Below are 57671 nucleotides of genomic sequence, written 5' to 3'. Positions count from 1 at the left end.
CTTTACAATGGATTCATAGGCTTTGGCCCGCCCGATGACATCATCCGACTTCACTGTCAGGATCTCCCGCAATACGTGTGACGCACCGAAAGCCTCCAAGGCCCATACTTCCATTTCTCCAAAACGCTGACCGCCAAATTGGGCCTTTCCGCCCAAGGGCTGTTGGGTAATCAACGAATACGGTCCAATGGAACGTGCATGCATCTTGTCGTCCACGAGGTGACCCAACTTCAACATGTAGGAAATTCCTACCGTCACCGGTTGGTCAAACTTCTTACCCGTCAATCCATCGTACAGGTACGTTCTCCCGAAAGAGGGAAGACCTGCCTTCTCAAGTTCCGCCGCAACTTCCTCCGTGGTCGCCCCATCAAAGATCGGCGTGGCGTAGGTCTTACCCAACGTCCTGCCAGCCCAAGCCAATACGGTTTCAAAAATCTGACCAATGTTCATTCGCGATGGTACGCCAAGCGGATTCAACACGATGTCCATGGGAGAGCCGTCTTCCAGGAAAGGCATGTCCTCATCCCGAACAATTCGGGCCACGATGCCTTTGTTACCATGCCGACCGGCCATTTTATCCCCCACTTTTAGCTTTCGCTTCTTGGCAACGTAAACCTTGGCCAGCTGAACGATACCTGCGGGCAACTCGTCCCCAACTTCCAGCGTGAATTTATCCCGTTTGAAAATTCCGGAAATCTCGTTACGCGTGTTCGTGTAGTTCTTCACCAGTTTCTGCACCAAAAGGTTTACGTGCTCGTCGTCAGTCCAATCATCCAAAATAATATCGGATATCAGGTTAACCTCCTCCGCTACATTGTAGTTGCTCTCGTCACGATACGGGTTTTTGGCTGGAAACAGGTTATTCTCGATGTTTTGGTAGTTAAACTTGACGCCTTTGCTGATGATCTCATCTCCAAATTTATGGCGCACGCCGTTCGAAACTTTCCCTTCCAGGATCTGAACGAGTTTCTCAATCATCTTGGCACGAACAGCCAACAAATCCTTGCTGTACTTTTGCTTCAAGCGCTCTACCTCAGCTTTGGCCTTGGCCCGGAGATCCTTGTCTTTTTTCGGTCTGGAAAACAATTTGGTCTCAATCACCACTCCGTTCAAGGAGGGAGAGGCTTTCAAGGAAGCATCTTTTACATCACCAGCCTTATCACCAAAGATCGCCCGTAGCAGCTTCTCTTCCGGAGTCGGATCCGTCTCACCCTTTGGAGTAATTTTACCGATGATGATGTCGCCTTCTTTGATCTCCGATCCAACGCGGATAATCCCGTTTTCGTCGAGGTTTTTGACCGCGTCTTCGGATACATTCGGAATTTCAGAGGTTAGTTCTTCCTCCCCTCGTTTGGTATCCCGAACCTCCAGCTGAAACTCTTCGATGTGAATGGAGGTAAATATATCCTCCCGTACCACCCGCTCGGAAATTACAATGGCATCCTCGAAGTTGTATCCCTGCCAAGGCATGTAGGCCACCAGCAGGTTTTTACCCAAGGCCAGTTCTCCTTTATTGGTAGAATACCCTTCGACCAGCACCTGACCTTTCACTACTTTCTGTCCCTTCAAAACGATGGGAGTCAGGTTGATGGTAGTGTCCTGGTTCGTCCTTCTGAACTTAATCAGATCGTATGTCTTGTATTCGTCACTAAAATTGACCAACAGTTCGTCGCTGGACAGTTCGTATTTTAATACGATTTTTTCGGCGTCCACATAGTCGACTACGCCATCCGCTTCTGCCAAAATAAGGGAACGTGAATCGATCGCGGCCTTGCCTTCGAGTCCCGTACCAACGATTGGCGCTTCCGCCTTCAAAAGAGGAACCGCCTGGCGCTGCATGTTCGAGCCCATGAGTGCCCGGTTGGCATCGTCATGCTCCAGAAACGGAATCAACGAAGCCGCCACAGAAACAATCTGGTTGGGCGCAACGTCCATGTAGGAAATCTCTTTGGGTTCCAATACAGGGAAATCACCCTCAAATCTGGCTTTTACCTTATCGTTAACAAAATTCCCTTTTTCATCCAAAGGTGCATTGGCCTGGGCAATGTTGTTATCATCTTCTTCTTCGGCCGTAAGGAATACAATGTCTTCCACATTCATACTCACTTTTCCCTCGCTTACTTTTCGGTAAGGTGTTTCGAGAAAGCCCATGCTGTTCACCTTTGCATGCACACAGAGAGAAGATATCAATCCAATATTTGGACCTTCAGGAGTCTCGATCGTACACAAACGCCCGTAATGGGTGTAGTGAACATCCCGAACCTCAAATCCGGCACGCTCCCTGGATAGTCCACCCGGACCCAAAGCCGACAACCTACGCTTGTGGGTAAGTTCGGCGAGGGGGTTGGTTTGGTCCATAAACTGGCTCAACTGGTTGGTGCCAAAAAAGGAATTAATTACCGAAGACAAGGTCCTGGCATTAATCAGATCAACCGGCTTGAAATCTTCGTTGTCCCGTACATTCATCCGCTCGCGTATGGTGCGGGCCATTCGGGCAAGTCCTACCCCGAATTGACTGTAGAGCTGCTCGCCCACCGTTCGTACCCGGCGGTTGCTCAGGTGATCAATATCGTCTACTACTGCTTTCGAATTGATCAAGCCGATCAGGTATTTTACAATCGAAATAATGTCCTCGGTAGTCAACACGATCTTATCGGCATCGATGTTGAGCCCTAACTTCTTGTTGATTCGGTACCGGCCTACTTCTCCCAGGTCGTACCGCTTGTCAGAGAAGAAAAGGCCGTGAATGACCTCTCTTGCGGTGGCTTCATCCGGTGCTTCGGTATTTCTCAGCTGCCGGTAAATCACCTCTACCGCCTCCTTTTCGGAGTTGGAATTATCTTTCTGAAGGGTATTGTAGATGATCGAATAGTCGGCAATGTTTACGTCTTCCCGGTGTAGGATTACGCTTTTCGTGCCGGATTCAAGGATCAGATCAATGTCTTCGTCTGTAAGAATACTGTCCCTTTCGAGCAACACTTCGTTTCGGTCGATGGACACCACTTCCCCGGTATCTTCGTCGACAAAATCCTCCACCCAGGTCCGCAATACGCGGGCTGCCAGTTTTCTGCCAATAATTTTCTTCAGCGTTGATTTGTTGGACTCCACTTCCTCCGAAAGTCCGAACAAATCCAAAATTTGCTTATCCGATCCATAGCCAATCGCCCGCAACAGGGTTGTTACCGGAAACTTCTTTTTCCGGTCAATATAGGCGTACATCACGTTATTGATATCGGTCGCAAATTCGATCCAGGATCCCTTGAAAGGAATGATCCGGGCAGAATACAGTTTGGTACCGTTGGTATGTTTACTTTGGGCAAAGAAGACACCAGGAGACCGGTGCAGTTGGGAGACAATGACCCTTTCGGCACCGTTGATGACGAAGGACCCCTTCTCGGTCATGTAGGGAAGATTACCTAGGAATACCTCCTGCTCGATGGTTTCAAAATCCTCGTTGTCTTCGTCGGAGCAAAGCAGCCGCAATTTCGCCTTCAGAGGTACGGAGTACGTAAGCCCTCGGTCGATGCTTTCGGAAACATTGTATTTTGGGGGATCTACGGTATAGTCGATGAATTCAAGGGTGAAGTTTTCCCGGGAGTCACTGATCGGGAAATTCTCAGAAAATACCTTGAACAGACCATCCTGCCTTCTTTTCTCTGCAGGGGTATCCAACTGGAAGAAATCCTTGAAGGATTGCAGTTGAATATCTAAGAAATCCGGATAGTCTTTGACTACCTTTATGGATGAGAAACTTTTCCTTTCGGTTTGATTCTGGATAGCCAAGGCAGTATATAATTTTAGTGAAAGTTTTTATAAACAAAGGACAATTTGCACTTAAAAAAGTACAATTATTTTATTGTCCATAAACAGGAAAAGACCTGACTGATAAGTCAGGTCTGTTACCGGTAAACCAAATCCAATCGGAGTTGGCTATTCAATGTTATTTAAGCTCGACTTCAGCTCCGGCTTCTTCAAGTTGCTTTTTAAGCGCTTCGGCTTCTTCTTTGCTTACTCCTTCTTTTACAGCTTTAGGAGCGCTGTCTACCACTTCTTTGGCTTCTTTTAGTCCCAAACCTGTCAATTCTTTTACAAGTTTCACGACTGCCAATTTTTGTCCACCTGCAGCTTTTAAGACAACATCAAAAGAAGTTTTTTCTTCTTCAGCAGCACCTTCGCCAGCGGCTCCACCTCCAGCTACTACAGTAGCGGCAGCAGCAGCGGGTTCGATACCATATTCATCTTTCAAAATTGCGGCCAACTCATTTACCTCTTTTACAGTCAAGTTAACTAACTGCTCAGCGAATGCTTTAAGATCTGCCATTGTATTAAATATTTAAATTGATTGTTTTTACTAATTTGAATGATTTGATTAAGCTTCTTTCTCGGCCAGGGTTTTTACCAGACCGGCAAGAATATTTTTACCGCTTTGAAGCGCAGATACCACATTGGTAGCCGGAGATTGCAGCAAGCTGATGACTTCTCCAACCAATTCCTCTTTGGATTTCAATTTGGACAGGACTTCCAGATTTGCTTCTCCAAGAAATTGATCCCCGTCTACAGAGGCTCCTTTGAACACCGGACGTTTCTCCTTAGGTCCCAGTTTTTTCCGGAAATCAAGGATGACTTTTGCCGGCAGGTTACCCACTTCCTGTGAAAACAAGATGCCGGAAAATCCTTTCAGTGTTTGTTCGGCAAATTCGGCATAGTCAGCTTCCAGGTTTTCAAGGGCTTTTTTGATCAGGGTATTCTTATACACCCGATATTCCAGTCCTTTTTCGAAACAAACCTTTCTGAAGCTATTAATTTGGGCCACGCTGAACCCCGACGCATCGGCAATGTAAAAATGCGGAGTAGTCTTCAGTTTGTCGGTAAGTTCTTCAATTATGGTCTTTTTATCTTCTCTAGTCATAATTATATACCTTGAATACTACTTTTATCGATGACGATACCCGGAGACATGGTGCTGGATAAATGAATACTCCTAAAATAAGTACCCTTTGCAGCAGATGGTTTCAATTTGGATATAGTCAGGATCAACTCCCGGGCGTTTTCCTGAATTTTTTCAGGAGTAAAGGAAACCTTTCCAACGCTTGCGTGAATGATACCAAATTTATCGACCTTGAAATCAATTTTACCAGCCTTCACTTCTTTAACCGCCTTCCCCACATCGAGGGTAACGGTACCGGACTTTGGATTTGGCATCAGTCCTCGCGGACCCAAAACCCTACCCAATCTACCTACTTTCGCCATTACATTTGGAGTGGTGATGATGACATCAATGTCGGTCCATCCCCCTTCAATCTTTGCAATGTACTCGTCTAAACCAACATAATCGGCTCCTGCCTCTTTGGCTTCTTCTTCTTTGTCAGGACTACAAAGCACCAATACCTTTAACTCCTTACCTGTTCCATGCGGCAGTGCTACCACGCCTCTAACCATTTGGTCAGCCTTTCGCGGGTCCACTCCCAACCGGATATCCAGATCTATGGAGGAATCAAACTTGGTGTTTGTAATTTCCTTAACTAACGACGAAGCCTCTGCCAGGGAATAGTGTTGGCTAGGGTCGTATTTAGAAAGAGCTTCTTTTTTCTTTTTTGTTAACTTAGCCATTTTTTACGTATTATTCCTCCCAAGGAGCTTTTCCTGAAACTGTGATTCCCATACTTCTAGCGGTACCGGCTACCATTCGCATGGCAGACTCTACCTGAAAAGCATTCAAATCGGGCATTTTCACTTCTGCAATTTCTTTCACCTGATCCCAGGACACTGCGCCTACCTTTTTCCTGTTGGGTTCAGCAGAACCACTCTTCAACTTTGCTGCCTCCAACAGCATGATTGCTGCGGGTGGCGTTTTTACCACAAAATCAAAGGACTTGTCCGAATAAATCGTCACAAGTACAGGAAGAACCTGGCCCATTTTATCCTGAGTTCTGGCGTTAAACTGCTTGCAGAACTCCATGATGTTCAACCCTTTTGAACCAAGGGCCGGACCAACTGGAGGAGATGGGTTTGCCTGGCCACCCTTCACTTGTAGTTTCAGATAACCAGAGATTTCTTTAGCCATTTCCTAATCTTGTTTTTCTACTTGTATAAAGTTTAACTCTACGGGAGTATTCCGACCGAATATCTTAACCATAACATTAAGCTTTTTCTTGTCTTCAAATACTTCCTCTATTACACCCGAGAATCCACTGAAAGGACCGTCCATTACCTTTACGGTCTCTCCAACTATAAATGGTGTATCCAGTTTTTCCGCAAACTCATCAATCTCCTCAACCCGACCTAAAATCCGGTTGATTTCTGACTGACGTAATGGCTCAGGGGTTTTGGAAGCCCCCCCTTGGTTTGACCCTAAAAAACCGATAACTCCCGGTATGCTCGTAATAACGTGATTGGCTTCTCCATGACTGAGGTCCGCATTGACCAAAACGTAGCCAGGAAAGAAATTTCGCTCCCGAACCCGCTTTTTGCCGTTACGCATCTCGTATACTTTCTCAGAAGGTATCAAAACTTCCGGAATGAATTCCTCGAGTTTCTGACGGGCAATTTCATTGTCAAGATAAGTCTTTGCCTTTTTTTCCTGACCCGCCACTACCCTGAGCACGTACCATTTGTGATCTGCCATCCCGTTTTTTAATTCTCTTTAGAATAAATCATAAAACCATGTCATGATGTTTTCGAAGGTCAGGTCAATTAGCCCAATGACCAAGGCGAAAATCAAGGAAGCCACCAACACCAATACGGCGCTGTTTTGAAGGGATGCGTACTTCGGCCAGGTGACCTTATTCTTCATCTCGTCAATTGACTCTACTACAAAATTTTTAACATTCATTCGTGTAAAATTGGTTAACAAAGAACCATTGTCGGCGCTCCATTTTTGGGAGCTGGTCCTTATTCAAAACATGTGTCCAAAAGCCCTGAAGTCAACCTCTGTCAACGATGGTTTTACTTACATTTTATTGCACGGGCGGAGAGATTCGAACTCCCATCAACGGTTTTGGAGACCGCTATTCTGCCATTGAACTACGCCCGTTTTTTTGCGAACTTCGAATAAGGAACGCAAAAGTAGTGATTAAAGGCCAAAGAAACAAATGCGATCCCGAGTAATTTCAGGATCGCATTCATACTATGATCAGCTAATCAAGCTTAGTCCAAAATTTCAGTTACCTGACCGGCACCTACCGTTCTACCACCTTCTCGGATGGCAAATCGAAGCCCCTTCTCAAGTGCTACCGGATTGATCAGTGTCACCTCGATGGTCACGTTGTCACCTGGCATTACCATCTCCACATTGTCGGGAAGCTTGATTTCACCTGTTACATCCGTGGTTCTCAAGTAGAACTGAGGCCGGTATTTGTTAAAGAAAGGTGTATGTCGTCCACCCTCTTCCTTCGAAAGAACGTAAACTTCTGCCTTGAAGTGAGCATGAGGCGTTACAGATCCAGGCTTACAAATAATCATACCTCGTTTGATCTGGCTCTTTTCGATACCTCTCAGCAACAAACCAACGTTGTCACCTGCTTCCCCACGGTCGAGGATCTTACGGAACATCTCCACACCAGTCACGGTAGACTTCAGTCCCTCGGCACCCATACCGATGATATCAACGCCTTCACCGGAATTGACAACACCACGCTCGATTCGACCCGTCGCTACAGTACCCCTACCGGTGATGGAGAACACATCTTCCACCGGCATTAGGAAATCCTTGTCAATCGCTCGTTCAGGAAGCGGAATGTGCTCGTCTACCGCGTTCATCAACTCCATTACGGTCTCTTCCCATTTGGCATCTCCATTCAGAGCACCCAGTGCAGACCCTGCAATTACCGGAATGTTATCTCCGTCAAATTCGTAGAAGGAAAGCAATTCCCGTACTTCCATCTCTACTAATTCAAGTAGTTCGGGATCATCCACCAAATCTACTTTGTTCATGAATACCACCAAAGCCGGCACCCCTACCTGACGTGCAAGCAGGATGTGTTCTCTGGTTTGAGGCATTGGACCATCAGTGGCGGCAACTACAAGAATTGCACCGTCCATCTGAGCAGCACCAGTAACCATGTTTTTAACGTAGTCAGCGTGACCGGGACAGTCAACGTGGGCGTAGTGCCTTAACTCCGTTTGATACTCTACGTGTGAGGTATTGATCGTAATACCCCTTTCCTTTTCTTCCGGCGCGTTGTCGATGGAAGCAAAGTCTCTTAATTCAGAAAGACCCTTTCTGGCCAATACAGTGGTAATGGCAGCAGTCAAAGTAGTCTTACCATGATCGACGTGACCAATCGTACCGATATTTACGTGTGGTTTGGAACGGTCAAAGGTTGCTTTTGCCATGCGTGAAAATCCTCTGTTTAGTTAAAGATTAAATTTTTTTAAATGATTGAAATGTTCAGAGCCAACGACGGGATTTGAACCCGTGACCTCTTCCTTACCAAGGAAGCACTCTACCCCTGAGCTACGTCGGCTTTTTACATCCAGTTTTATGCCCTATACTAAAGCATAGAGCGGGAGACGAGGCTCGAACCCGCGACCTGCAGCTTGGAAGGCTGCCGCTCTACCAACTGAGCTACTCCCGCTTATTTCGATAATTAAATAGTTCGCTGAACTACGTCCCCGCTTAGAGGCGTCCAAATTCCCTATTTTATTTTTAGAATCCAAAAATATCAAGCTATTATTAAGAAAACAATAACCCGAATCGCTCCCCTATTCCGAATTTACCCAATGAGCAAACGTGAACAAGCTTTCGTGGGGGAAACAGGATTCGAACCTGTGAAGACATAAGTCAACGGATTTACAGTCCGTCCCAGTTGGCCGCTTTGGTATTCCCCCAAAAAACAACAACTTTATTCGTTTCTATCCTCCACGGACCATCTTTGTTGTCGTAACGGATGGCAAAATTATACCCTTTTACTAAACATTCAAAATATTATAAAAAAAAATCTTCGGTTTTTTACGGGACCAAAAGTATCTTGTTCACCGTCAGTAATTTACTCCCCATTCAGATACGGTTCCAGGTAATATTCCTGGTAGCGGCGCACCATTTCATCCTCCTCTCCCGCAAACAAGGATTTGGCTTGTTTTAGCACGCCTTCTTCGTCGATAAATCCGAAGAGCGACTGGAATGCCGCCAATCTCACATAATTCTGCGGATGCTCCCGCCCCAAGGCTACCAGCCGGGCTATCGCTTCTGTTGCGTCCACATCCAACCGACTTGCAAAGTAATCCCCGTAATACCCTATAAAATAATAGAGTGACTCACCAGTAAGAAGCTGAAGCTTATCATGCATCCAGGCAGCCCCCTCCACCTCGGCACTCTCGGTAAGGTAATCCGCCAACGGGGCAATCATCCGTATGTTCTCCTCCTCCCGCAACCGCTCAAATAATTCTTTTTTGCTGGCTGCCTCGCCTTCCAGGTCCATAAATGCCCGTAGCGCTGCTCCGGCCACCTGATAGGATGAATCGTTGATTAGGCGATAAAACAGAGGCTGGAATTTTACGGGATCAATCCCTGCCAATACCTCCAGGGCTACGGACCTTACGGCATTGTTCGGATCGTTTTCTGCCAGATCCAAAATCGCATTTTCCAAGGAAAGCACTGATTCCCAACCGGACTCGCTGCGAAGCATTCGGTGAAGGGCAAGCTCACGTACCACCCAAAACGAATCCGAAAGGGCCGATTGAAGCAAGGACCGCGTATCCTCCCCATTGCGCGCGTCCGAGGTAAGGCTATCCAACGCTTCTACCCTGGACAGGCCGGACTGGGCGTAGACAAATTGCTTTTCCAAAAGTTTCCTACCTCTATATTGCTCTTTTTCTGCCAATAGTACCTGCCGCTCGTCAAAGAGAATCAGATCCGTACCCGGCCCGTTTTCCAGTGCAAATTGCTGGTAGGCCCGATCCAGCACAAATTCTCTTTCGATGCGTTCGCCCTCCTTGTATAAGGTAACGGTGAACGGCAGCTTGTAAAGGGGCGTTTTCTCTAAATCCTGATGCTGCTCAAGGGTTAGCAACACGTTGTCTTCCTCCGAATAATCCCAGTGTATCGCTAACTCGGGATGGCCGGGGGAAAGAAACCATTGATCAAAAAACCACTGCAAATCCATTCCGGATACCGCCTCAAAAGCCAACCGCAATTGGTGTACCTCCACACAACCCAGCGCATTCTCTATCAGGTAGCGGTGCAAGCCCTGAAAAAAAGCCTCGTCGCCCAGATACCTTCTCAGCATGTGTAATACCCGCCCGCCTTTCGCGTAGGTGTGGCTGTCAAACAGGTCCTCACTGTCTTCGTACTGGTAACGAATCAGCGGCTCCTGTTTCTCCTCGGCCTCATCCAGGTATTGCTCCACGGCATTAAAATGGTGCATGTCCGCAGGATCAGTTCCCTCTTTGTGCGCTATCCACAGGTATTCGGAGTAGTCGGCAAAGGCCTCGTTTAGGGTAAGGTTGGCCCAGGACTCCGTCGTCACGTAATTGCCAAACCACTGATGAAACAACTCGTGTGCGATGATGTAATCCCATTCGCTATCCAGGGCTTCCCGCTCGTTGAGTTGCAATGCTTCCATGAATACCGACAAGGTGGTGTTTTCCATGGCCCCGGAGACAAAATCCCGAACCACTACCTGATCGTATTTTTGCCAGGGAAAGGGTAGGTCCAGGAGATCCGAAAAAAATCGCATCATCTCTCCGGTATGGGCAAATACTTTTTTGGCCCCCGCCTGGAATTTCGGCTCTACAAAATAACGTAGGGGAATTCCATCCACCGTACCTCCATCAACGGCCGCAAAATCACCAACTACTACCGCGGAAAGGTAGGGAGCATGGGGCATATCCATGCGCCAGTGATCCGTTCGGGTGCCGTCACCATGGGACAGGCTACCCAATAGTTTTCCATTGCTAAGGCTACGGTAGCCTTCCGGTACCCGAAGGTGAAAATCATGGGTTTGTCGCTCGTTGGGATGATCGATTGTTGGGTACCATTTGGAGGTAAATTCCGTTTCTCCCTGGGTCCAAATTTGAACCGGCTTATCCGAATCGGTCGAATCGGCATTTATAAAATAAAGGCCCTTGGTATCCGTAAATGCTGCACTACTTTCCGAGCTACCCTTTTCAGGAAAAGCGGTATAGCGAATCCCTACCTGAAGCGTGTCCCCCTTGCTAAACGTTTTAGGCAGCACCAGTGTCAGCGCTTGCTGATCGTAGGTAAAGGCAAGCGGGATTTGCTCCACCCCCTCCTGTAGGACGGCTTCGTGAACTTCAAAGTCCACCGCATCCACTACCAATGTATTCTGCTCATAAAAATAGGGAGTCACTGTCAGGAGCGCTTCCCCCATCACTGCTTTTTTGGCATAATCGAAAGCCAACCAAAGGTCCGTGTGTACCAGGTCAAAGGTACGGGTTGCACTGGCCTTGTAGCCCTGCAGGGCCTGCTCCTTTTCCCGGATCCGTTGCAGGCGTAGATTCACCCGCTTTTCCGGGGCGGTTTCCGCCAGTACAGGTTCCGGCCGAGGCGCTTCTCCCTGCAGCGTTTGCGCGGCAGGTTTGCATGAAAGTAGGCAAAGCAGTACGCCCAGGTAGCAAAATAATTGGCTGTATGTTAAATGCATGAATAAATTTCGTTTCTGTGACCAAAAAACAGCAGCCCTTCTGCTGAGTGGAACTACCTGCCAAACAGCTACATCAGTAAGGCTGCACTTACGCGGCTTAAAATTAAGGAAAGGACCGAACTTTAACTAACTAAACCACTACTTATGGATTCGCAAAAATGAATGTAGGGCGAAACTTTCTGGCAGATGCCTGCGGGGTATCCTTCGGTGTAGCGATCAAACTACCCATGCAATCCCAACGGAAATGCGATTCAGGACCGGTTCGCGGAAGCAATGTGGTTGATTCCTATCGTGCTCCCCCGCCACAGATTTGATCTGTTTTAGCCCCATTCCAACCGTCCACCTCAAGAAGGGGGAGGACAGAAAAAAACGACCGCCCGACCCATTTTTAAGAATAAGATTTAGTATTCTAAAAACAAGGATTTATATTTGTCGGGCTATAAATCGAAAATACGTATGCCCGGTATCCAATTATAGTCAGGTCGGTCTACCACTCAAAATTATTCCAACATGAAATCGAGCATGGCGTATCCGTCACACAGTGGGATTATGATAAAGTATGCGAGATTCCATCTGACAGCTAAAAAACAAATTATAAACAGATGAAATACAAACGAATTCTCCTGAAGCTTAGCGGGGAAGCCCTAATGGGTGAAAACAGCTACGGCATTGACTCCAAACGTCTGCAGGAATACGCCACTCAGATAAAAAATGTACACGATATGGGCGTGGAAGTGGCGATCGTAATCGGTGGAGGGAATATTTTCAGGGGTGTTCAGGCTGGAAAAGTAGGAATTGACCGGGTTCAGGGCGACTACATGGGAATGCTTGCGACCCTAATTAACGCCATGGCCCTACAGAGTTCCCTGGAGCAAAACGGGATGTACACCCGGCTGATGTCAGGTATCAAGGTAGAAAGTGTCTGCGAGCCATTTATCCGCAGACGGGCAATCCGCCATTTGGAAAAAGGAAGGATCGTGATATTTGGGGCAGGTATCGGTAATCCCTATTTTACAACCGACTCGACAGCAAGTCTACGGGCGATTGAGATCGAAGCAGAGGTGGTTCTAAAAGGTACACGTGTGGACGGGGTATATTCCGCCGATCCGGAAAAGGACAAAAATGCCACCCGCTATGCCCGCATCACCTTTCAAGAGGTGTACGAAAAAAACCTGAATGTCATGGACATGACGGCGTTTACCCTGTGTCAGGAAAACAACCTGCCCATTATTGTTTTTGACATGAATAGGACCGATAATTTATTGCATCTGATACAGGGAGAGGAAGTAGGAACATTGATTACATCAAACCAATAAAGTCCAATGGAAGAGATCCAAATGTATTTAGAGGAAGCGAAATCGCTGATGGAAAAAGCTGTTCAGCACACGGCCGCCGAACTAGTCAAAATCAGGGCGGGTAAGGCGATGCCCAATTTTCTGGACGGAATACTGGTGGCCTATTACGGTACCCCTACTCCCATTCAGCAGGTAGCCTCCATTACCACTCCAGATGCCCGGACATTGGCCATCAAGCCCTGGGAGAAAACGCTTATTCCGGAGGTGGAAAAAGCCATCATCAACTCTGACTTAGGTCTGAATCCGCAAAATAATGGAGAGATGGTTATGCTCACCATCCCGCCGCTGACCGAGGAACGTAGAAAAAACCTGGTGAAGCAAGTTAAAAACGAGTGCGAAAACGGTAAAATTAGCATCCGAACCGTCCGTAAAGATACCAATGACGCGCTAAAAAAGCTACTGAAAGAGGGCGCTTCCGAGGACGAGGTAAAGCGCGCCGAAGACACCGTTCAAAAATTCACCGACACCTATACTTCCAAGATTGATACGCATTTCGAAAAGAAAGAGGCGGAGATCATGAAGGTCTAACGCAACCACCGTACTTGGCAGGGGTCCAAAAAAATAAAGAACAGACAGCTAGTAGCTGACTATTCTTTCCTGTATTAAACCTTACCAGGCAAAGATAACCATTTTTCCCCTGGATTAAAAACCTACTTTTTGCCGCTTTTTTCCCTGAATACGCTTTTTCCTTCGAAAAGCCTCGGGAAGGAGCTAGCAAACGCGCCTTTTTCCTCTCAATTTCGCGGCGAGTTCGGTGACCTGTCCTCCCTGCTACTTTCCGGTCGGGAAGCACCAGCTTAATAACTACCTCTTCAATCCCCCGAAATCTTCGGCAAATACCAATTGTTTCTACTTTTTTTTACAAGAAACCAAAAAACACCAACTTTACTAACTGTTAATTTTTTGGCCGATTTTTTAAAAAGTGATAACCGTTTGACAAACCTTATTGAAATAATTCATGGAAAAGACAATTCCATTGAAAACAAACCATTGGTCATTTTTGAGGGCTCGAAACGGGCTATTGCATAAGCCAAAAAATACCATCAAATTTAAAGTGTTATTTTAACAATAACTTCAATCAATTATTAACCTATTTCTTTTACGTATGCAAAACTATTTACCTAAAACAAAACTGTTTTTGTTGGGTTTGGCATTGCTATTAGCAAGCAGCTTGACAGTACATGCGCAGTCCAGGGAGGTGACCGGTACGGTCTTATCCTCCGAGGACGATTTGCCCCTGCCGGGGGTTTCGGTATTGGTAAAAGGCACGACTCGTGGAGCAGTGACCGATATTGATGGTAACTACCGGGTAGCCTTACAGTCCGGAGACGAAACGCTGGTCTTTTCTTTTGTTGGGTTTGACAGCCAGGAAGTGGTGGTCGGAAACCAGAGCACCATTGACATCACCCTTAGCCCCGACATGCAGTCGCTAAGCGAGGTGATCGTCGTGGGCTACGGTGAGCAGAAGAAGGAAACCATCACGGGCTCAGTGGCGACGGTTCAGGGCGCCGAATTGGTGAAATCACCTGCCATGAACCTGACCAACTCCATTGCCGGCCGAATGGCGGGGGTAATTGCCGTAAACCGCAGCGGCGAACCGGGTTATGATGGTTCGGGTATTCGAATTCGGGGATCAAACACCCTTGGAAACAACGATGCCCTGATCGTAATCGACGGTATACCAGCCAGAGCAGGTGGTATCGAGCGACTAAACCCCAACGATATCGAAACCATTTCGGTATTGAAAGATGCCTCTGCTGCCATTTATGGAGCCCGGGCAGCCAACGGGGTTATCCTGGTTACGACCAAACGAGGTAAAGAAGGCAAGCCTGAGTTGACCTACCAGTTTAACCAGGGATTCGCTCAACCTACCGTTATTCCCGATCTGGCAGATGCTGCCCAGTATGGAGAAATGCTGAATGATCTTAGCGTGTACGAATTACCCGTAAACGAATGGCGGTCTGCTACCGATGCTTACCGATCTACAGGCAGCTACACCCGGCCCGACGGTCAGGTACGAACCGCTCCTTTTAGCCCGGAAGCATTGGCTTTGCACCGGGCAGGGACCGATCCCTGGAACTATCCCAACACCGACTGGTACGGAGAGACGCTTAAAACATGGTCTCCACAAGTACGCCACAACCTACAGTTAAACGGTGGTTCTGAAAACTTGCGGTACATGGCCTCTTTGGGCTACCAAAACCAGGATGCGTATTACAAGAATTCCGCTACCGGTTACAAGCAGTACGACATGCGGATCAACCTGGATGCAAAGATCAACGAATACGTGGATTTGCAGTTGGGCGTGCTAGCCCGTCAGGAATACCGCTTCTTCCCTACTCGGGGCGCAGGTGCCATTTTCCGTATGCAGATGCGAGGTAAGCCCCATGAGCCAGCTTTCTGGCCTGACGGCAGACCCGGACCAGATATCGAGAACGGTGAAAACCCCGTGGTAATCACCACCAATGCGACCGGATACGATCGGGATACACGCAACTACTTCCAGACAAACGGAGCATTGAACATCAAGATCCCGGGAGTAGAAGGCTTGAAATTTCAAGGTACGGCCTCTGTGGATAACCTGAGCCGATTCATCAAACGATGGGAAACACCCTGGATATTGTACCAAAGAGGCAGCGGCTTTGAAGCAGATGGAGTTACGCCCGTATTGGTTCCCAGTGAGAGGGGACCGGCCGAACCTCGTCTACGGCAGACCAATATCAACCAGTTGAATATCTTGCTGGGAGGTGTTTTCAGTTACGAAAAGCAAATTGGTGATCACGGAATCAATGCGCTGGCCGGTGTGAACCAAGAGACCGTGGAAGGAGACAACTTCTTTGCCTACCGAAGGTTCTTTATTTCCCCCGCTATTGACCAAATGTTTGCCGGCGGTGATGCAGAAAAAGACAACGGCGGAGGAGCTTTTGAAAGAGCCCGTCTCAACTATTTCGGCCGGGTTGCCTACAACTATCAGGAAAAATACCTCTTTGAATTTTTGTGGCGATACGATGGATCCTACATTTTCCCTGAGCCTACCCGATTTGGTTTCTTCCCTGGTGTGATGGCCGGATGGGTTGTTTCCGAAGAAAGTTTCTGGAAAAACAACATCCCGGTGATGGACTTCTTCAAAATAAGAGGATCCTGGGGCCAAATGGGTAACGACCAGATCTTCTTTGGCGGATCCCTTCAGGAATACCAATTCTTATCCACTTACGGTTTCCGAAGCCAGATCTTGGAAAATACCGAAGCGAAAACCTTGTTTGAGACCCGCGTACCCAACACGGCAATTACCTGGGAAGTGGCCAACAACTCCAACCTTGGTGTGGAAGGACAATTGCTTCAGGGTAAAATCTTCTTCGAATTGGATTACTTTTACAACAAGCGAACCAATATCCTTTGGAGAAAGAATGCCTCTGTTCCACAATCTAGTGGACTTTCCTCCTTGCTTCCTGCGGAAAACATAGGTGAGGTAGAAAACCAGGGCTTTGACTTCAATATCGGATACCGTGGTCAGAAAGGCGATCTATCGTACAGCGTCAGTGCCAACGGTGGCTATGCCTACAACAAAATCCTATTCTGGGACGAGCCTCCGGGAGCACCTGACTGGCAACGATCCACCGGCAAGCCGATGAATACCCCTGCCCCGGTTTACCTGTATGACGGCGTATTCCCTAATCAGGCTGCGATCGATGCAGAGACCCTGGATTACACGGATATCACCAACCAATTGCGACCTGGTGACATGCGCTTTAAGGATTACGATGGAGACGGTGCCATTACCCCCCTTGACCGGGTTCGTTTGGACCGAAACAACATCCCCCGTTTCCAGGGAGGTGTCAACATGAATGCCAGTTTCCGAAACTGGGACATGTCTGTGCTGTTTCAGGGAGCTGCCGGAGCCATTGCCTTGGTTAGTTTGGGCGAATCCGGAAACATCGGTAATTACCTATTGGAGTTCTATGAAAACCGATGGACCATCGATAACGAAAGTACCGAGTACCCACGAATTGCCAACCGTAGCGATCAGTACTATTCAAGTGGAAACGACTTCTGGTTCAGAAATTCCGATTACATCCGTTTAAAGAACCTGGAGATAGGGTATACCGTACCTCAGCAGGTGGGCGAGCGATTTGGTATCAGCAACCTGCGCTTTTATGCCAACGGGCTAAACCTACTCACCTGGGATAAGCTGGATGTATACGACCCAGAATCCGATAGCGCCACCGGGCAATACTATCCACAAGCCAGGGTAATTAACGCGGGCTTGTCCGTTACATTCTAAATCCATAAACTTTGAATATGATGAAAAATATAAAATATTTAGGGTTGGGTCTGGCGATTTCTTTGTTCACTACTTCTTGCGACGAAGAATTTCTGAATACACAACCGTTAGGAGAAGTTTCTGAATCTGCCGTTTGGCGGGATGCAGGGCTCGCAGAGGCCTTCGTTACCGATCTGTACAGTGGCCTGGCCCAAGGTGGATTCAATGAGCAAGCCTTGTCTTCACTGACAGACGAAGCCATCTTTACCCACCCGGGTAGAAATATCAACACCGTCACGGAAGCCCGTTCCAACCCGCAAAATCCAGGTTGGATCGATGCCACCCGGAACTGGCCAAACATGTACAACAGCTTGCGGGCAACCAATATAGCGATTGCAAACCTGAGCGACCCACAGTTTCCCAATACCGGAGGAATCGTGGATCGACTTCTGGGAGAAGCCACGTTTATGCGCGCATACTTCCACCACCAGTTGCTTCGGAACTTCGGTGCTGTCCCCTTGGCTGACCGCCCCTTTACGCTGGAGGAAGAAACCTACGAACTCCCTCGAAACACCTTCCAGGAAGTCGTGGATTTCATCGTGGCGGATTTGGATCGTGCGGCTGATTTGCTGAGCGACCACAACCCCATCCGCGGACGCGCCAATGAGATTGCCGCACTTGCCCTGAAGTCCAGGGTATTGATCTACGCCGCTTCTGACCTTCACGACATGCCTACGGCTTCTGCCAAATCGGACGTGATCGCAGGTTATCAGAACAAGGAGCTGATCGGATTCACCTCCGGTAGCCAAACCGAACGTTACCAGCGAGCCCTGGATGCTGCCAAAGCAGTTCTGGACAAAACCAGTGGTAACATGCTTGACCTGACTGCTCCCCTTCCCCACGAAGAGGCCATCCAAACCTACATGAACAACTCCCTCTCCAGAAACGGCGGGGAAGCCGAGATGATTTTTGGAAGGTACTTCCTGTCTCAAAAGCCGGAATGGGGTGGCCGCCACGGGCTTCATAACGGACCCAATGGCTACAACAACTGGGCCGGAAATACGCCCGTACAGCTATTGATCGATGACTACCAAATGATGGATGGTACGGAGTTTGACTGGGATAACGAAGAGCACGCCAGCGCTCCCTACGAAGATCGGGAGGCCCGCTTCTACGCCACCTTCTTGTATGAAGGCGCTCCCTGGAAGCCTCGTTCTCCAGCCAATCAGGCCCGTGACCCACTTGGACAAATCCAAACCGGTACCTACGAAGTGGTAAATTCCCAAGGAGAAAAAGTAACCCATTTTGGTCTGGATACCCGAAACAGCCCTATAGAAGACTGGAACGGAAGCTACACCGGGTATTACCTGCGGAAATTTATCGAGCCGGATCCGAATTTCGTCGACCAGAACACCTGGCAGGAAATTCCCTGGCCGCATATCCGCTTCACCGAGGTGGTCTTTAATTACGTGGAAGCGAACATTGCGCTTGGCAACGACGAAGAAGCCAGAAACTGGCTGAACAAAATTCGTTTCCGTGCAGGCCTGCCAGCCATCGACGCGTCGGGTGAGGACCTCTTAAATGCCTTCATTAACGAAAAGCGCGTAGAAATGGTCCACGAGGAGCAACGGTATTACGATGCACGTCGTTGGATGATCGCACCGGAAACATTGGGAAGACAAGCCGATGGAATCAGCATCGTCGGAACCCTTAAGCCGGGCAAAGAGCTTTCCCTCTACCGCTACGATCCCGAATTCTATGATTATTCCTACGAAGTCATTGAAATTGACCCGGGAAAAGAAAACCGCCTCTGGTTGGATAAGATGTACTGGATGCCCATCAATTTTGATGAGATGCAGCGAAACGGCAACCTGATTCAGAATCCGGGTTACGAAAATTAATAGCTTTTGCTGCTCCCAAACGATAAAAGGCGATCTTCGGATCGCCTTTTTTTCTTTCGTCGCTTGCCCGTGATTTCCAGCGACCTATCCAGGGAACAAATTACCGGGAAGCTCCACAATTATTTCTATATTTGCAGGGAAATCGTTTCATTTCTATGTGCAATTACTTCCTTAGTAAAATACAGGTTTTGGCAGGCATCCTGCTTCTTTTATCCTGCCAGGTGGAAACCGAAAAAGCCCCTCAAACAAAGCAGTTTACCCATCTGCCTACGGAAAAAACCAGGGTGCTGTTCGAAAATACACTCACTGAAGGATTGAATACGAACATACTGATGTATGAATATTTCTACAATGGCGGGGGAGTGGCCGTAGGTGACCTCAATGGAGACGGGCTGGATGATTTGTATTTTTCAGGAAACATGGTTGAAAACCAGCTTTACCTGAACAAAGGGAACCTGGAATTCGAAGATATTACGCAAACCGCAGGGGTCCAAACCCGCCCCGGCCCCTGGAAAACCGGGGTTAGCATGGCCGATGTAAATGGAGACGGCTGGCTGGACATTTATGTCTGTTACTCCGGAAGTCTGCCCCCGGAAAAGCGGAAAAACGAACTGTATATCAACCAGGGACCCAATTCGGAGGGCATACCCATCTTTGAGGAAATGGCTGCTGCTTACGGTATAGACAGCGAGGCCACCAGCACCCAGGCCAGCTTCTTTGACTACGACAACGACGGCGATCTGGATCTTTTCCTACTTAACCACAACCCAAAATCACTTCCCGTACTGGACGAAGCCAGTACGGCCGACATCCTCAAAAATATGGACCCGGCAGGTCCCCAACTTTTTAGAAACGATGGAGATACCTTTACGGAAGTCACGGCCGAAGCGGGTATTTTGCGGGTGGCCCTTTCCTATGGCCTGGGTGCAGGTATTTCAGACCTGAACGGCGATGGATGGATGGACATCTACATCAGCAATGACTACACGGTGCCCGACTACCTCTATCTAAACAACGGAGACGGAACGTTTACCGATGCTATTGGCGAAGCACTTGGCCATACCTCCCATTTTTCCATGGGCAATGATATTGCCGACATCAATAACGACGGGTACCCCGATATTTTTACCCTGGACATGCTGCCGGAAGACAACAGACGCCAAAAACTACTCATGGCTCCGGACAATTACGAAAAATTTGAATACAACCTCAATGTGGGCTTTCATCACCAATACATGCGGAACATGCTCCACCTCAACCATGGAAACGGCTCGTTTAGCGAAGTGGGGCAGTTGGCAGGTGTATCCAATACCGATTGGAGCTGGGCTGCCTTGCTGGCAGATTTTGACAACGACGGGCACAAAGACCTGTACGTAACCAACGGATATTTTCGGGACTATACCAATCAGGATTTTTTGAAGTACATGGCCGACTACCTGAAAAACAACCAAAACGGTTTGCGGCGAGAAAACATCCTCAAACTGGTACAAAGCATGCCTTCCTCCAACCTGACCAATTACATTTTCAAAAACAAAGACGGCCTGTTTTTTCAAAAAAAATCGGAAGATTGGGGAGTCCATCAGCAGGCAAATAGCAACGGGGCAGCCTATGCCGACCTGGATAATGACGGCGATCTGGACCTGATCGTAAACAACATCAACCAGCCGGCATTTATCTACCGAAACAACGCGGATTCGTTGCAAAGCGATCAGCACTTCCTGCGCGTAAAGCTACAGGGAAAGCCGGAAAATAACCTGGGCATCGGTGCAAAAGTCAGCCTTTATTACCAGGATCAACTCCAGGTGATCGAACAAATGCCAAGTCGCGGGTACCAGTCGAGCGTATCGCCTACCCTTCATTTTGGATTGGGCAACGTGGGTAAAATTGATTCCCTCTGGGTTACCTGGCCCGGAGGGCTTTCTGAAAAGCTAACCGATGTTTCAAGTAATCAGACACTGACGCTTGTACAAGAAAACGCCACGAAAAAAAGACCTGCGACGAAGATACCTCCTACGCTCTTTGCGGAGGTTTCACCGGCGATTGATCATCGATCTCCCACAAACACCATTAATGATTTTAAACGGCAACCTCTAATGGTGAATCCTTTGTCATTTTCTGGCCCTGTGCTGTGCAGCGGCGACGTTACAGGAGATGGCAAACTGGACCTGTATATCGGAGGTGAAAGCGGACAGGCAGGGAAACTCTACATTCAGCAAGCGGACGGTAGCTTTCGCCTGCAAAACGCAAACGCTTTTGAGGTAGACAAAGCATTTCAGGATACGGACGCCCTCATGGCGGATTTTACCGGGGATGGATGGCCTGACTTGTATGTAGCAAGCGGCGGTTACGGCTCGCTTATGCCCCAGGATCCCTTGCTCCAAGACCGGTTGTACGTAAACGACGGTACCGGCACATTCTCCCGCGCACCGGATTTACTCCCGGAAATGCACAGCAGCACCGGGGCTGTTGCCGCCCAGGATCTCAATGGGGACGGTCTGCCCGACCTTTTTGTTGGGAGCAGGGTGATTCCAGGCAGGTATCCGGAAATCCCCCCAAGCTACCTGCTCATCAACCAAGGCGGAGGAAAGATGGTGGATGAAACCGAGGACTGGTATCCCGAATTCTCCAGACTTGGACTGCTAACCGATGCAAGTTGGGCGGACCTTAACGGCGATGGGAAGGCGGAGTTGATTGTTGTGGGAGAATGGATGCCCGTATCGGTATTCGAACAGACCGGAGAAACCCTACAGCCCTCCACCGGTACATTCTTTGACGAACCGCAATCGGGCTGGTGGAATACCCTGCACGTATCCGATGTAAATGGGGATGGCCTTCCAGACCTACTCGTGGGCAATCAAGGGCTGAACAGCCAGGCAACAGCCAGCAAAGAAGCGCCCGCGGAAATGTATTTCAAGGATTTTGATGACAACGGCGCTATCGATCCAATTCTAAGCTTATATATAGAAGGCGAACCCTACCCCTACCTGACCCGGGACGAGTTGTTGGATCAGATCTCCAGTATGCGAACGCGTTTCACGGATTACGCCAGCTACGCCGAGGCAAAACTGGAAAACATTTTTTCCAAATCGGAATTGGAAGACGCCGGCTACCTAAAGGCAATCTCTTTGGAAACCAGCTTGTTTATCAATCAGAAAGATGGCCGGTTTAGCCAAGCTTCCTTGCCTGCGGAAGCCCAGTTTTCGCCCGTTTTTTCGGTCATCGGCGAAGATCTCAACGGGGACGGTCACTTGGATTTTATCTTGGGCGGGAACATTGAACGGGCCAGATTACGTTTTGGTAAATACGATGCAAATTACGGTACGGTACTGCTGGGAGATGGGCAGGGAAACTTTTCCTACCTGCCCCAAAGAAATTCCGGATTGGACATTAAAGGGGATGTACGCAGCATGCAGTTGCTAAATGGTGTCCTATATGTAGGCATCAACCGGGAACGCCTCGTCGCCTATCGGCTACAAAATCAGGAAAACTATTAATGCATGAAATCAACAGGGACACCTCTACTAAACCTTTTCCGTCAAACAGGGAAGCTCCTTGGCTGGACACTCGCTGTACTCCTGGTTTCTTGCCAGTCAGCCATAGAAAAAAAACCGGTACCCGCCAAAAGCATCGGATGGGTGACGGAAAAAATGACGGACCTCATGGTCCACGACATTACCAATCCTCCCCTTGCGGCACGATTTTACGCCTATGCCTGTCTCTCCGGATACGAGGTAATTGCTTCTGGCAGTGAGACCCATCCCTCTCTTTCCGGGCTGGTAAACGGACTGGATTCCCTCTCCCGGCCGGTAGGAGATAGTCCTTCTGTTCCCATGAGCGCCATTTTTGCCATGGTACACACGGCAGCTGCGTTGCAACCTTCCGGCTCGGAACTAGGCGCCTTTGAGGCGAATTTTGCCGACTCCTGCAGGAGTTGGGGGTACGATTCACAGGAAATCGCTCAGGCAAAGGAATATGGAGAACAAATTAGTCAACAGATTTTGGATTATGCCAAGGCTGATAGATACCGGGAAATTAGCAATTATCCCCGGTACCAACCCAGTACAGGGGAAGGGAAATGGTACCCTACTCCTCCCGGTTACTTTCCTCCGGTAGAGCCGTATTTCAACACGGTCCGTCCCTTTTTGATTGAAAGCGCCGATCAATTTAAGCCGGATCCCCCCGTTCCGTTTTCCGAGGATCCCGATTCAGAATTTTATGCCTTGATGAAAGAGGTATACGAACTCGATTTAGACCGGGAAAAGCGGGAAATTGCTGCGTTCTGGGATTGCAACCCTTTTGCGCTGGAAGAGACCGGACACCTGATGGTGGGCATCAAGCAGATATCCCCAGGTGGCCATTGGATGGGTATCGCAGACATCGCTTGCCAAAAGGCGGGGTTGACTTTTGACGAATCCATGGAAATAAACACCTTCGTCGCCCTTGGTTTGATGGATGGGTTTATCAGTTGTTGGGATGAAAAGTATCGCAGCGACCGCATCCGACCCGAGACGGCCATCCGGAAACTCCTGAATCCGACGTACCAGCCCTTGCTGCAAACGCCTCCGTTTCCGGAATACCTGAGCGGGCATTCCACGATTTCAACCAGCTCGGCGGTGATTCTAACCCATTTCTTCGGAGATGCATTTTCTTACGTGGATACCGTAGAGGAAAAATATGGATTGGGAACCCGGGAATTCAGTTCGTTTCTCCAGGCATCGGAGGAAGCCAGTATTTCCCGATTGTATGGAGGCATTCATTTTATGGACGCCATTACGCGCGGACAGGACCAGGGAAGAAAAGTGGGCCAATGGATCCTACAGAAACGCGAAGCATACCTGGGACAGTAACAGGCCTTACAAAAAATCGAGTAAATTCATTTTCTTAACCGGCTAGTTCAGAAGACATGATCGCACGAGTAAAACGAAATCAAAACGGATTGTGGGTAGGCCTACTTGCAAGCATGCTTACCTGGATGGCCTGCACACCGGATGAATCCTACAAAGAGGTCCTCCAAGAGAGTTTCTTTTTGGTAGATGCCAACGAGCAGTTAACGGAGGTCATGGTGCACGATATATTTTCCCCGCCCGTGGCAAGCCGTATTTACACCTACCCGGCCATTGCTGCGTATGAGGTGGCGGTATTGGCCGAGCCGGATACCTATGTATCCTTAATGGGCCAGTTGAATGGGTCCGAGGCGCTAAACATTTCAGTGGATACGGATGGACAACCAATCAATTACCAGATGGCGGCACTAACTGCCTATTACCGGGTCGCCTCCAAACTGGTGTTTTCCGAACAGGACATAATAGACCGGCGGGATGCGCTGTTTCAAAGGGTAAAAGATGCGGGAATGCCTGCCGCTGAATTTGCCCGTGCGGTTGACCTGGGAGAATCCGTAGCGGAGCAAATCCTGGCCTATGCCGCGCAGGACAACTACCACGAGAGCAGGTCCTTTGAAAAATACACTATTCGCGACGACCTGGGTAGTTGGCGGCCAACGCCTCCCGCCTACATGGAAGGAATTGAGCCGCATTGGAACAAGATCCGGACGTTTTTCTTGGATTCGGCAAATCAGTTTGTCCCGGAGCCCCCGCCCCCGTTCGACACCCTTCCCGAAAGCCGGTTTTTTCAGGATGCGAAAGAGGTCATGGATGCGGGCAACCAGCTGAACGACTTCCAGGAAGAAATCGCCTATTTCTGGGATTGTAATCCCTATAAAATGAACGTCAAAGGGCACGTAATGTATGCGGAAAAGAAAATTACACCTGGGGGCCACTGGATGGGCATCACGGGGATCGCATCCAAAGCAAAAAATCTGAATTGGCGGCAAACCGCTGAAGCCATGGCCGTCGCATCCATCTACCTGTTTGATGCCTTTATTTCCTGCTGGGATGAAAAATACCGAAGCGTGCTGATTCGACCGGAGACGTATATCAACCGGTACATGGATGAAGAATGGACGCCGCTGCTTCAAACGCCTCCCTTTCCGGAATATACCAGTGGGCATAGCGTGATTTCCACAGCAGCTTCGCAAGCCCTTACGGGATTGTTGGGAGAGCCTTTTTATTTTCTGGATTCAACCGAGGTAAAATACGGATTGGGCACCCGGGAATTTAATTCATTTCGGGAAGCTGCGGAGGAGGCGGCAATCAGCCGCTTTTACGGGGGCATCCACTACCTGCCCGCTATCACCAACGGGGTCGACCAGGGAAGAGCCGTTGCCTCCTGGATCGAAGGGCGGATTCGTACCCGGAAAATCTCCCTGGCAGAAACGGTCACTCGCCCATAAGGAATTAGGTGAAGAATTTCTTGTCCCTGATATAATCCAAGACGTGGGGGTGTAGCAGGTACCTCACAGAACCTCCTTTTTGTAGGGTTTTTCGGATAAAGGTAGCCGATATATCCAGCAAAGGGGCCTCCACGTAGCGCACCGCCTCGTGCTCGATGATCTTATTTTTGCCCGGTCGGGGATACACATACAGCCCGTAGTGATGCAGAATTTGTTCGCTGTTTTTCCATCGGTGAAAGTGCGTCATATTATCCCCTCCGACAATGAGGGAAAAATCGTGCCGGGGGTATTTTTCCGAAAGGTACGTCAGGGTATCAATGGTATAACTTGGTCTGGGCATGTGAAATTCCACGTCCAGCACCTTGAATCCAAAATGATCGGCGGTGGCCAATTCTACCATCCGTAACCGGTCAAATTCGTGTAGTAGGGAACGGTTGGATTTGTGGGGGTTTTGTGGGGAGACCACAAACCAAACTTCCTCCAGATCGGTTTGGTCCTGCAAGATATCCGCAATGATCAAGTGGCCCACGTGGATAGGGTTAAAAGAGCCGAAAAATAATCCTATTTTCAAACCGTCTTTTCTCCTATAAAGTCCCTAACAAGCTTTTCTGCCTCCCGAAAGGAAACCTCCAGGTCCTTGTTGATCAGCGTCACATCAAACCGGTCTTCGAAACCCATTTCAAATTTGGCTTTGTAAATTCTTCGGGAAAGACTTTCCTCCGATTCCGTCCCCCGGCCCCGAAGCCGTTCGGCGAGATCCTGCATGGTCGGTACCTTTACAAAGATTGCCAACCCGTTTTCCCCAAAATAATTTTTTAGATTCAGCCCACCCTTAACATCCACATCAAAAATCACGTGTTTTCCCTGATCCCAAATGCGCTGAATTTCCTCTTTCAGGGTTCCGTAAAAGTTACCCTCGTATACTTCTTCCCATTCGATAAAGGCATCCTGGTTGATCTTCTCCCGAAATTCCTCGGGCGAGAGGAAATAATAATCCTTTCCGTTGACTTCGTCCCTTCCTCGTTTGTCCCGGGTACAGGCAGATATGGAAAAACCCAATTGGGGGACATGCTGCAAGAGGTGCTTTACGATGGTGGTTTTTCCTGAACCGGAGGGGGCTGAAAAAATAATTGCTTTTCCCTGAGCCATAAAAAGTTATTTGATCTCTTGGATTTTTTGTCGAATGCTATCGGCTAACTCGGCAGGCACCATCTGTTTGGTGCATTTATTTTTTAAAATTTCCCGGATCACCTTTTCCAGGTGGTAATGCTCAAAACAGGGTTGGCACTTGGCTAGTTTTTCATCTAAAATCTCCTTTGAACTTGACGTTTCTTCCCCATCCAGAATGCTTTCCAATAGCTCAAAGCACTTGCTCTCGTCACTACAGTTCAATTTTCGTTTACCGGATTCGCTGGATTTGTTTCGGTTTTTGTCCATTTCAACTTATTTTTCGATTATTCTTCCTCCGTATCGTAGCCCATGTTTTCAGCGTAGGATCGAAGTTTGTCCTTCAATAGGTTCCTGGCTCGGTGAAGTCTGGATCGGACCGTACCAATGGGGATATCCAGTATTTTAGCCATTTCTTCGTAGGTAAATCCTTCAAGGTCACAAAGGATAATAACCGTTCTGAAATCCACGGCAAGGCTATTGAGCGCATTGGAGATCTCGTCTCCCAACATGTCTTTGACTGCGTCCACCCTCAAATCTGAGGTCATCGTATAGTCAACACTATCGGAGTTATAATAAGTTTCAACTTCCTGATAATCTACCTTCGAAGGTTGCTTGCTCTTCTTCCGGTATTCGTTGATAAAACTGTTTTTTAAAATCCGAAAAAGCCAGGCCTTCGCATTGGTGCCTTTTTCAAAAGAATTGATAAACCGATAGGCCTTCAGGTAGGTGTCCTGTACCAGATCTTTCGCATCGTCCTCATCAAAAGTCAATCGATAGGCAAAATTGTACATGGAATCAATGTGAGGCATGAACTCATGATCAAAGATGCTATTTTTTTCTTTATCGGAATATTTTTTTCGCTGCACTTCGGACATAGGGCATAAAATTACAAATTGACTTTATTTATAACTAATTTAAACCAAGAAAGTCATCATTATTTCATTATTTTGATCTTTCGTTACCTAGCTAAACACCGCACTCATTCTGCATGCTCCTGATTCGCCTGTTCTCCAGATTGCCGCTTCCGGTCTTGTTTATTTTTTCAGATCTGCTCTACCTGTTGGCCTACTACTTGCTCGGGTACAGAAAAAAAGTTGTACGGGAGAACCTGATTCATGCTTTTCCGGAAAAAACCGACCGCGAACGGCGAGCCATCGAACGAGCTTTTTACCGGAATTTTACCGATTCCCTGGCAGAAACCATCAAACTTCTTACCATCGGCAAAAAGGAATTAACCCGGCGATTTCTTTCCAAAAATCCCGCGCTCATCTTTGACAAAGTGGCCGATGGAGAAATCATCATCGGGATGTGCGGGCATTTTTTCAACTGGGAAGGGCACCTGCTTTCGGTTTCTTCCAAGGTGCAGGAAAAATGCGAAACCGTCTACACCCGGGTAAACCAGCCGTTTTTTGAAAACCTGATGCAAAAAATCCGGGGGAGAATGGGCGCGGCACTGACTGAACGTAAATTGTTTCAACGGGTATTCCTAAAAAAGCGGACCGAACCCCGACTGATCGTCCTTGCTGCTGACCAACGACCCTCACGTGCCGATATTCGTTACCGACGATCGTTTATGCATCGCGATACTACTTTTTTTGAGGGTGCTGAAAAACTGGCAAAAAAATTCAACCTGACGGTAATTTATGCCCATACCAGCAAGCCCCGGCGAGGATATTACGAATTTGACTACCGGCTGCTCACTGCTCCTCCCTACACCGATCAACAGCCACATTCCATCACCGATGCATTCGTTTCCGTACTGGAGGAGAATATTCGCGAGCAACCGGCACTGTACCTCTGGTCCCACAATCGATGGAAAAAGCAAGCAAATGCAAACGTGTAACATAGAAAAAGAAATGGTAACTTTGAAGCGGCTATAGTAAAAAGAAAATAGAACTACCCTTATGGATTACCTCGCAAGCCTCAACCCCCCGCAACGAGAAGCAGTAGAACGAACGGAGGGTCCGGTAATGATCATTGCAGGAGCCGGCTCCGGAAAGACCAGGGTTTTGACCTATCGAATTGCTCACTTGATTCATGCCCGGCAGATTGATCCTTTTCAGATTCTCTCCCTGACCTTTACCAACAAAGCCGCGAGTGAAATGAAGCATCGGATCGAAAAACTTATCGGCCTGGATGCACGGAATACCTGGATGGGCACGTTTCACTCCGTATTTGCAAAAATTCTCCGGGTGGAAGCTCAAAAGCTTGGCTACCCAAGTAACTTTACCATCTACGATACCGATGACAGCAAATCGCTGTTACGCTCCATCGTGAAGGAGATGAAACTGGACGACAAAGTCTACAAAGCCAATACGGTCCTGTCCCGCATTTCCGGCGCAAAAAACCGACTCATCGCCTGGGAAACGTACCTGAATGATCCCTTCATCAAAGCAGACGACGAAGCAGCCATGAAACCACGGGTCGGAGAAATCTATAAAAACTACCAGAACCGTTTGTTTCGCGCAGGGGCCATGGATTTTGATGATCTGCTTTTCAATACGAATGTGCTCTTCCGTGACCATCCGGACGTCCTGAATAAATACCAGCAACGCTTTCGCTACGTGATGGTGGACGAATTTCAAGATACCAACCTCTCCCAGTACCTGATCACCAAAAAACTGGCGGCCGTCCACCAAAACATTTGTGTGGTAGGGGATGATGCACAGAGCATTTATGCCTTCCGGGGTGCCGACATTCAAAACATCCTAAACTTTGAAAAAGATTATCCCGATCTTTTCGTTGTAAAGCTGGAGCAAAATTACCGGTCGACGAAAAACATCGTGGAGATTGCAAACTCCATTATTGCCAAAAACAAATCCCAACTCCAGAAAAACGTTTGGACCCAAAATGATAACGGGGATTTGATCGAACTCATGAAGGCTGCCTCCGACAACGAGGAAGGACGCATGGTGGCTACCACCATCTTCGAAGAAAAAAACAACAAAAAACTGCGAAACAGCGATTTCGCAATTCTTTACCGAACCAATTCTCAATCCCGTTCCATGGAGGAGGCGCTTCGGAAACTGGGTATCTCCTATCGGATCGTCGGGGGCCTCTCCTTCTATCAACGACGGGAAATCAAAGACCTGATGGGCTACCTCCGGTACGTGGTCAACCAGGAGGACGAGGAGGCCTTCAAACGAATCATCAATTACCCCAAGCGAGGGATCGGCTCCACCAGCGTGGAAAAAATGATGATCGCCGCTTACGAACACGACATTCCCCTGTGGGAAGTCATCTCCAATAGCAGCAGCTTTTTGACGGGAAGAGCCGCCAATACGGTAGGGGATTTCTGCACGATGATCCGCAGTTTTAAGATTGAAGCCGAACGAAAAGACGCATTTGAAACTGCTAGCAGCATTGCAAAGCAATCCGGATTGCTGCGCGAACTCTACGAAGACAAAACCATTGAAGGACTAAATCGGTACGAAAACGTACAGGAATTGCTGAATGCCATCAAAGAATACGTAGACAATCCGGAAAACGAGGACAAATCCCTCGGGGCATTCCTGCAGGAGATTGCCCTGCTGACCGATGAGGACCAAAACAAGGAAAACCAGGACACGGTAACCCTGATGACCATTCACTCCTCCAAGGGGCTTGAATTTAAGTACGTATTTGTGGTAGGTATGGAAGAAGACCTCTTTCCCTCCCAAATGATGATGCAAAGCCGGGAGGATCTGGAAGAAGAAAGACGGCTTTTTTACGTGGCTACCACCCGGGCGATGGACCGTTTATTCTTAAGCTATGCCCTGACCCGATACCGCTACGGCAGGCTGCTCAACTGCGAACCCAGCCGCTTTCTGGAAGAGATCGATCCGACCTTTATAAAAGTGAACAAAAAGATCAGCAGCAATCTTTCGAGCAGTTTCCGGGACCGAGAGGGTAGCCAGGGCTTCGTGGGGCTGAAGAAACCAGCCATGCGAGCGAGCACGGCAAAGCTGCATACGCCAAGCCCCGATTTCAAACCCTCCAATACCAACAACCTGCTGGAGGGCATGCAGGTAGAACACCCAAAATTTGGCTTCGGAAAAGTCGCCGCAATAGAGACGGAAGGTGCCAACCGAAAAGCGCGTATTCACTTCGAGCATTTTGGAGATAAAACATTATTACTTAGCTTTGCAAAACTTCGCATCCTAGAATAAACACGAGAAGACCGATACCCAGCGCATGGCAGACTGACCATTACCTATTTTTTAGTATATTGTCAAAAGTTCAGGAAACTTAAATGCAGGTATCATGACTGACAATGAAAAGCCTAAAAACAAAGTTATTTTGAAAGAATACGGAAAAAACATCCAGAAATTAGTGGATTACATCAAGACGGTTGCCGACGAAGAAAAACGAACGGAATACGCTTTTGCCCTGGTGGAATTGATGAAACAGCTCAATCCCCAATTAAAAACCGAAAGCGACCAGAAACTCTGGGACGACATGTACATCATGTCTGACTTTGAGTTGGAAGTAAACGGCCCCTTTCCCATGCCCCCAAAGGAGCTTTTGGGGAAAAAACCCCAGCCAATCGGCTATCCAGAAGGGGAAGTCCGATTCAAACATTACGGCAGAAACATCGAAAAGCTTATCGAAAAAGCCATCGAGATCGAAGATGACGACGAACAAGAGGCTGCCCTGATTTATATCGGCCAATTGATGCGTAGTTTTCATTCCACCTGGAATCGGGAAAATTTTGACGATGCCATCATCATTGACGATATCAAAACCCTATCCAAGGGAAAACTTCACATAGACCTTGAAAAGGTAAAGGAGAACGGACTTTTTGAAACCAGCATGCGCAGGGATTTTAAAACGAATGTGGCAACCCCACAGCCCACTTCTACCAGTGCCGGAGGAAGAAGAAACTATACCGGGGGTAAGCGGAGAAACAGCGGCTCGAATAGCAAAAAAAGAAGGAATTAATGGGTTCATTCCGGGTAAAAGGAGGGACGCAACTCAAGGGAGAGATTATTCCTCAGGGTGCTAAAAACGAAGCGCTCCAGATTCTTTGTGCTGTATTGCTTACCTCGGAGGAGGTAATCATCCACAAAATCCCCGCAATTCGGGATGTCAATAAACTGATCGAGCTGCTTTCCGACATGGGGGTTCGGGTGGAAAAAAAAGGCCCTGAAAGCTATTCGTTTACTGCCCGAAACATCAAAATTGCGTATCTAGATACTGAGGAGTACCTTGAAAAAGCCTCCAGTCTTCGCGGCTCTGTTATGCTGCTCGGGCCCCTTCTTGCCCGATTTGGTAAAGGCCGAATCGCCAAACCCGGTGGGGATAAAATTGGCAGAAGAAGAATGGATACGCACTTTACCGGCTTCCAGAAACTGGGAGCGAAATTTCATTACGATGGGAAAAAAGGCATATACAAGATAGACGGAAGCAAACTTACGGGCGCATACATGCTTTTGGACGAAGCATCGGTCACCGGCACCGCCAACATCATCATGGCCGCATCCATGGCGCAGGGCAAAACCACTATTTACAATGCTGCCTGTGAACCGTACATCCAGCAACTGTGCCTGATGATCAACCGCATGGGCGGAAAAATCAGCGGTATAGGATCCAATTTACTGCAGATCGAGGGCGTGGAAAGTCTGAAGGGGACCAGCCATACCCTGCTGCCGGACATGATTGAAATCGGTTCGTTTATTGGCCTGGCTGCCATGACCCAATCCGAAATCACCATCAAAAACGCACGTGTAGATAAACTGGGGCTGATACCCGAGACTTTTCAACGCCTGGGCATCAAACTGGAAATTAAAGGAGACGATATTTACATCCCCTCCCAAAAGCTGTACGAAATCGAAACGTTTATCGATGGATCCATCCTGACGGTTTCCGATGCCATCTGGCCCGGCTTTACGCCTGACTTGTTGAGTATCGTACTTGTGGTGGCCACTCAGGCCAAAGGCACCGTGCTCGTCCATCAAAAAATGTTTGAAAGCCGACTTTTCTTTGTCGACAAATTAATCGATATGGGTGCACAGATCATTTTATGCGACCCACACCGGGCCACCGTTATCGGTCTTGCCCGCAAATATCCCCTCAAAGCTATCCGCATGACTTCCCCCGATATTCGAGCAGGGGTTGCGCTGCTTATCGCCGCCATGTCCTCAGACGGGACATCCGTGATCGATAATGTGGAACAAATCGACCGGGGGTATCAGTACATCGACCAGCGACTCAATGCGCTGGGAGCAGATATCGTACGGTTTGATTGACGGGGTCTAGAACCGGAAACAGGGGATAATCGTGCTTTTCTTGTTGCGGTCTTTGGGATCTCCGTATAAAAATGAATAGCGTATCGAAAATTCATGCGCCCCTGCAGAACTACCCAAACTAAGCTTGGATGCGGTAAAATCAAAGCTGTATCCGATATCAATTCCACTACTCAGCGCCACGCCCAGTAATCCGACAATGGATTCATTGTTTGGCAGGTTGTACTTGACAGGAAAGCCCCTGTACCAAACCCCAAGAATCAAGGGTTCGACAAACAGCTGCGCCCCCACATCCAATTGGTTGAAGGGATCCTGGTGCTTGTAATTGAACGCAAAAAATGCGGAACGCTCCTGGCGCGTGTTGCTGTAGTAATTGTTGATCATTCCCTCACCCAGGCTAAATTTAATACCTCCGTGCGCAGAAAGTTTCATGGGTAATTGGCTGATGTTTCCATCCACAAAGGAGGTATTCGGCTCCGATAAATGGTGTCCGGAAATTCCGAACCACATCATTTGGGTGTGAAACAGCATGCCAAAATTATAATCCACGAAACTGTGTTTGTAATCGGCCGCCATCAATTCCCCGCTAAAATCGTCCACGTATCCCCGGTCAATGTCTAACTGCGACCCAAAAATCAAATCGCCAAAATAAGCATCACGGGTGATGAAACTGGCTTGCCCGCCAAATCGGAGGTAAGAATCCAGGCCCAGGTGAAGCTTGTAGGAATAGGCCAGGCCCACTTCGTTGGTGCTTAGCCTCGACTGGCTCTCTCGGGTAGAATTAACAATCAGCCCGACTCCCGAATTGATGTCAAACATGTAATGGTCGATATAAGCCGAATACGATACAAAGGAATGGTCCAGACCAGGCCATTGGTTTCGGTAATTGGCACCAATGCGCGTCAATTCCGTGGAACCAGCAAAGGCCGGATTCAGGTACAAAGGCGCTGCATAAAACTGGGAATACTGCATGTCCTGAGCCGTCACCAAATTCCAGCTCAGCAGAAAAATCAGTAGGGTTTGTAATTTTTTCATCGTTCCATTTGTTAAGTCATCCTTCTCGCATCATCACTCGTGTCTCTCGTTCCCTCCGCTAGTATATCAATGTAAACACACCCGTTCGCGAGCCGGTCTCTCCATCCACCGCAGTAAAGGTTATCTTGTACACGTAGTTGCCATTGGGACTCAATTTACCGTTCAGTGTTCCATCCCATCCCCCATCTTCCTGACTAAAGGAAGAGTAGACCAGTTCCCCCCATTTATTGAAAACATGCATTTCAAAATCATCTATTCCCCGTAATTTGGGTAGAAAACGATCGTTCAATCCATCCCCATTGGGAGTGAACGCGTTGGGAATCAAAATCCGATAGGAGGAAACCACCTCCACGGTACGCTCGGTCTCCGATACGCAGCCCAGCACATCAAATGTGGTCAGGCGGATGGTATAGGTACCGGGACGGCTGTAGGCATGAATCGGATGTTGCTCGTTGCTTCTCGCACCGTCTCCAAAATCCCATTCCCAGGTAAAGACATTTCCCAGAGTCTGATCCCTAAATTGAACCGGGTCATTGACCAATATTTCCCCCTCCACTCCGGTAGAAAGTACCGTGTATAAAAACGAGGCCTCGGAAAAAGCAAGCGGCATGGTCACTACCTCGGATACTTCTACCGAACAGCCGTTTTCGTCGGTAACCCGTACGCCTATTACCCCATCTTCGAAAAATTGGGTTTCCAAAACGTCGCGATCACCGGTATTCCAGGCAATATCAAAAACCTCTCCGCTTCCTCCCCGAATCTCTATCCAGGCTTCTCCCGTAAGCAATTCCTGCTCACAGTCCACATCAATTCGGGTAAACAATTGCACTTCGAGTGCTGGGGGTTCGGCTATTTCCACCTGCGTTACCTGCGAACAATTATTGGCATCGCTCACCAAAATAGTATAGGTCCCTGCTTCCAGACCATTTCTATTCTGTGTACCCAGTTCCGGAGCATCGGCCCAGGTGATTTGATAAGGCTGAACTCCTCCGGTGATCGCTAAATTGATAAACCCATTGCTATCCCCGTGACAGGCAAGTGTATCCGTCTGGCTGACGGCCACTTCCAGTGGTTCGGGTTCGGCTACGGTATAGGTCGCTCCCGTGGAGCAGCCCATCCGGTCCGTAACCAGTACAGAATACGTACCTGGACCCAAATTACGAAGGTCTTTGCTGCTAGCACCATTCGACCACTGGTACGAATAGGGAGCGGTTCCGCCCCGCACCTCCAACAAGAGGCTTCCATTTTCGTTTCCAAAGCAGGTCACATCCTGAATGGTTTCGTATACGGCAAGAATTTCCGGTTGCCTGATCTGATAGGCCACGGAGGTAACACAGCCGGCCTCATCGGTAATGGAAGCCGTGTAAATCCCAGGTCCCAAGCCGGATAGCGCCAATTGATCGGAAATACCATTGCTCCAGCTTATCTGGTAGGGACCACTGTTTTCCGGGATACGGATGCGGATGGATCCGTCATTTGCTCCAAAACAGGAGATGCTTTGAAGGTCTTCCAGTCCAACCTGCAGATTACGGGAACGAATAATTTCCACACCTTCCCGGACCGTGCAACCCCGGGCGTCCGTCACATCCACAAAATAGCTACCTGGACCTAGGTTTTCCACCGCAGAAGTGGTCGCACCATTGGACCACAAAAAGCTGTAGGGAGCCATTCCTCCGCTGATTGTAACTGCGGCTTCTCCCCGCTCGTCATTTGTGCAGATACCCAATTTACCCGTGATGGACAGGTCCATAGGTAAGGTGGGAGACGGAACCTCAAAGCTTTCTACCACCGAACAGCCTTTCGCATCGCTCACCGTCACCTCATAGGTTCCGGGCTGTAGGTTGAAAATGTCTTTTTCCGTAGCCCCGTGGGACCAGGAATAACTGTAGGGTGCGGTACCTCCCGAAACCTGAAGCTCCAGGCTCATCGCATCATTCAACCCACACAATTCGAAAGATCCGATGCCCTCTACCCGCAAGGCTTCCTCCGGCTCGTTTACCAGAAACGTATAGCTATCAAAACAGGATTGTCCATCGAGAATGAAAGCGGTGTAGGTACCTGCCCGCAGCCCGGCAATGGATGCACCGGTCATCCCGTTGCTCCACTGCACCCTGGGCTCCCCACTTCCTCCAGTGATTACCAAATCAATCGCACCATCAACTCCCATGTAGCAGGAAACATCGGAAACCGAAGCCTGAACGGACACGGGCTCCGGTTCATCGATAAGGATATCCGCAACCCAAATACAGCCCCGGGCGTCCGAAACCTGTACCTGATAGGTGCCTCCCGGTTTGTTGGAAACCATACTCATATTTTCTCCGGAGGACCAGCGGAACGCAAAGGGTGCCGTTCCTCCCGATACCACCAGACTGATACTGCCCGTTTCCTCGCCAAAACAGCGAATGTCCGTAACCAACGGCACCACCGTCAACGGAGTACTGGGCTCCAACACCTCGTACTCCCGTTGTATGCTACAGCCATTTTCGTCCTGTATCCGCGCGCGGTACCTGCCCGCTTCCAGGCCGGTGACTACCGTACCTGCTCCCCGTTGAATTCCCGAGCCTGCTTCCTCCCAAATCACGTCAAACGCCCCAGACCCACCGCTGATATCCAACCGGATCTCACCGTCATTTCCGGCATGACAACTCACTGGAACAATGGATGCCGCCACCAACAGGGCTTCCGGCTGTTGAATCAGCACCTGATCCCGGATGGTACAGCCGTTTGCATCGGTAACAATCACTTCGTAGTTTCCGGGAGCCATGCCCGTTCTGGTGGCAAGGCTGTTGCCGTCCGACCAGCGAAACCTGTAGGGAGCCGTTCCCCCTTGCATGCGCACCTCCACGGAACCGTCGTTTGCCGCATAACAGCTCACGTCCACCGCATCGATGTCCAACTGAAGGGGAAGTGGTTCTTCAACGATAACTTCCTGAACAGGGGAGGCACAACCAAATTGGTCCATGACCATGACCTGATAGGTACCAGCAAAAAGACCGGTGGCCAGCATTCCCGGCAATTGAATGCCATTGATCACCAAATGATAGCCAGCACTGCCGCCAAATCCTTCGGCACTGATTTGTCCATTTTGCGAGCCGGAACAAGAGACATCTTGTACTTGAAAGGTAAACCCTACCGGATCCGGTTCTTCAATCTCGTATTCCTCCACCAACATGCAGCCGTTTTCATCCCGGATTTCAACCTCGTACACGCCGGCCTGCAGGTTGGCAAGGTGCCGGCTCGTACCGATTTCCTGACCGGCCGCATCTGTCCACAGGTACTGAAAGTTTCCCGTTCCCCCGGAAGCCAAAACCGTAAGGGATCCGTCTTCTCCGTCGAAACAACTCACGTTGGCCCGGTTTTCAAGGACTATTTCCAATGCATCAGGCTCTTCCATCACAATGCTGGTTTCCCAGATACAGCCTGCTGCATCGCTAACTTGTATCGAATAGCTTCCCGCACCCACTTCAGGAAACAATTGTTCTCCCGAACTGGAAAGGATATAGGTCTCTCCCGCAAAAATAGCCGTGTAGGGGGCCGTTCCACCACTTACCAACAGGGCGACGCTTCCTGTATCACCGGCACAGGAAAGGTTTTCGGGGTAATCCACTGATCCGCTGAGGGGCGCTGCCGGTTGGGTTACCTCGATGGAAATGTCTTCGGAGCGACAGCTACCATTCATGACAAAGGCCGTGTAAGTACCTGCGCGCAGCCCGTCCACCGTTGTCCCTTGAATTTCCGCTCCATTGAAAAATATTCGGTAACCGGAGCCGGTACCCCCCGAAGGTAAAAGCTCCACCCTGCCGTCGGTCCCGCCAAAACAAGCGACCGGGAAAACGGTAGCGTCCAGGACAACTGGCGCGGGAGCCTCCACTACCAGCAAGTCGGACAAATCCGAGCAGCTGCCATCGGCGATTGAATACCGGTAATAACCGGGACCAACGTCTAAAAGTACGTTTTCGTTTTCCCAGGACGGTATGGGGGAAAAATCGGTTCCATCGGTTGCGAATTCCCAGGAAATGGCATAGGGCCTTGACCCACCGGTAATCTGAAGATCAATCGATGTACGGCCTCCAAAACAGGATATGTTAGGGACAATCGCCGATGCTTGTAGCGGTAAAGGCTGCTGCAGTGTCCGCTGAGGCAAGTCCACGGTACAGCCATTGGCATCCCTAACCAGCGGCAAGTAAGCCGTGTCCGCGTTAAGCCCGTCGAAAAGAAGTGTCTCATTTTCACCGGCGGTGTAGGTACCTCCGTTAAATTCAATGGAATAAGGGGCGGTCCCTCCAGCTAGCGTAAGCGTCATGCTGCCGTCCGCCGCTTCGAAACAGCTCAAGTCCTGCCAGGAATAGTCCACCACCGAAAGCGGTGCCATCGGTTGATCCACTGTAATAAACTGCTCCTGGGAAAGGCATCCGTTGATGTTATCCCGCGCATAGACGGCGTAGGTGCCTGACTGGGCCGTAAACGTATCGCCAAAAATCTGCGCCCCATTAACAAAATACGTAAAACTATCTTTACCGGGGGCACTGGCGGAAAGCGTTACGACTGTGGTCGCTCCATAACATCCAATATCTCCTGCGTCGAATGATAGACTGACTGGTGCCGCATCCGCAATGTCAACGGTTTCGCTAAGCTCCAAACAGGAAAGGGCATCTGTCACCGTATACCGATAGGTTCCGGCCGGTATTCCGGTAAGGCTGTAGCCAGTCGCCGGAAGCGTTTCCCAGCTATTCCCGGTCGAATTGAAAGCTTCCCAGGTAATCTCATGTGGCAGGGAACCTCCGGTTACCGTAAGCTCCAGAGAAGTAGTTCCCCCTTCGCAAAGCACCTGGCCAGCTTCCAGGTCCGCAGTCAATGCATCGGGTTCCTCCACGGTATACGTTCCGGAAACGACACAATTATCGTTCTGATCCCATACCTCCAGGGTATAATCGCCGGCAGACAAACCGGTGAATTCATAGGGAGTCGCTGCTGCCATGCCGGACAATGCCTGGGCTGCACCTGCTTCGGGTACCAATACGGCCCGGTAATCCGGTCTTCCACCCGAAAAGGCGAAACGCAGGGAACCGGAAGCCTCCCCATGACAGGCCACTGGAGAGATATCGACCTGGTCAAAGGCCAACGGTCGGTCGGGCTGCGCAATCTCGATAAGTTGAACTCCGGATTGACAGCCACGGCTATCCTGAATCCAAACCTGATACCCACCCGGTAGCAAGTTGAAAAAAGCGGTCTGGTTTCCTTGATTGACTCCATTCACCCAAACCGAGAAGGTTCTTCCCGCCTGAACCTCTGGATTCTCAATTTCCAGTAGGCCGTCGCCCGCGCCAAAGCAGGAAATATCCTGGAAGCTGGTCGAAAACGACGGTTGAATAACCGGGTTAATCGTAAAATCTCCCTCAATAACCGGGCAGGAAGGATCGGTCAACCTCCAGGTATAGGTGCCGGGAGAAAGGTCATCAAAGGTATAGGTACCGGAAACCTCATCCCCATACGATTGGGAATAGCCGTTGTTCGCAGAAAGCGTCAATTCTTTTCCCGGATTTCCTCCGGAAAAGGTAATCGAAAAAACACCCAGGTCTTCCGCACACTCGGGTTGATCCAGGTCTACGGTATGGGCAATCGGTTGTGGGCTGGTGATTTCATAGTCCGGAGAGGTGACAATACACCCTCCTGCATACACCAATTCCATAAAATAGGTGCCGGCGATCAGGTTATTCAAGTCGGCTGTAGCAACGGGACTTTTTCCTCCCAAGGCTGTCTTTCGGTACCATTGCAGGGAATAACCGCCGGAACCGCCGGAAATCGCAAAAGAAATAGCCCCGTCGTCCGCTCCAAAACAGGAAACATGGCGAGTGATTTCCGCATCAATTACCGGCGGATTGGGCTCATCGATGGTGATGGTTTCCACATCCTCACAACCCGAGGCATCGGTAACGCGCACCTCGTAGTCACCTGCCGGTAATCCCGCTAGAATTGCACTTGACGCCACTTCCCAAATCCCCCCGTTTCGTACAAAATAACTGTATCCGGGTACCCCTCCCGTAGCAGAAAAAAATAAAATCCCGTTCTCACCCGGACAGGCAGCGTTCTGGGAATTGGTCACCAATTGCAGCGGGCTGGAAGGTCCTGGCACCAGAACCGTACGGGTGACCATACAACCTGCACCGGTACCATACTCCACCCGATAATACCCGGGAGACAATCCATCTACCTGGTTGACATTTTCTGCCACCACGGTTTCGGTGGCCAATTCCACCCAGCGGCTGGTCGAGGTAAGCGGGTTGCCCCCGCTTAATGCCACCTCAATGCCACCGTCCGCCAATCCGCAACTGGGCTCGTCCACCCGGACCAGATCGATCGCCAACTCATCGGGCTGTGTAATGGATATATTTTCTAGCCGGAAGCTGCATCCATTCGCATCTCTCACCGTCACACCGTAGGTGCCCTCACCGAGATTGCTCGGGTTTTGGTTGATAAACCCATGGTCCCAATCAAAGAAATATACGCCCGTTCCGCCGGTTACTTCCAAGGTAATCCGCCCATCGTTTCTTCCAAAACAGGAAACATCTGTTCTTTCGATCAACTGCACATTCAAAGGCGGAGGCGCCTGGAGGTCAACCTCCAGGGTACTTACACAGGAATTTGCATCCCTTACCAGGGCCCGATAGGTGCCCGAACCAATACCGGATAAGGTCAGCGATGAACCTGGATGTGCAACGAATACCCCGGGAGAAATTTCCTTTTCCCAGGATATCAGGTATCCAGGCATTCCGCCCCCTACCTGAATTTCAATGCGCCCATCCTCGGAATCGTGACAGGATGGTGCGACTTGGGTCAAAAGATTTACCGTCAAGGCGGAAGCGGGTTCGCGTATCAAAATATCTGCCAACTCCTCCCAGCAGCCGTTTTCATCCGTTACGCGAACCCGGTACAAGCCTGCTGCGAGATCGTCGGGGTTTTGCTGATCCGAGGTGTAGCCATTGGGGCCCGACCAGGAAAAGGTATAGGCTCCCGTACCGCCTTGCGCCTCCACGGCGATGGATCCGGTGCTTTCCCCATAGCAGGCTACATCCACCGGATCCCCATCCAGAGCCAGCTGTAGCGCCGGAGTAGGCGGAATGGTATAGATTTCTGAAAGGATGCAAGACGGATTTGCAAGATCCGTAATGTTCAATTGGTACTCACCCGGCCCCTGATTGGCCAGGTCTTCGGTAGTGGCAATGACGGTGGATGGATTGGAGGTACGCCGCCACTCGAAGGAAAAACTCCCGGATCCGCCTGCGACGTCCAGCGATATGGATCCATTCCCCTGACCAAAGCAGGTTTCGGCGAGTACCGATACGTTCGAAACTTGAATCAATGGAGGCGAAGCAATATCGAAATTTATATTTGGAACCGCGCAGCCCCGGGCATCAGTCAGGCTGATAAAATAATTCATGCCCGCTGGCAATCCCGTAATTTCAATCTGAGAGCCAGAAGTCGATTGAGCCGTTCCCCCATTTAATGCATAAGTATAAGGAGCCGTCCCGCCACTTACAGGGAAGGAAATCCGTCCATCACTACTTCCGAAACAACGAACATCTTCAATCACCGGCGAGCCTGTTTGAAGTGGCGCCGGTTCGTCTACCTCGTAATCCTGGTAGACAGCGCAGGCATTCGCGTCGCTCACCTGCAATCGGTACCGGCCACCGGAAAGGTTTACCAACGAGAGTCCATTTTCTCCGGGAAGGTTTTCAAAGGTCCCGCTGATTTCTTGTTGCCATTGGTACAGGTACGGACCCGTTCCTCCAGCTACTGCAAGCCCGGAAATGGATCCGTCACCGAACCCCGCACAACTTACCGGTCTGATCAGCAAATCATCCTCATCGATCAGCAGCGCGTCCGGCTGTCCGATGGTGACAAAATCGGTAATCGAGCAGGCTCCCGAATAGCTGATCCGAACTTCGTACTGATCGGCAGTAAGTCCACTAAACATCAGATCATTGCCCGTTTGGGTGATGCCATCGACCGTAACCTGAAAGGTAATGGAGGACTCATGGATCTGCACCCGTATACTTCCATCCGCCGCCCCAAAACAGGTCGGTTCCGTGAGCGAATAGCTGACATCCGGCGCATCGGGCACCGGAACATCCACGTAAAAAACCTGCTCACAACCCTCTTCGTCGCGAACCATTACCGAATTTGTGCCTGCCGGAAGCTCCGTGGCTTCGGGACCGGTCTCTCCGTTACTCCATTCAATGCTGTAGTTTCCCCACCCTCCCTGCACGTCAGAAAGCCTGGCGGAGCCATCGTTGGCTCCCACACAAGTCAGTCCAGAAACGAGTGCGATGGTTCCGCTTATCACTTCCGAAGGGCCATCTACGGTCACCGGCAGATCCACAAAGCAACCCCTGCTGTCCGAAACGCGGACCGAGTAAGTCCCCGGGGCAAGGCCGGTAGCTGTCCGGCCCGTTTGTCCGTCGCTCCACGAATAACTGTAGCCGCCCCAACCACCGGAACGACTAACGGTGGCAGTTCCGTTTTGTTCACCAAAACAGATTTCCGGTGTGCTGCTGACAGTAGCCGTCAAAGGAGCCACAGGCGCATCGATGGTCACCCCGTAGGTAAGCGTACATTCCGGATAATCCGTGCCTCCGTGCCGTACGATAACGGTATAATCTCCCGCAGAAAATCCGGAAAAATCAGCCGCTCCGGTAAGTGCCCCGATCGAAACTACTTCGTTGGTACGAACCGGCTGGTTTGCCGCGTCCAGTATATCGACAGTAAGCTGGTTGGGTGGAAAGGCAAACCCCATAAATAAGCGTTCGGCTTCCAAATGGATGACCCCATCGGAAGCACCAAAACAACCGACGGAAGAAGCGCCGAGGGTAACATCCAGAAGTTGCTCGTTTGCAATGGTGAAAACCAGCTCTTCCGGGCAGTCTTCCAAGCGGAAATCATCCCTGATTTCAAGTACATAGTCGCCCGCAACTAGCTGATCGTACCGAATTTCACCAGAATTGGCAGTAAGCCAGGCAGTTTCGTAACTTCCATTGGCTCGGCGGATCCGAAAAGTAACGTCTCCTGCATAGTCCGAAACATCAAAGCGAATACCTCCGTTAGCAACGCAGGTTTCGGGCGTTGTGCCGGTCCCCGCCGCCGGTGCTATCTGCAAGGGATCTACTTCCTCTATGGTCACGTTGGTCAATTCCTTGCAACCCGAGGCGTCAATCACTTCCACCAGGTACTCTCCGGCCGGAACGCCGTTTAGGTCCAGGTTTCGTCCGTTCAAGACCGTGGTCAATACGACTACCTGATTTTCGTCAAAGAAATTGACGGTAAATGGCGCGATCCCATTTTCGATGGTTCCATATACCTGGCCAAAGGTTTCGCCCTCGCACTCTTGGTTTTCTTCGTAGAGAATGTTTAGTATAAAATTCGTGCTTCCGGAAAAATTAATGACTTCTGTGTAGGTGTTTCCATCACTGTCGGTTACGTTCAGGGTATAGTCCCCTCCCTGGGCCTGCTCAATGGTACTCATCTCGCTTTCCCCTAAATCCACATCGGTCTGGATCACGTTGCCTCCGTAACTCCATACATAGGTGTAGGGAGCCACTCCGTTGCGTACCCGGATAGACGCCATTTTTTCACATTCGGAAAACTGGAAGACATCCCGGATAATCGGGGCGGCTCCCGCTTCGCTGATTCCTGAAAGCCAAAACAAGCTCAAACAGAACCAAACAACGCTATGTGGGATACGGGTCACCATATTAAAATACCTCGCATTTGGCAGGCGTCCGCAGTCCAATCGCAAGGCTTTTTTGAGCAGCAAACCCGTATCGGTACCTGTAACCATCCCGCATCACTTTTACTCCGTGTAATTTGTCGTTTACTTTATCTAAAAAGTATTTTATTTTTTGATAATAAGTAATATTCGTTTTACATATACTAAAACATATATTGTAAAATATAATTACTTTAAGTAATAAATAGAATAATTTGATAGCAACAAAGGAGTTGTGAAAAAAATGTAAAAGCTGATAGTCAGCAGGATAAGCGGGATTTTCGACAAAAAATCAACAGTCGCTTTTATGGTGCGAGCAACTGCAAAAAAGTCAATGAAAACGGCAGCAGGCAACGTCTTATGGAGAAGAATCCCTAACAAAATTATTTTTCAGTGGCAGCTATTTTTTCCAGAAGTTCTGCATACCAGGCTTCTCCGTATTTACGCAGCAGCGCATCTTTTAAAAACTGGTATAGAGGAACCCCCAGGGATTTTCCCAGGCTACATGCCGGATCGCAAATATGCCATCGGTCGTAGTTCAGGGCATCGTAGGCATCGTATTTGGTGATTCGAATGGGATAAAGGTGGCAACTAATTGGCTTTCTGAAATTGGACTTGCCCTCGCTCCATGCCTGCTCAATCCCGCACTTCAATACGCCCTTTTTATCGCGAATGGCAAAGGCGCAAGCTCCGTTCTTTCCCACGGTGGTGGTCCCTTTTTCGTTTTCCTGATCAATTACCCAGGTACCCTTTTCTTCAATCGCTTTCCTTCCTTCCTCGGTCAGAAAAGGAGCTATGGCTGGCATTTCTCTTTCCAGAGTCTCCGTCTCTTCGTCCGTTAGCGGAGCTCCGGCATCGCCTTCCACACAACAGGCACCTTTGCATGCCTCCAGGTCACACACAAAGAGATGATCTTTGATATCGTCACTGATGACGGCGTTTCCAACTATGATCATGGCTAGATTTTTTTTTACAAAGATACCGATTTCGGGAAGGGAAAAAAACGAAACGCAGCATACCGAAGTATCAAGCCGGAGTTGAACAAAAATGCCGCCTCCAATGGAGGCGGCATAACCCAGCACTATGAAGAAAAGCTCGTAAAAGCCTTACATGAAAATAAACAGCAAGCAGCGTAAAATGTTTGAAGATTTTTTTATAAACCCGAAAAAAATTCGCTTACAGCCACCTATACCCGGCGCCCCGGTGCCCTTTACTGCTATCGTTTTTTTGGTGCGGTAGGCACTCCCAGGCTCGGTATTGGTGCCAGGATGGTGCCGGCACTGCATCTCAAGTGCCCCAAATTTGCTCGGTTAGGGGCAAGTCTACCCTGCTTTCTTGCCGGCTTGGGAGTACTGTGGGTAATCGGTGGCTTGCGTAGGTATGGGCGATCCAAGGCTCGCCACTGTCAAGAAAAGAAGCGTCTATTGGGATAAATGTCTTTATTTCGTTTATTTTTGCAGGGTGCAGGCCGGTTTGTCGCTGCTCCCTGCTTTGTCGGGGAGAAGAGGAAAGTCCGGGCAACGCAGAGCGCCATACTTCCTAACGGGAAGGTGCCTGCTTAGGAATGAGCAGGCAACAGACAGTGCCACAGAAAATATACCGTCCTCGAACCGGAAATCGGTTCTTGGATAAGGGTGAAATGGTGGAGTAAGAGCCCACCGGGTGAGGGGTGACCGTCACCGCATGGCAAACCTTATGGGTTGAAAGACCAAATAGGCTCCGGTCCAAGGGCTGCTCGTCCAATCCCGGTCAACGGGAAACCGGAGTGGGTAGGTCGTTTGATCTTTTCTGTGAAGAAAAGGCTAGATAAATGACAAACACTTTGAAAAAAGTACAGAACCCGGCTTACAGGCCTGCACATTTTTACGGATAAAAAAAACAACGGTATATGCCCAAGATTTTGATTATTGATGACGAAAAAGTTATCCGGTCCACGCTAAAAGAAATTCTGGAATACGAAAAATACGAGATCTTTGAAGCCCAGGATGGGGCAAAAGGGCTGGAAATGATCCAAAACGAGGAGTTTGACCTGGTTCTGTGCGATATCAAAATGCCGAAAATGGATGGAATCGAGGTGTTGACGAAGGCAGCCGAGATGCAAAAACAGCCTCAGTTCATCATGATATCTGCCCATGGCACCATCGAAACGGCAGTGGAGGCCACCAAAAAAGGGGCATTTGACTTCATCCCGAAACCACCGGACCTTAACCGACTATTACTTACGGTCAGGAATGCGCTGGATAAAAAGCACCTGGTTCAGGAAACGACGGTCCTGAAGAAAAAGCTTTCGAAAAAACTGGATATGGTAGGAGAATCGCAGGCGATCACCATCGTAAAAGAAACCATCGAAAAGGTCGCCCCTACGGATGCCCGGGTATTAATCACCGGGCCAAATGGTACCGGAAAAGAACTGGTAGCTCACTGGATTCACCAAAAAAGCAACCGCTCGTCCGCTCCCTTCGTTGCGGTCAACTGTGCGGCAATACCCTCAGAACTCATCGAAAGTGAGCTTTTTGGCCACGAAAAAGGAGCCTTCACTTCCGCGATGAAACAACGGCAGGGGAAGTTTGAACAGGCACACGGAGGCACCTTGTTTTTGGACGAAATCGGAGACATGAGCCTTTCCGCCCAGGCAAAGGTCTTGCGCGCCTTGCAGGAACACAAAGTCAGCCGGGTAGGCGGCGATAAGGAAATAAAGGTAGACGTACGGGTGTTGGCAGCCACCAACAAGGACCTAAAGAAAGAAATTGCTGAAAATAAATTCAGAGAGGACCTGTATCACCGGATAAGTGTCATCCTCATACAAGTACCTCCCCTTAAAGAGCGGGCCGAAGACATCCCCCTTTTGGTAGACAAGTTTTTGACAGAGATTGCAGGCGAATACGGCACCAGCAAAAAGGTGATTGATACCGCTGCACTGAATAAACTACAGGAATTTCCCTGGACGGGGAACATCCGTGAGCTGCGAAACGTGATTGAAAGGCTGGTAATTCTGGGCGGAAAAAACATATCCGCCGATGACATAAAAAAGTATGCGAATTACTAAGCCGTCTAATCAGCCGTTCACTTCCACATCGGATGTCCAAGCATAGGCTGGGCAAGGCTTGCTGGAAGCGCAGGAAGACATCACCAAAACCACTCCTACTAATAAAATAATCAACGCTGTTTTCATCTTCAACCAATTTATGGCCAAATATGTGTAATAAGTCCTGAAATACAAAATTAATTGATCAATAAATTACAGCCCCGCACCTCGCTGTTATCCATTCGTCCCAACACCGTGAAGCTCCCGTCTGCGTTTTTTTTTCCCAAATCCTCTGTTTCCAGGAATGCGCAGGAATGAAAATTTGCCAGGTCAATGATATTAATCGCCCCGGACTTTCCCACAACACAGGCAAAGGGATCGTAGGTATCCCGAATAACAATCCGCATGGTCCAGGGCTCCCTAAACGTACCCTCTCCGGTAGAATAGGCCTGCGAGAGTAATTCGGTCATTCCATACTCCGAATGTATCCGGTCAACACCAAAAGCCCGGGTCAGCACATCGTGTACCTCTTCCCGAATCATTTCCTTTCTCCTACCCTTCATGCCACCGGTTTCCATCACAAGCAGCCGCTCAAATCCGCTACATGTGAACTGCTCTGCAAGGTCTAGTAAGGCAAATGTCACGCCCAACAAAAGGATCTTTTTTGGACTTTCTTTGAGGGCCAGTAGTTTTTTGTACAATAAATCGTACTCATTCAAGTAAAACCCGGAATGAGGCGACCCGCTTTCCTGAATAAAATGGGCTGCCATAGCGACCAGGGAACTCCCCTCCCGCTCCAGATAGGAGGGTAACAGCGCCAGCACATGGAAATCCCGCAGCGAACCGTAAACGGACTCAAATAAGAGACGGCTGTGCCGCAAGTAAAACTCTTTTGACCAGATGTAGTGCCGGCTGGTCTGCATGCCCGTTGTGCCGCTACTGCTGTAGCTGTAGGCGAAGGCCTCTTCGGGTCCGGAAATAATTTTTTCTGTTTTAAAAAATGAAATGGGTAAAAAAGGAATGTCTTCCAACCGGGTTATGGCCTCGCTGTGTAGGTTTCTGGCTTCAAGGTAGCGACGGTACACCGGGTTGTTACGGGACTGAAAATGAAACAGGTCCAGCGCGAGGGCATCAAAATCCCGAATTTTACCGGAAAATATTTTTTCGCTAAAACTTTTAAAATAATTCATCGTTATTTTATGGTAAAACCCAAAATTTGATCATTTTTACATCGTGCTGCCGGACATGTAAACTTACGGATTACCCATGAAGTTAAAAAATAACATTTACTACCTTCTTTTAATCCTCGCTGCCGGAATGGGCTGCATTTCTCCTCCGGAAGATTTCCCGACTGTCCCTCAGATTGAATTCAATACTATGGAATTTGTGCAGACGCCTGGAGCGGATTCCCTGATTCTTTCGATCCAATTTCGAGATGCAGAGGGTGATTTGGGATTGAATGCCCGGGATATCTTTCCCCCTTTCAACGAATTAAACTACATCACCGATGCCAGTGGAAATTTCATCACCTACAGCAACCGCCCGGAAGATGCCCCGGATTTTAACAACCGGGACTGGGTGATTTTCCCTTTGATTAATAACGTAGAAATTCCAGATACCTTGTGGGTATCCGAAAACCCGGATCATTACAATATTTTTGTGGATTTTTTCATCAAACGCGGGGGAAATTACACCGAGTTTGACTGGTCCGCCCCCCCCTACTTCACCACTTTTGACGGACGATTTCCGCGGATGCTTGAAGAAGAGCGTCCCCGCTCCATAGAGGGTCAAATACGGTATTCCATGCTTTCTCTTGGATGGAACAGTATCTTTCGGACAGATACCATCCGTTTAGAGATTCAAATTCAAGACCGCGCACTGAACAGAAGTAACGTAGTGAGTAGCCCGGATTTTACGCTTTCTCAGATTGAGAGGTAGCCGGAAATCGCTTATCAATTGCCGGCTTTTTCCCTAGTAAATGGGGGGAAATCGGTTGGGGTTCGCTTCGTGCATGAGTTGGTATACGTTATCCACCACATCGTCTACACTCGGTTTGGAAAAATAATCGCCGTCGGAAGAATAGGCCGGGCGGTGTTCCCTGGCCGATAGGGTGATGGGTTTGGAGTCCAGGTAAAAATACGCGTTCTGTTCTTCGATGACCTGCTGCATCATGAAAGCCGAAGCCCCACCCGGTACGTCTTCATCAGCAAAGATTACCCGGTTGGTTTTTTGAATGGATCGGGAAATGACCCCCTGCAAATCGAAGGGAACCAGGGTTTGTACGTCAATAACTTCCACGGAAATGCCAATTTCTTCCAACTGCTGGGCGGCGCTCATCACAATCCGGCACATGGCGCCATAGGTAACGATGGTCACGTCCTCTCCCTCCCGCAAAATTTCGGGTACGCCCAACGCTACTTTAAATTCCCCGATATTTGCTGGCATTTTTTCTTTCAGACGATAACCATTCAATACCTCAATCAGCAAGGCGGGCTCATCCGCTTCCAAAAGTGTATTATACATTCCTGCAGCCTGGGTCATGTTGCGTGGAACACAGACCAGAATGCCCCGCAGACTATTCACTATCATTCCTATGGGCGAACCGGAATGCCATACACCTTCCAGCCTGTGGCCACGGGTACGAATGATGAGGGGTGCTTTTTGCCCTCCTTTTGTCCGGTAATGCAAACAGGCCAGGTCATCCGACAAGGTCATCAAGGCATAAATCAGGTAGTCGAGATACTGAATTTCGGTAATGGGACGCAAGCCTCTCAGTGCAGTACCTATTCCCTGACCGATGATGCTTACTTCCCGAATGCCGGTATCTGTTACCCGCAATTCCCCGTGTTTTGCCTGAAGCCCGGCAAACGCCTGATTCACGTCTCCGATCAATCCAACGTCCTCACCGATGGCAAATACCCGGGGATCCCGGCTAAGCATGGCGTCAAAACAGGCCTTTAAAATCTCCCTTCCATCCACCATGGCAGCATCGGGATCATATACGGCCGGCTGGGGAGCAATCGCCCTGGCATTTTCTGCAGATTCACTGTATTGGTGACTTGAGTACCTTTCGTTATTTAACCGTTGTTGTAATTTGTACCAATCCTGAAGGCTAGCTTTGATCTCCTGCGGCTCATTCCGAACCAAAAGCAAGGCTTTTCGAACGGTCCCGATCACATCCATGCGGATGGGGTTTAGCGTTTGTACCAGGTCCTGCGCCAACTGATTCAATTCCTCGGAGCAAGCACAATGCGTAGCCAGCTCACGTATGAGCGCAACCGCCTCGTCCAATTCCTTTTTTATGGTACTGGTAAACGCCTTCCAGGCCTTGTCCTTGTTTTCTTTAACCAACTGTTTGGCTGACTCGTCAATGCGATCCAGTTCTTTTTTGCTTGCGATCTGATTGGTTAAAATATATTCTCTGAATTTTACCACGCAATCAAAAGCCGCTTCCCAGGCCAGCCGCTCTTTGTTTTTGTACCGCTCGTGGGAGCCGGAAGTGGAATGGCCCTGAGGCTGGGTCATTTCGACCACGTGCACCAATACGGGTACGTGTGCTTCCCTGGCTAATTTTGCTGCCTTGCCGTATACCCGCACCAATTCTTCGTAATCCCAGCCCTTTACTACCAGTATTTCGTAGCCTTTTTCGTTCTGATTGCGCCGAAAGCCCTCCAATGCTTTGGAAATACTTGCCTTGGTAACCTGATACTCGTTGGTTACCGAGATACCGTAGTCATCGTCCCAAACGGATATGACCATGGGCACCTGTAGCACCCCACCTGCATTAAAGGTCTCAAAAAACATTCCTTCTGCGGTAGAAGCATTACCGATGGTACCCCAGGCTACCTCCCTCCCTTTGTTTGAAAAGGTTTTCAAACCGTGGAGTTTTGGGTTCTCCCGGTACAATTTGGACGCGTAAGCCAAGCCCAAAAGTTTGGGCATTTGAGCAGCTGTGGGCGAAATATCGGCCGTGGAGTTTTTAATTTCCATTAGATTTTTCCAGGTACCATCCGGATTTAACGACCGGGTAGCAAAATGCCCATTCATCAGCCTACCGGCGCTCGCAGGTTCGGCATCAACATCCGTGTGCGCGTATAACTGGGCAAAATACTCCTGCAGACCCAACTCTCCCATGGCAAACATCATGGTTTGGTCGCGGTAATAGCCGGATCTGAAATCTCCCGGCTCAAAATACCTCGCCATGGCCACCTGGGCCAGTTCTTTCCCGTCCCCGTAAATGCCAAACTTGGCCTTTCCCATAAACACCTCCTTTCGCACCGTCAATGAGGCATGCCTACTGATCATCACCAGTTTATAGTCCGCCAAAATGCGCTGCTTGTCCAAAAATGCCGTTTTTTCTTCAGTCAACGTGGATAGGGATTCCATATTCATCACTTAAACTGTTTTCAATAATTGGGTTTGCCAACAATCTCAAAAATACACAAATTTTAGAGTTATCCCAATTTATAAGCCGATATAAAATCGATTAAAAAAAATATTATTTTGTTAAACAAACCTAATAAGTATTATTAGCAAATTTTATTCCGAATGGTTTGTGAAAAGCAGGGGTATTTCATGGGAATCTGCACAAATTTAATTTCCTTGCCGATTCCGACCAGGTCGCGGCTAAAGCCAGAGAAAAGCCGGATGATTTCGGCCCATTGAAAATTTCCGGGCAATTTTTTCCCCAGACGCTACACTTAGGCAAACAGGCTGTTTATATTTGTCTCAGACTTTAACCTAACATCTTAGATTATGCGCATTGCCGTCCCCAAAGAAATCAAAAACAACGAAAACCGGGTAGCCCTTACCCCTGCAGGAGCCAAGGAGTTTGTCAAAGAAGGACACGAAGTTTTTGTACAGCAGACTGCCGGAGAGGGCAGTGGATTTAGCGATGAAGCGTATCAGCTAAGCGGAGCGAAAATCTTACCTACCATCGAATCCACCTACGAAGCGGGCGATATGATTCTGAAAGTGAAAGAACCCATCGGGCCGGAATACGCACTCATCAGGGAAAACCAACTCCTTTTTACCTATTTTCACTTTGCTTCCAACGAACCACTTACCCGTGCCATGATTCGCAGCAAGGCGGTATGCCTGGCTTACGAGACGGTGGAGAAACCCGATAGAAGCCTGCCACTTTTGGTACCCATGTCGGAAGTAGCCGGACGGATGGCCGCACAAAAAGGCGCCAATTACCTGGAAAAACCCTTAGGAGGAAGGGGTATCTTGCTTGGCGGCGTGCCGGGAACCCTACCTGCAAAGGTCCTTATTTTGGGTGGAGGCGTGGTAGGAACTCAGGCAGCCTGGATGGCAGCGGGACTGGGGGCAGATGTGATCATTATGGATGTATCCCTACCCCGCATGCGCTACCTCTCAGATGTCATGCCAAAAAATGTCAAAACCATGATGTCCAACGAATACAATATCCGCAAACTGATCGGATCGACTGACTTAATTATCGGTGCGGTTTTGATTCCCGGAGCCAAGGCACCACACCTTATCACACGGGACATGCTTCAGGAAATGCTTCCCGGGACCGTGATGGTAGACGTGGCAGTTGACCAGGGAGGCTGTATCGAAACCTGTGAGCCCACCACTCACGAAAACCCTACCTATACCATCGATGGTGTACTGCATTACTGCGTAGCAAACATGCCGGGAGCCGTTCCCTATACCTCCACCCTGGCTCTGACCAACGCTACACTTCCCTACGCGCTGGCCCTGGCAAAAAACGGCTGGCAAGACGCCTGTTTGCACTATCCGGAGCTCAGGTCCGGACTCAACATTATCAAAGGAGATGTGGTGTACCAGGCAGTGGCCGAAACCTTCGACTTACCCTATGTGCCCGTTAGTTATTACCTCAATCAGCATTAATCCGGCAGTTAAACGGTAACGGCTCCTTTCAAAAACCTGATTAGTATCAGGTTTTTAAACCGTGTCGGTCATGTTTTTTGATCCCTGGCTTCCCGTACTTTGTTTGCTCAAACAAGCAGCTTACGACGATTATGGAGAAGATGTCCCTAATTCAAAAATACAACGTACCGGCCCCCAGGTATACTTCGTATCCTGCAGTTCCGCATTGGAATAATTTCCTAGATCCGATGCGCTGGAAGACGCTCTTTCAACAAGCCTATTCGGAGTTTGGGGAGAAAGAAGGCATGACTTTGTACATACACCTACCTTTTTGCGAAAGCTTATGTACCTACTGCGGCTGCAACAAGCGAATTACACAAAACCACAAGGTGGAACTGCCGTACATTTCTTCCCTTATGAAAGAGTGGAACATGTACCTGGATTGGCTGGATCAAAAACCCAAATTAGCTGGCATCCACCTAGGCGGTGGCACGCCTACTTTCTTTGCTCCAGAAACCCTGAACATTCTTTTGAAGCATCTAGTAAGTACCTCCACCCTCGTAGAAAATCCTTCCTTCAGCTTTGAGGGGCACCCAAATAATACAACGGAAGCACATTTGGAAACCCTGGCACGCCATGGGTTTACACGGGTCAGTTTTGGCATACAGGATTTCGATCCACAGGTGCAGCAAACGATTCACCGGATACAACCTTTCGAAAAAGTAAAGCAGGTAACGGAGAGTAGCCGGCGACTGGGGTACACCTCGGTCAATTTTGACCTGATCTACGGGCTGCCCCACCAAACGCTGGACACACTGAAAGATACCTTCGCAAAGGTACAGGAATTACTGCCGGAGCGAATTGCCTTTTACAGTTACGCACACCTGCCTTCGGCTTTTCCTGCCCAAAAATCGTTTGAAGCTTTCCTACCAAAAGAAGATGAAAAGCGGGCCCTCTACGAGCAGGGAAAAACCTGGCTGGAGGAAATGGGCTACGAAGAAATTGGTATGGATCATTTTGCGCTGCCCGGAGACCCGCTGTTGCAGGCAAAAAAGGACAAAACCCTCCACCGCAACTTCATGGGGTACACTACCTCCCCGTCGAGAATTCTGCTGGGCCTGGGATGCAGCGCAATCAGCGATATTTACCATGCGTACGGCCAAAACGAAAAATCCGTCGAAGCATACAAAAAAAACATCCTTATGGGCGAATTGCCGCTTATCAAGGGGCACGTCCAAACGGAAGAAAACCTAAAAGTCAAGGCCATCATCCTGCAGCTTATTTGCAATCGCTGCGCTTCGTGGACCAATATGGATGAACTTCCGGATGGGCTGCTTGAAAAACTCCTGGATTTTGAAACGGATGGGCTGATCGCGTTTGATCAACAGGGAATGCATATTCTGGACGAAGGAAAACCGTTTGTCCGAAACATTTGCATGGCATTTGACCCCTACATGATTTTGGACAAAAAATCTGCTACTGCCTTTAGTAAAGCTATTTGATTGCCTATCTTCGCTTTTTCAAAAAACCCTTTTTAATGCCCATAAAAGCGATATGTACAGACATCGACGGCACCTTGCTGGATCGAAACCGGGAACTCTCCCCGAGAACCCGCAAAGCTTTTGCCAGCTTGCCTCCTGAATTTCCGGTCATTTTGGCTTCTTCCAGGATGCCTTCTGCCATGATTCATTTGCTGAAAGACCTGCGCCGGGAAAACAATCCCCTCATTTGTTACAACGGTGGTTTCGTACTCCCGGCCTACTCCTCCTCCCAACCACTGCCCATTCGTTCGGTTTGGATACCGGTGGAGGTTTGCCAGCAAATCGCCCAGCTCAGCGAATCCACCAACATCCACCTGAGCCTGTATTCGGAAAATTCCTGGTACGCGCCCAAAATGGACGCCTGGACAGCAAAAGAAGAGCATGCTACCAAAGTCAAAGCCACCTTGCTTGAAAACAGCGCCGTATTGTCACACTGGAAACAGAACCGATCCGGCGCACATAAAGTGATGTGCATGGGTCCGGCCAAGGAAATACAGGCACTGTACGAGGAACTGGACGAACGCTTATCCTCGGTGCTGCACCTGTACCGTTCCAAGGATACCTATCTCGAAATTGCCCCCAAACCCATTTCAAAGGCCACCGGGCTGCGGGAAGTACTGTCAAAGCTGGACATTAAAATGGAAGAGGTCATCGCCTTTGGCGACAACTACAACGATATCGAGCTGCTATCTTCTGTAGGTCTGGGAATAGCCGTGGAAAATGCAGTCCGGGAAGTAAAAGCGGTAGCTCGGGAGATTACCGCCAGTAACACCGCAGATGGCGTAGCCAGGGCCATCGAAAAACACCTGCTTTAAATCAAATAGCCCTCGTCGTCGGAAGTTGCTACCGCTCGATCTAAAAAATCCATAAACGGGCGCATGCATGCAAAAGCTTCCAGCGCCAGAGAGACGTGCCGGCCGGAATCAATCGCATCATCATCCAGCGGCTTGGATACAATAAAACTTTTATACCGCAGGTAGTGAATGTAGGGATGCTCTTTTGGGTAGTCTTTCGGGGAGGTCTTCAATTGTTCTCCCTGCATGTCGCCAAAATATCCGAAAAACGTAGGTTCTTTTACAATGGCTTCAAAATCCTGCCCGGAATAGTCAATTTCCTGCCGTATCTTTTTCAGGATATCGGGTTCAGGCATCCAAATACCTCCTGCTAGAAAACTTTTACCGGGTTCCAAATGCAGGTAATACCCCGGCCCTTCAGATTTCTTCCCACCTATAGCAAAATAGGCCGACATATTGGTTTTGTAAGGCAGCTTATTGGGGGAAAAACGAATGTCCCGATTTTGACGAAAGAGGCAGTCCTTGGGGCGTAAGCTGGCAAATTCAGGCTGATTGGCACTTAACCCAGCCAAAATCACCGCTGCATCGGCTTCCAATACCTGTTTCGCCTGAAGAAAGAGCTTCCGGTTGGCATCCATCCACTCTTTGGAATTGTTCGCCGACAATTCCCGAAGAAAATTCATTAGTATATGCGCATTCATACTGGTAAAACCGCGTCCTGTACCAAATGTTATAACCTGGTCGAAAGGTACGCAGGCCTGCGTACTTATGGAGAAAATATATTCCTTTTTTTTGCTAATGGGTTACCCGGAGAGCGATGCACCGACAATACCGTCTCAACTGCCAATTTACTGACATCGCCCCGGCCTATCGGGGAGCTTTTTGCGCAAAGGTATAAATGATATGCACCCGTTCAGACAGGGTTTGTTCCCCCGGTTGTAGCGTAGGAGGCACGGCTGCATCCGCGGCCTCCATCCGCATCCCCTTGGCCCGGTAGACTACCGGATCAAAAGATTGACCACCCTGATAGCTGACCCGATGCACAACGATCTCATTGATGTCAAGCGCTGTGGCGATCGCCTCTCCTTTCACGCGCGCATCCGCAATGGCTAGTTTTACCAGTTCCTCACCGTAACGTTTCTTTTTTTCAGCGGATAGCTGATAGGCGATCTGAAACTCCAGATCGGTAGATCCATGCAATACCTGAACGATCGAAAGTAACTTTTCGCCCGTATCCCGAACAAGAATTTTTAGGGTTTGACTGGCTACGTAGCCACTATCCCTGGAACTCCCCTTAACGTAGACCCGATTCACGTTTACGTAGTAGTTTTCGGCGGTCAATTCGTAGCCCCTCAACCCGGAATTTTCCAGTGCAGCCGTCACTTCTTCTGCCTTTTTATTTAATTCAGCGGTCGCCTTAGCGGTTTCCATGGCGGTTGCACGTAACATGACGGTCAGTAGGGCCTGATCTGGCATTACCTGAATCTCACTCTGCCCCTCGACGGAAATCTGAGGCAACTCCTGGGAAATCGCCTGAAATAAAGGGCCAACCAGGGCAAGCGCAAAAAACAAAAGGGAAGTTTTCATACAGGCTGCAGTTTTTAAGTAACGATCACCTCCCTTTGTACGAGTAGGGGTGCAGAAATGTTCCTTCAAAACCCGGGCCATACGGCTCACGTATGCTCCCGAAAAACAAATTCTTTCCCAGCGACTATCTCCTCCTCACGAATGGTATGCAAGGCGTCATCGAATCCGAGAACCTTCACCACGGCCCCCATCTGGGATAGGCGTTCACCAGACAACCGAATACGGTTCATGGGCACGTGAATATCCCGTTCACTCGCACCGATAAAAATAGGCGTACCGGCCAGATCCCCCTGGTATTTTTCCTCCGGAAGGTATTTGCCAATCAAGCCTCCCGTGAATGCGCAAACACCACCATAAAACCGGGGATACCGTGCCACGTACTCCAATGCAAGACAAGCCCCCTGAGAAAAACCGATAAAGTAAATGCTGGAGGAAGGCTGGCCCTCAGCCTGCACGGAAGCGACCAGGGCATGGATCCCTTCCAGGGATTGCTGCAAAAACGGTTCGTTATCCGACTCGTCTACCATAAACCCATACGGATACCAGGTATTGCCCGGAGCCTGGGGAATCAGAAAGGCAAATTCCGGGAGATCCAATGCTGCCAAAAGCGGTTTCATACCGAAAGCGGTTCCGCCCCTTCCATGCAAAACAATGGCGACATCCCTTGCACGGCTGCGGTCAGTGCCGGTCTGTATCAGTTGGTCCATGGTTCTTGATAGTTTACCCGAATGGGCTTCAATTTACTTTCAATCTGCTCGCGCTGTGGGGCCACCCAGTCCGGCAACATCAGCCGTGTTCCCAGGGATTCCAAAGGTTCGTCTATTGCAAAACCTGGGGAGTCGGTCGCTACCTCGAATAGCAGGCCGCCCGGCTCGCGGAAATAAATGGACTTAAAATAACTTCGGTCTTTCACTTCGGTGACGGGCACCCCCTGATTCTGCAAATGGCGCTGTATTTCCACTTGCTGCTCCATGGTAGCCGTCCGAAAGGCGATGTGATGGACAGAACCGGCGCTCTGTATGGACCGATCCGGAGGGTCCTGCACCACCAGGTCGATTGCCTCGCCAGGCTTTCCCTCAATTCCATAGCGGAAACGTTTTCCGGGCAGCGCTTGCTCAAACCGGTAATTCAACACCTGCGTCAATAACGCAGCAGTGGGCTCAGGATCACGGAGGTTTAGCGTTGCTCCAGCGATTCCGCGAATGGCATGCTCCTCAGGAACGCTCGCGCCCGCCCAGCCGGTTCGCGCATCCTGCGTCACTGCCAG

38 protein-coding genes, 4 tRNA genes and 1 other RNA gene (2 of these 43 only partly in view) are annotated in these 57671 nt (G+C 49.2%); 17 read left to right on the top strand and 26 right to left on the bottom strand.

Going from position 1 to position 57671, the window contains the following annotated elements; translation table 11 throughout:
• The 13 genes from rpoB to BMW71_RS12355 all read right to left on the bottom strand — a co-directional run.
• A protein-coding gene (gene rpoB, locus BMW71_RS12415; protein WP_092174280.1) for a DNA-directed RNA polymerase subunit beta crosses the window boundary here: on the bottom strand, positions 1–3783 show its 5' portion. The gene continues 93 nt to the left of window position 1, outside the view; only the first 3783 of its 3876 coding nucleotides appear in the window; its start codon is at positions 3781–3783; its stop codon lies beyond the left edge, outside the window.
• 157 nt (positions 3784–3940) lie between these two features.
• A complete protein-coding gene (gene rplL, locus BMW71_RS12410; RefSeq protein WP_092174277.1) occupies positions 3941–4321 on the bottom strand; it encodes a 50S ribosomal protein L7/L12 in 381 nt (126 codons plus the stop codon).
• Between the two features lie 48 nt (positions 4322–4369).
• Positions 4370–4909, bottom strand: coding sequence for a 50S ribosomal protein L10 (gene rplJ / locus BMW71_RS12405; RefSeq protein WP_092174274.1), 540 nt, complete (start codon positions 4907–4909; stop codon positions 4370–4372).
• A gap of 2 nt (positions 4910–4911) precedes the next feature.
• Positions 4912–5610: a 50S ribosomal protein L1 gene (gene rplA / locus BMW71_RS12400; protein ID WP_092174271.1), complete on the bottom strand. Its 699-nt coding sequence runs from the start codon at positions 5608–5610 to the stop codon at positions 4912–4914.
• A gap of 10 nt (positions 5611–5620) precedes the next feature.
• Complete coding sequence (gene rplK / locus BMW71_RS12395) at positions 5621–6064, bottom strand: 50S ribosomal protein L11 (protein ID WP_092174268.1); 444 nt, start codon at positions 6062–6064, stop codon at positions 5621–5623.
• A 3-nt stretch (positions 6065–6067) separates the two neighbouring features.
• Positions 6068–6625: a transcription termination/antitermination protein NusG gene (nusG, locus tag BMW71_RS12390; RefSeq protein WP_092174265.1), complete on the bottom strand. Its 558-nt coding sequence runs from the start codon at positions 6623–6625 to the stop codon at positions 6068–6070.
• A gap of 18 nt (positions 6626–6643) precedes the next feature.
• The gene (secE, locus tag BMW71_RS12385) at positions 6644–6832 is read right to left on the bottom strand and encodes a preprotein translocase subunit SecE (protein ID WP_092174262.1); all 189 of its coding nucleotides are present in this window, start codon (positions 6830–6832) and stop codon (positions 6644–6646) included.
• Positions 6833–6962: 130 nt separating this feature from the next.
• A tRNA-Trp gene (locus BMW71_RS12380) sits at positions 6963–7033 on the bottom strand.
• A 113-nt stretch (positions 7034–7146) separates the two neighbouring features.
• On the bottom strand, positions 7147–8334 hold the full coding sequence (tuf, locus tag BMW71_RS12375) for an elongation factor Tu (protein ID WP_092174259.1): 1188 nt from the start codon (positions 8332–8334) through the stop codon (positions 7147–7149).
• Between the two features lie 59 nt (positions 8335–8393).
• Positions 8394–8465, bottom strand: a tRNA-Thr gene (locus tag BMW71_RS12370).
• Between the two features lie 38 nt (positions 8466–8503).
• Positions 8504–8576, bottom strand: a tRNA-Gly gene (locus BMW71_RS12365).
• 170 nt (positions 8577–8746) lie between these two features.
• Positions 8747–8829: transfer RNA gene (locus BMW71_RS12360), tRNA-Tyr, on the bottom strand.
• Between the two features lie 158 nt (positions 8830–8987).
• On the bottom strand, positions 8988–11603 hold the full coding sequence (locus tag BMW71_RS12355) for a M1 family metallopeptidase (RefSeq protein WP_092174256.1): 2616 nt from the start codon (positions 11601–11603) through the stop codon (positions 8988–8990).
• Positions 11604–12205: 602 nt separating this feature from the next.
• On the opposite strand from BMW71_RS12355, the gene pyrH reads away from it, so the two are divergent.
• From pyrH to BMW71_RS12320, 7 genes are all read left to right on the top strand, one after another.
• Complete coding sequence (gene pyrH, locus BMW71_RS12350; RefSeq protein WP_092174253.1) at positions 12206–12919, top strand: UMP kinase; 714 nt, start codon at positions 12206–12208, stop codon at positions 12917–12919.
• Positions 12920–12925: 6 nt separating this feature from the next.
• Positions 12926–13486, top strand: coding sequence for a ribosome recycling factor (gene frr / locus BMW71_RS12345; RefSeq protein WP_092174250.1), 561 nt, complete (start codon positions 12926–12928; stop codon positions 13484–13486).
• A 577-nt stretch (positions 13487–14063) separates the two neighbouring features.
• The gene (locus tag BMW71_RS12340) at positions 14064–17240 is read left to right on the top strand and encodes a SusC/RagA family TonB-linked outer membrane protein (RefSeq protein ID WP_092174247.1); all 3177 of its coding nucleotides are present in this window, start codon (positions 14064–14066) and stop codon (positions 17238–17240) included.
• A gap of 20 nt (positions 17241–17260) precedes the next feature.
• Positions 17261–19120: a RagB/SusD family nutrient uptake outer membrane protein gene (locus BMW71_RS12335; RefSeq protein ID WP_092174244.1), complete on the top strand. Its 1860-nt coding sequence runs from the start codon at positions 17261–17263 to the stop codon at positions 19118–19120.
• Positions 19121–19275: 155 nt separating this feature from the next.
• Positions 19276–22614: a VCBS repeat-containing protein gene (locus BMW71_RS12330; protein WP_092174241.1), complete on the top strand. Its 3339-nt coding sequence runs from the start codon at positions 19276–19278 to the stop codon at positions 22612–22614.
• A 3-nt stretch (positions 22615–22617) separates the two neighbouring features.
• Positions 22618–23967 carry a vanadium-dependent haloperoxidase gene (locus BMW71_RS12325; protein WP_244891162.1) on the top strand — a complete coding sequence of 450 codons (1350 nt, stop codon included), beginning with the start codon at positions 22618–22620 and terminating at the stop codon, positions 23965–23967.
• Positions 23968–24023: 56 nt separating this feature from the next.
• Complete coding sequence (locus tag BMW71_RS12320; protein ID WP_092174238.1) at positions 24024–25409, top strand: vanadium-dependent haloperoxidase; 1386 nt, start codon at positions 24024–24026, stop codon at positions 25407–25409.
• A 4-nt stretch (positions 25410–25413) separates the two neighbouring features.
• On the opposite strand, the gene nadD is transcribed toward BMW71_RS12320, so the two are convergent.
• Genes nadD through BMW71_RS12300 form a run of 4 tightly spaced genes read right to left on the bottom strand, consistent with a single transcriptional unit; the run spans position 25414 to position 27454 of the window.
• Positions 25414–25980, bottom strand: a complete 567-nt coding sequence (nadD, locus tag BMW71_RS12315; RefSeq protein ID WP_092174235.1) for a nicotinate (nicotinamide) nucleotide adenylyltransferase — start codon at positions 25978–25980, stop codon at positions 25414–25416.
• Positions 25977–26558, bottom strand: a complete 582-nt coding sequence (gene gmk, locus BMW71_RS12310; protein WP_092174232.1) for a guanylate kinase — start codon at positions 26556–26558, stop codon at positions 25977–25979. The genes nadD and gmk overlap by 4 nt, the downstream gene beginning before the upstream one ends.
• Positions 26559–26564: 6 nt before the next feature.
• Positions 26565–26846: an anti-sigma factor gene (locus tag BMW71_RS12305; RefSeq protein WP_092174229.1), complete on the bottom strand. Its 282-nt coding sequence runs from the start codon at positions 26844–26846 to the stop codon at positions 26565–26567.
• A 17-nt stretch (positions 26847–26863) separates the two neighbouring features.
• Entirely contained in the window at positions 26864–27454 is a 591-nt protein-coding gene (locus BMW71_RS12300) for a sigma-70 family RNA polymerase sigma factor (protein WP_092174226.1), read from the bottom strand.
• A 113-nt stretch (positions 27455–27567) separates the two neighbouring features.
• On the opposite strand from BMW71_RS12300, the gene BMW71_RS12295 reads away from it, so the two are divergent.
• From BMW71_RS12295 to murA, 4 genes are all read left to right on the top strand, one after another.
• Positions 27568–28422: a lysophospholipid acyltransferase family protein gene (locus BMW71_RS12295; protein ID WP_092174223.1), complete on the top strand. Its 855-nt coding sequence runs from the start codon at positions 27568–27570 to the stop codon at positions 28420–28422.
• A 61-nt stretch (positions 28423–28483) separates the two neighbouring features.
• Positions 28484–30727 carry an ATP-dependent helicase gene (locus BMW71_RS12290; RefSeq protein ID WP_092174220.1) on the top strand — a complete coding sequence of 748 codons (2244 nt, stop codon included), beginning with the start codon at positions 28484–28486 and terminating at the stop codon, positions 30725–30727.
• A 94-nt stretch (positions 30728–30821) separates the two neighbouring features.
• Entirely contained in the window at positions 30822–31499 is a 678-nt protein-coding gene (locus BMW71_RS12285) for a DUF4290 domain-containing protein (protein ID WP_092174217.1), read from the top strand.
• A complete protein-coding gene (gene murA / locus BMW71_RS12280) occupies positions 31499–32806 on the top strand; it encodes a UDP-N-acetylglucosamine 1-carboxyvinyltransferase (protein WP_092174214.1) in 1308 nt (435 codons plus the stop codon). Before BMW71_RS12285 ends, murA begins: the two co-directional genes overlap by 1 nt.
• Positions 32807–32812: 6 nt before the next feature.
• Here the strand turns inward: murA and BMW71_RS12275 are convergent, their stop codons facing one another.
• The 3 genes from BMW71_RS12275 to BMW71_RS12265 form a co-directional block, all read right to left on the bottom strand.
• Positions 32813–33838, bottom strand: coding sequence for a PorP/SprF family type IX secretion system membrane protein (locus BMW71_RS12275; RefSeq protein ID WP_092174211.1), 1026 nt, complete (start codon positions 33836–33838; stop codon positions 32813–32815).
• Positions 33839–33896: 58 nt separating this feature from the next.
• Positions 33897–43673 (bottom strand): T9SS type B sorting domain-containing protein, encoded by a 9777-nt coding sequence (locus BMW71_RS12270; RefSeq protein WP_092174208.1) that lies wholly within the window; start codon positions 43671–43673, stop codon positions 33897–33899.
• 311 nt (positions 43674–43984) lie between these two features.
• Positions 43985–44557 (bottom strand): DUF3109 family protein, encoded by a 573-nt coding sequence (locus BMW71_RS12265; RefSeq protein ID WP_092174888.1) that lies wholly within the window; start codon positions 44555–44557, stop codon positions 43985–43987.
• 504 nt (positions 44558–45061) lie between these two features.
• On the opposite strand from BMW71_RS12265, the gene rnpB reads away from it, so the two are divergent.
• Positions 45062–45465: RNase P RNA component class A (gene rnpB, locus BMW71_RS12255), an RNA gene on the top strand.
• A 24-nt stretch (positions 45466–45489) separates the two neighbouring features.
• Positions 45490–46647 carry a sigma-54-dependent transcriptional regulator gene (locus tag BMW71_RS12250; protein WP_092174202.1) on the top strand — a complete coding sequence of 386 codons (1158 nt, stop codon included), beginning with the start codon at positions 45490–45492 and terminating at the stop codon, positions 46645–46647.
• A 176-nt stretch (positions 46648–46823) separates the two neighbouring features.
• On the opposite strand, the gene BMW71_RS12245 is transcribed toward BMW71_RS12250, so the two are convergent.
• Positions 46824–47816 (bottom strand): LuxE/PaaK family acyltransferase, encoded by a 993-nt coding sequence (locus tag BMW71_RS12245; protein WP_092174199.1) that lies wholly within the window; start codon positions 47814–47816, stop codon positions 46824–46826.
• A 76-nt stretch (positions 47817–47892) separates the two neighbouring features.
• Here BMW71_RS12245 and BMW71_RS12240 point away from each other — a divergent pair, with 76 nt between their 5' ends.
• Positions 47893–48564: a hypothetical protein gene (locus tag BMW71_RS12240; RefSeq protein WP_092174196.1), complete on the top strand. Its 672-nt coding sequence runs from the start codon at positions 47893–47895 to the stop codon at positions 48562–48564.
• A gap of 33 nt (positions 48565–48597) precedes the next feature.
• Here BMW71_RS12240 and BMW71_RS12235 read toward each other — a convergent pair whose 3' ends face one another.
• The gene (locus BMW71_RS12235) at positions 48598–51012 is read right to left on the bottom strand and encodes an alpha-ketoacid dehydrogenase subunit alpha/beta (protein ID WP_092174886.1); all 2415 of its coding nucleotides are present in this window, start codon (positions 51010–51012) and stop codon (positions 48598–48600) included.
• Between the two features lie 369 nt (positions 51013–51381).
• Between BMW71_RS12235 and ald the strand changes: the two genes are divergently transcribed.
• The 3 genes from ald to BMW71_RS12220 all read left to right on the top strand — a co-directional run bounded on the left by ald (position 51382) and on the right by BMW71_RS12220 (position 54838).
• Positions 51382–52503 (top strand): alanine dehydrogenase, encoded by a 1122-nt coding sequence (ald, locus tag BMW71_RS12230; protein ID WP_092174192.1) that lies wholly within the window; start codon positions 51382–51384, stop codon positions 52501–52503.
• A 131-nt stretch (positions 52504–52634) separates the two neighbouring features.
• Positions 52635–53984 carry an oxygen-independent coproporphyrinogen III oxidase gene (hemN, locus tag BMW71_RS12225; protein WP_092174189.1) on the top strand — a complete coding sequence of 450 codons (1350 nt, stop codon included), beginning with the start codon at positions 52635–52637 and terminating at the stop codon, positions 53982–53984.
• Positions 53985–54019: 35 nt separating this feature from the next.
• Positions 54020–54838, top strand: coding sequence for a Cof-type HAD-IIB family hydrolase (locus tag BMW71_RS12220; RefSeq protein ID WP_092174883.1), 819 nt, complete (start codon positions 54020–54022; stop codon positions 54836–54838).
• Here BMW71_RS12220 and BMW71_RS12215 read toward each other — a convergent pair.
• The 4 genes from BMW71_RS12215 to BMW71_RS12200 form a co-directional block, all read right to left on the bottom strand.
• The gene (locus tag BMW71_RS12215; protein ID WP_092174186.1) at positions 54835–55518 is read right to left on the bottom strand and encodes a DUF2461 domain-containing protein; all 684 of its coding nucleotides are present in this window, start codon (positions 55516–55518) and stop codon (positions 54835–54837) included. The two genes, BMW71_RS12220 and BMW71_RS12215, sit on opposite strands and share 4 nt — an antisense overlap.
• 166 nt (positions 55519–55684) lie before the next feature.
• The gene (locus BMW71_RS12210; protein WP_177179628.1) at positions 55685–56404 is read right to left on the bottom strand and encodes an SIMPL domain-containing protein; all 720 of its coding nucleotides are present in this window, start codon (positions 56402–56404) and stop codon (positions 55685–55687) included.
• Positions 56405–56490: 86 nt separating this feature from the next.
• Positions 56491–57111 carry an alpha/beta hydrolase gene (locus tag BMW71_RS12205; RefSeq protein WP_092174180.1) on the bottom strand — a complete coding sequence of 207 codons (621 nt, stop codon included), beginning with the start codon at positions 57109–57111 and terminating at the stop codon, positions 56491–56493.
• On the bottom strand, positions 57099–57671 hold the 3' portion of the coding sequence (locus BMW71_RS12200; protein WP_092174177.1) for a ring-cleaving dioxygenase. 387 nt of this gene lie beyond the right edge of the window; 573 of the gene's 960 nt are visible here — the last part of the coding sequence; the start codon falls outside the window, past its right edge; its stop codon occupies positions 57099–57101. The genes BMW71_RS12205 and BMW71_RS12200 overlap by 13 nt, the downstream gene beginning before the upstream one ends.

The organism is Cyclobacterium xiamenense, from assembly GCF_900109255.1.
Classification (GTDB): Bacteria; Bacteroidota; Bacteroidia; order Cytophagales; family Cyclobacteriaceae; genus Cyclobacterium; species Cyclobacterium xiamenense.
The sequence above is the reverse complement of the archived record's forward strand: the minus strand, read 5'-3'. Positions and strand labels throughout refer to the sequence as shown.

Coding starts and splice junctions, on each gene's coding strand:
- rplL (WP_092174277.1), bottom strand. CDS start 4,321: ATGGCAGATCTTAAAGCATTCGCTGAGCAGTTAGTTAACTTGACTGTA.
- rplJ (WP_092174274.1), bottom strand. CDS start 4,909: ATGACTAGAGAAGATAAAAAGACCATAATTGAAGAACTTACCGACAAA.
- rplA (WP_092174271.1), bottom strand. CDS start 5,610: ATGGCTAAGTTAACAAAAAAGAAAAAAGAAGCTCTTTCTAAATACGAC.
- rplK (WP_092174268.1), bottom strand. CDS start 6,064: ATGGCTAAAGAAATCTCTGGTTATCTGAAACTACAAGTGAAGGGTGGC.
- nusG (WP_092174265.1), bottom strand. CDS start 6,625: ATGGCAGATCACAAATGGTACGTGCTCAGGGTAGTGGCGGGTCAGGAA.
- secE (WP_092174262.1), bottom strand. CDS start 6,832: ATGAATGTTAAAAATTTTGTAGTAGAGTCAATTGACGAGATGAAGAAT.
- tuf (WP_092174259.1), bottom strand. CDS start 8,334: ATGGCAAAAGCAACCTTTGACCGTTCCAAACCACACGTAAATATCGGT.
- BMW71_RS12355 (WP_092174256.1), bottom strand. CDS start 11,603: ATGCATTTAACATACAGCCAATTATTTTGCTACCTGGGCGTACTGCTT.
- pyrH (WP_092174253.1), top strand. CDS start 12,206: ATGAAATACAAACGAATTCTCCTGAAGCTTAGCGGGGAAGCCCTAATG.
- frr (WP_092174250.1), top strand. CDS start 12,926: ATGGAAGAGATCCAAATGTATTTAGAGGAAGCGAAATCGCTGATGGAA.
- BMW71_RS12340 (WP_092174247.1), top strand. CDS start 14,064: ATGCAAAACTATTTACCTAAAACAAAACTGTTTTTGTTGGGTTTGGCA.
- BMW71_RS12335 (WP_092174244.1), top strand. CDS start 17,261: ATGAAAAATATAAAATATTTAGGGTTGGGTCTGGCGATTTCTTTGTTC.
- BMW71_RS12330 (WP_092174241.1), top strand. CDS start 19,276: ATGTGCAATTACTTCCTTAGTAAAATACAGGTTTTGGCAGGCATCCTG.
- BMW71_RS12325 (WP_244891162.1), top strand. CDS start 22,618: ATGAAATCAACAGGGACACCTCTACTAAACCTTTTCCGTCAAACAGGG.
- BMW71_RS12320 (WP_092174238.1), top strand. CDS start 24,024: ATGATCGCACGAGTAAAACGAAATCAAAACGGATTGTGGGTAGGCCTA.
- gmk (WP_092174232.1), bottom strand. CDS start 26,558: ATGGCTCAGGGAAAAGCAATTATTTTTTCAGCCCCCTCCGGTTCAGGA.
- BMW71_RS12305 (WP_092174229.1), bottom strand. CDS start 26,846: ATGGACAAAAACCGAAACAAATCCAGCGAATCCGGTAAACGAAAATTG.
- BMW71_RS12300 (WP_092174226.1), bottom strand. CDS start 27,454: ATGTCCGAAGTGCAGCGAAAAAAATATTCCGATAAAGAAAAAAATAGC.
- BMW71_RS12295 (WP_092174223.1), top strand. CDS start 27,568: ATGCTCCTGATTCGCCTGTTCTCCAGATTGCCGCTTCCGGTCTTGTTT.
- BMW71_RS12290 (WP_092174220.1), top strand. CDS start 28,484: ATGGATTACCTCGCAAGCCTCAACCCCCCGCAACGAGAAGCAGTAGAA.
- BMW71_RS12285 (WP_092174217.1), top strand. CDS start 30,822: ATGACTGACAATGAAAAGCCTAAAAACAAAGTTATTTTGAAAGAATAC.
- murA (WP_092174214.1), top strand. CDS start 31,499: ATGGGTTCATTCCGGGTAAAAGGAGGGACGCAACTCAAGGGAGAGATT.
- BMW71_RS12275 (WP_092174211.1), bottom strand. CDS start 33,838: ATGAAAAAATTACAAACCCTACTGATTTTTCTGCTGAGCTGGAATTTG.
- BMW71_RS12270 (WP_092174208.1), bottom strand. CDS start 43,673: ATGGTTACAGGTACCGATACGGGTTTGCTGCTCAAAAAAGCCTTGCGA.
- BMW71_RS12265 (WP_092174888.1), bottom strand. CDS start 44,557: ATGATCATAGTTGGAAACGCCGTCATCAGTGACGATATCAAAGATCAT.
- BMW71_RS12250 (WP_092174202.1), top strand. CDS start 45,490: ATGCCCAAGATTTTGATTATTGATGACGAAAAAGTTATCCGGTCCACG.
- BMW71_RS12245 (WP_092174199.1), bottom strand. CDS start 47,816: ATGAATTATTTTAAAAGTTTTAGCGAAAAAATATTTTCCGGTAAAATT.
- BMW71_RS12240 (WP_092174196.1), top strand. CDS start 47,893: ATGAAGTTAAAAAATAACATTTACTACCTTCTTTTAATCCTCGCTGCC.
- BMW71_RS12235 (WP_092174886.1), bottom strand. CDS start 51,012: ATGGAATCCCTATCCACGTTGACTGAAGAAAAAACGGCATTTTTGGAC.
- ald (WP_092174192.1), top strand. CDS start 51,382: ATGCGCATTGCCGTCCCCAAAGAAATCAAAAACAACGAAAACCGGGTA.
- hemN (WP_092174189.1), top strand. CDS start 52,635: ATGGAGAAGATGTCCCTAATTCAAAAATACAACGTACCGGCCCCCAGG.
- BMW71_RS12220 (WP_092174883.1), top strand. CDS start 54,020: ATGCCCATAAAAGCGATATGTACAGACATCGACGGCACCTTGCTGGAT.
- BMW71_RS12215 (WP_092174186.1), bottom strand. CDS start 55,518: ATGAATGCGCATATACTAATGAATTTTCTTCGGGAATTGTCGGCGAAC.
- BMW71_RS12210 (WP_177179628.1), bottom strand. CDS start 56,404: ATGAAAACTTCCCTTTTGTTTTTTGCGCTTGCCCTGGTTGGCCCTTTA.
- BMW71_RS12205 (WP_092174180.1), bottom strand. CDS start 57,111: ATGGACCAACTGATACAGACCGGCACTGACCGCAGCCGTGCAAGGGAT.